This is a genomic window from Kitasatospora sp. NPDC051702 (assembly GCF_040681575.1).
Lineage (GTDB): Bacteria > Actinomycetota > Actinomycetes > Streptomycetales > Streptomycetaceae > Kitasatospora.
This window is the reverse complement of record NZ_JBFAZB010000039.1, coordinates 1-57,671: the sequence shown is the minus strand read 5'-3', so window position 1 is coordinate 57,671 and position 57,671 is coordinate 1. Positions and strand designations below refer to the sequence as shown.

The 57,671-nt window shown below is 73.9% G+C and carries 42 protein-coding genes, 1 tRNA gene, 1 other RNA gene, 1 pseudogene and 1 riboswitch (1 of these 46 running past the window's edge); of the genes and pseudogenes, 13 read left to right on the top strand and 32 right to left on the bottom strand.

What is annotated here, in order from left to right; all coding sequences use genetic code 11:
• Nucleotides 1-274, bottom strand: the 5' end (the start) of a protein-coding gene (locus tag AB0N04_RS27700) for an MFS transporter (RefSeq protein WP_360218235.1). 1,163 nt of this gene lie to the left of the window's left edge; the window shows 274 of its 1,437 coding nt (coding positions 1-274); its start codon is at nucleotides 272-274; its stop codon lies off the left edge, out of view.
• Nucleotides 275-383: 109 nt separating this feature from the next.
• The gene (locus tag AB0N04_RS27695) at nucleotides 384-698 is read right to left on the bottom strand and encodes an SMR family transporter (protein WP_360218238.1); all 315 of its coding nucleotides are present in this window, start codon (nucleotides 696-698) and stop codon (nucleotides 384-386) included.
• Between the two features lie 44 nt (nucleotides 699-742).
• Nucleotides 743-808: riboswitch (guanidine-III (ykkC-III) riboswitch) on the bottom strand.
• 97 nt (nucleotides 809-905) lie between these two features.
• On the opposite strand from AB0N04_RS27695, the gene AB0N04_RS27690 reads away from it, so the two are divergent.
• A tRNA-Cys gene (locus AB0N04_RS27690) sits at nucleotides 906-977 on the top strand.
• A gap of 63 nt (nucleotides 978-1,040) precedes the next feature.
• Here AB0N04_RS27690 and AB0N04_RS27685 read toward each other — a convergent pair.
• The 6 genes and pseudogenes from AB0N04_RS27685 to AB0N04_RS27660 form a co-directional block, all read right to left on the bottom strand.
• The gene (locus AB0N04_RS27685) at nucleotides 1,041-3,368 is read right to left on the bottom strand and encodes a xanthine dehydrogenase family protein molybdopterin-binding subunit (RefSeq protein WP_360218241.1); all 2,328 of its coding nucleotides are present in this window, start codon (nucleotides 3,366-3,368) and stop codon (nucleotides 1,041-1,043) included.
• A 635-nt stretch (nucleotides 3,369-4,003) separates the two neighbouring features.
• Nucleotides 4,004-4,450, bottom strand: a pseudogene (locus AB0N04_RS27680) ((2Fe-2S)-binding protein); the annotation flags it as partial.
• 77 nt (nucleotides 4,451-4,527) lie between these two features.
• Nucleotides 4,528-5,394: an FAD binding domain-containing protein gene (locus tag AB0N04_RS27675; protein WP_360218259.1), complete on the bottom strand. Its 867-nt coding sequence runs from the start codon at nucleotides 5,392-5,394 to the stop codon at nucleotides 4,528-4,530.
• Between the two features lie 332 nt (nucleotides 5,395-5,726).
• Nucleotides 5,727-7,337 carry a beta-N-acetylhexosaminidase gene (locus tag AB0N04_RS27670; protein ID WP_360218244.1) on the bottom strand — a complete coding sequence of 537 codons (1,611 nt, stop codon included), beginning with the start codon at nucleotides 7,335-7,337 and terminating at the stop codon, nucleotides 5,727-5,729.
• A gap of 201 nt (nucleotides 7,338-7,538) precedes the next feature.
• Nucleotides 7,539-7,814 (bottom strand): DUF3039 domain-containing protein, encoded by a 276-nt coding sequence (locus AB0N04_RS27665; RefSeq protein WP_329929182.1) that lies wholly within the window; start codon nucleotides 7,812-7,814, stop codon nucleotides 7,539-7,541.
• Between the two features lie 63 nt (nucleotides 7,815-7,877).
• A complete protein-coding gene (locus AB0N04_RS27660; protein WP_360218247.1) occupies nucleotides 7,878-8,462 on the bottom strand; it encodes a YqgE/AlgH family protein in 585 nt (194 codons plus the stop codon).
• Between the two features lie 300 nt (nucleotides 8,463-8,762).
• On the opposite strand from AB0N04_RS27660, the gene murA reads away from it, so the two are divergent.
• Complete coding sequence (gene murA, locus AB0N04_RS27655; protein ID WP_360218250.1) at nucleotides 8,763-10,103, top strand: UDP-N-acetylglucosamine 1-carboxyvinyltransferase; 1,341 nt, start codon at nucleotides 8,763-8,765, stop codon at nucleotides 10,101-10,103.
• A 72-nt stretch (nucleotides 10,104-10,175) separates the two neighbouring features.
• On the opposite strand, the gene AB0N04_RS27650 is transcribed toward murA, so the two are convergent.
• From AB0N04_RS27650 to ftsE, 8 genes are all read right to left on the bottom strand, one after another.
• Nucleotides 10,176-10,457 carry an HU family DNA-binding protein gene (locus tag AB0N04_RS27650; RefSeq protein WP_030059737.1) on the bottom strand — a complete coding sequence of 94 codons (282 nt, stop codon included), beginning with the start codon at nucleotides 10,455-10,457 and terminating at the stop codon, nucleotides 10,176-10,178.
• 509 nt (nucleotides 10,458-10,966) lie between these two features.
• Complete coding sequence (locus tag AB0N04_RS27645) at nucleotides 10,967-12,439, bottom strand: NAD-dependent malic enzyme (RefSeq protein ID WP_360218055.1); 1,473 nt, start codon at nucleotides 12,437-12,439, stop codon at nucleotides 10,967-10,969.
• Nucleotides 12,440-12,787: 348 nt separating this feature from the next.
• Nucleotides 12,788-15,091, bottom strand: a complete 2,304-nt coding sequence (locus AB0N04_RS27640) for a UvrD-helicase domain-containing protein (RefSeq protein WP_360218058.1) — start codon at nucleotides 15,089-15,091, stop codon at nucleotides 12,788-12,790.
• Between the two features lie 192 nt (nucleotides 15,092-15,283).
• Nucleotides 15,284-15,666: a transfer-messenger RNA gene (ssrA, locus tag AB0N04_RS27635) on the bottom strand.
• An 85-nt stretch (nucleotides 15,667-15,751) separates the two neighbouring features.
• Nucleotides 15,752-16,228 carry an SsrA-binding protein SmpB gene (smpB, locus tag AB0N04_RS27630; RefSeq protein WP_045695776.1) on the bottom strand — a complete coding sequence of 159 codons (477 nt, stop codon included), beginning with the start codon at nucleotides 16,226-16,228 and terminating at the stop codon, nucleotides 15,752-15,754.
• Nucleotides 16,229-16,291: 63 nt separating this feature from the next.
• Nucleotides 16,292-17,437, bottom strand: a complete 1,146-nt coding sequence (locus tag AB0N04_RS27625; protein ID WP_360218061.1) for a S41 family peptidase — start codon at nucleotides 17,435-17,437, stop codon at nucleotides 16,292-16,294.
• Between the two features lie 111 nt (nucleotides 17,438-17,548).
• Complete coding sequence (gene ftsX, locus AB0N04_RS27620) at nucleotides 17,549-18,460, bottom strand: permease-like cell division protein FtsX (protein ID WP_360218064.1); 912 nt, start codon at nucleotides 18,458-18,460, stop codon at nucleotides 17,549-17,551.
• 76 nt (nucleotides 18,461-18,536) lie between these two features.
• Nucleotides 18,537-19,226, bottom strand: a complete 690-nt coding sequence (ftsE, locus tag AB0N04_RS27615; protein ID WP_063349173.1) for a cell division ATP-binding protein FtsE — start codon at nucleotides 19,224-19,226, stop codon at nucleotides 18,537-18,539.
• A 349-nt stretch (nucleotides 19,227-19,575) separates the two neighbouring features.
• On the opposite strand from ftsE, the gene AB0N04_RS27610 reads away from it, so the two are divergent.
• Entirely contained in the window at nucleotides 19,576-19,770 is a 195-nt protein-coding gene (locus AB0N04_RS27610; protein WP_030059729.1) for a hypothetical protein, read from the top strand.
• 78 nt (nucleotides 19,771-19,848) lie between these two features.
• Here AB0N04_RS27610 and prfB read toward each other — a convergent pair whose 3' ends face one another.
• From prfB to AB0N04_RS27595, 3 genes are all read right to left on the bottom strand, one after another.
• Nucleotides 19,849-20,961 (bottom strand): peptide chain release factor 2, encoded by a 1,113-nt coding sequence (prfB, locus tag AB0N04_RS27605; RefSeq protein ID WP_360218068.1) that lies wholly within the window; start codon nucleotides 20,959-20,961, stop codon nucleotides 19,849-19,851.
• A gap of 79 nt (nucleotides 20,962-21,040) precedes the next feature.
• Nucleotides 21,041-22,300 (bottom strand): serine/threonine-protein kinase, encoded by a 1,260-nt coding sequence (locus tag AB0N04_RS27600; RefSeq protein WP_360218071.1) that lies wholly within the window; start codon nucleotides 22,298-22,300, stop codon nucleotides 21,041-21,043.
• A gap of 228 nt (nucleotides 22,301-22,528) precedes the next feature.
• The gene (locus AB0N04_RS27595; RefSeq protein WP_360218074.1) at nucleotides 22,529-24,439 is read right to left on the bottom strand and encodes a protein kinase; all 1,911 of its coding nucleotides are present in this window, start codon (nucleotides 24,437-24,439) and stop codon (nucleotides 22,529-22,531) included.
• A 407-nt stretch (nucleotides 24,440-24,846) separates the two neighbouring features.
• Here AB0N04_RS27595 and AB0N04_RS27590 point away from each other — a divergent pair, with 407 nt between their 5' ends.
• A complete protein-coding gene (locus AB0N04_RS27590; RefSeq protein ID WP_360218077.1) occupies nucleotides 24,847-27,696 on the top strand; it encodes an FtsK/SpoIIIE domain-containing protein in 2,850 nt (949 codons plus the stop codon).
• Between the two features lie 61 nt (nucleotides 27,697-27,757).
• Here AB0N04_RS27590 and AB0N04_RS27585 read toward each other — a convergent pair whose 3' ends face one another.
• From AB0N04_RS27585 to AB0N04_RS27560, 6 genes are all read right to left on the bottom strand, one after another.
• Entirely contained in the window at nucleotides 27,758-28,279 is a 522-nt protein-coding gene (locus AB0N04_RS27585; protein WP_360218080.1) for a hypothetical protein, read from the bottom strand.
• Between the two features lie 70 nt (nucleotides 28,280-28,349).
• Complete coding sequence (locus tag AB0N04_RS27580; RefSeq protein ID WP_360218083.1) at nucleotides 28,350-33,296, bottom strand: NAD-glutamate dehydrogenase; 4,947 nt, start codon at nucleotides 33,294-33,296, stop codon at nucleotides 28,350-28,352.
• A 283-nt stretch (nucleotides 33,297-33,579) separates the two neighbouring features.
• Nucleotides 33,580-35,205 carry an L-glutamate gamma-semialdehyde dehydrogenase gene (gene pruA / locus AB0N04_RS27575; protein ID WP_360218131.1) on the bottom strand — a complete coding sequence of 542 codons (1,626 nt, stop codon included), beginning with the start codon at nucleotides 35,203-35,205 and terminating at the stop codon, nucleotides 33,580-33,582.
• A gap of 167 nt (nucleotides 35,206-35,372) precedes the next feature.
• Nucleotides 35,373-36,032: an HAD hydrolase-like protein gene (locus tag AB0N04_RS27570; RefSeq protein WP_360218086.1), complete on the bottom strand. Its 660-nt coding sequence runs from the start codon at nucleotides 36,030-36,032 to the stop codon at nucleotides 35,373-35,375.
• Between the two features lie 51 nt (nucleotides 36,033-36,083).
• Complete coding sequence (locus AB0N04_RS27565) at nucleotides 36,084-36,593, bottom strand: hypothetical protein (RefSeq protein WP_360218089.1); 510 nt, start codon at nucleotides 36,591-36,593, stop codon at nucleotides 36,084-36,086.
• Nucleotides 36,594-36,742: 149 nt separating this feature from the next.
• Entirely contained in the window at nucleotides 36,743-37,870 is a 1,128-nt protein-coding gene (locus AB0N04_RS27560) for a patatin-like phospholipase family protein (protein WP_360218092.1), read from the bottom strand.
• A 339-nt stretch (nucleotides 37,871-38,209) separates the two neighbouring features.
• On the opposite strand from AB0N04_RS27560, the gene AB0N04_RS27555 reads away from it, so the two are divergent.
• Nucleotides 38,210-38,755, top strand: a complete 546-nt coding sequence (locus tag AB0N04_RS27555; protein ID WP_360218095.1) for an Rv3235 family protein — start codon at nucleotides 38,210-38,212, stop codon at nucleotides 38,753-38,755.
• 134 nt (nucleotides 38,756-38,889) lie between these two features.
• Here the strand turns inward: AB0N04_RS27555 and secA are convergent, their stop codons facing one another.
• The gene (gene secA / locus AB0N04_RS27550; protein WP_360218098.1) at nucleotides 38,890-41,652 is read right to left on the bottom strand and encodes a preprotein translocase subunit SecA; all 2,763 of its coding nucleotides are present in this window, start codon (nucleotides 41,650-41,652) and stop codon (nucleotides 38,890-38,892) included.
• A gap of 242 nt (nucleotides 41,653-41,894) precedes the next feature.
• Here secA and AB0N04_RS27545 point away from each other — a divergent pair, with 242 nt between their 5' ends.
• Complete coding sequence (locus AB0N04_RS27545) at nucleotides 41,895-42,512, top strand: GNAT family N-acetyltransferase (RefSeq protein WP_360218101.1); 618 nt, start codon at nucleotides 41,895-41,897, stop codon at nucleotides 42,510-42,512.
• 118 nt (nucleotides 42,513-42,630) lie between these two features.
• Complete coding sequence (locus AB0N04_RS27540) at nucleotides 42,631-43,836, top strand: crosslink repair DNA glycosylase YcaQ family protein (protein WP_360218104.1); 1,206 nt, start codon at nucleotides 42,631-42,633, stop codon at nucleotides 43,834-43,836.
• A gap of 19 nt (nucleotides 43,837-43,855) precedes the next feature.
• Here AB0N04_RS27540 and AB0N04_RS27535 read toward each other — a convergent pair whose 3' ends face one another.
• Complete coding sequence (locus tag AB0N04_RS27535; protein ID WP_360218107.1) at nucleotides 43,856-44,614, bottom strand: response regulator transcription factor; 759 nt, start codon at nucleotides 44,612-44,614, stop codon at nucleotides 43,856-43,858.
• Nucleotides 44,615-44,818: 204 nt separating this feature from the next.
• The gene (gene raiA, locus AB0N04_RS27530) at nucleotides 44,819-45,511 is read right to left on the bottom strand and encodes a ribosome-associated translation inhibitor RaiA (protein WP_360218110.1); all 693 of its coding nucleotides are present in this window, start codon (nucleotides 45,509-45,511) and stop codon (nucleotides 44,819-44,821) included.
• A 451-nt stretch (nucleotides 45,512-45,962) separates the two neighbouring features.
• On the opposite strand from raiA, the gene AB0N04_RS27525 reads away from it, so the two are divergent.
• The gene (locus tag AB0N04_RS27525; RefSeq protein ID WP_360218134.1) at nucleotides 45,963-46,631 is read left to right on the top strand and encodes a phosphoribosyltransferase family protein; all 669 of its coding nucleotides are present in this window, start codon (nucleotides 45,963-45,965) and stop codon (nucleotides 46,629-46,631) included.
• Between the two features lie 87 nt (nucleotides 46,632-46,718).
• On the opposite strand, the gene AB0N04_RS27520 is transcribed toward AB0N04_RS27525, so the two are convergent.
• From AB0N04_RS27520 to mtrA, 3 genes are all read right to left on the bottom strand, one after another.
• Nucleotides 46,719-48,590 (bottom strand): LpqB family beta-propeller domain-containing protein, encoded by a 1,872-nt coding sequence (locus AB0N04_RS27520; RefSeq protein ID WP_360218113.1) that lies wholly within the window; start codon nucleotides 48,588-48,590, stop codon nucleotides 46,719-46,721.
• Entirely contained in the window at nucleotides 48,565-50,544 is a 1,980-nt protein-coding gene (gene mtrB / locus AB0N04_RS27515) for an MtrAB system histidine kinase MtrB (RefSeq protein WP_360218137.1), read from the bottom strand. The genes AB0N04_RS27520 and mtrB overlap by 26 nt, the downstream gene beginning before the upstream one ends.
• Nucleotides 50,545-50,662: 118 nt before the next feature.
• Nucleotides 50,663-51,340 carry an MtrAB system response regulator MtrA gene (gene mtrA, locus AB0N04_RS27510; protein WP_030061806.1) on the bottom strand — a complete coding sequence of 226 codons (678 nt, stop codon included), beginning with the start codon at nucleotides 51,338-51,340 and terminating at the stop codon, nucleotides 50,663-50,665.
• Between the two features lie 286 nt (nucleotides 51,341-51,626).
• Here mtrA and AB0N04_RS27505 point away from each other — a divergent pair, with 286 nt between their 5' ends.
• The 5 genes from AB0N04_RS27505 (at nucleotide 51,627) to AB0N04_RS27485 (ending at nucleotide 57,066) form a co-directional block, all read left to right on the top strand.
• Nucleotides 51,627-52,799 carry a hypothetical protein gene (locus AB0N04_RS27505; protein ID WP_360218116.1) on the top strand — a complete coding sequence of 391 codons (1,173 nt, stop codon included), beginning with the start codon at nucleotides 51,627-51,629 and terminating at the stop codon, nucleotides 52,797-52,799.
• A 5-nt stretch (nucleotides 52,800-52,804) separates the two neighbouring features.
• On the top strand, nucleotides 52,805-53,476 hold the full coding sequence (locus tag AB0N04_RS27500) for a DUF4129 domain-containing protein (protein WP_360218119.1): 672 nt from the start codon (nucleotides 52,805-52,807) through the stop codon (nucleotides 53,474-53,476).
• Nucleotides 53,473-54,705 carry a DUF4350 domain-containing protein gene (locus AB0N04_RS27495; protein WP_360218122.1) on the top strand — a complete coding sequence of 411 codons (1,233 nt, stop codon included), beginning with the start codon at nucleotides 53,473-53,475 and terminating at the stop codon, nucleotides 54,703-54,705. Before AB0N04_RS27500 ends, AB0N04_RS27495 begins: the two co-directional genes overlap by 4 nt.
• A gap of 92 nt (nucleotides 54,706-54,797) precedes the next feature.
• A complete protein-coding gene (locus AB0N04_RS27490; protein ID WP_360218140.1) occupies nucleotides 54,798-55,727 on the top strand; it encodes a MoxR family ATPase in 930 nt (309 codons plus the stop codon).
• A 28-nt stretch (nucleotides 55,728-55,755) separates the two neighbouring features.
• Nucleotides 55,756-57,066 carry a DUF58 domain-containing protein gene (locus AB0N04_RS27485; RefSeq protein ID WP_360218125.1) on the top strand — a complete coding sequence of 437 codons (1,311 nt, stop codon included), beginning with the start codon at nucleotides 55,756-55,758 and terminating at the stop codon, nucleotides 57,064-57,066.
• Nucleotides 57,067-57,137: 71 nt separating this feature from the next.
• On the opposite strand, the gene AB0N04_RS27480 is transcribed toward AB0N04_RS27485, so the two are convergent.
• Nucleotides 57,138-57,449 (bottom strand): hypothetical protein, encoded by a 312-nt coding sequence (locus AB0N04_RS27480; protein WP_360218128.1) that lies wholly within the window; start codon nucleotides 57,447-57,449, stop codon nucleotides 57,138-57,140.
• Nucleotides 57,450-57,671 lie beyond the last annotated feature (222 nt).

Here is a 57,671-nt window from a genome sequence, read left to right as displayed (position 1 = left end):
GCCGGTCGCACCACTGGCCCGAGACGACCAGGGCGAACAGCGTGGTGGTGAAGTAGCCGGAGAAGGCGAAGGCGTAGAGCCCGAGGCCGTCGAGCTGGCGGGCCGCCACCGGCATCGCGGTGTTGACGGCCGTCGCCTCGAAGGCGAGCAGCAGGACCACCGAGACGATCCCCAGCGTCAGCGCCCGGTAGCGGCCGCTGAGGACCCCGCCGCCGGGGTCGTCGTCGAGGGGTACGGGCGCGGGGTCGACCGAGGTGGGGGAGGCAGTGGTCATACGTAACATCGTAAGGGCCGTCCGCCTGGGTGACCCCTGACTCCGGTCGCTGACCGGATCCGCCGCAGGACCTAGGACCCGCCGCCCGGCACGGCCCGGGACCACCGCGTCAGTGCAGCGCCTTGAGGCCCACCACGCCGGAGACGATCAGCAGCAGGCAGCCGATCCGGGCCGCGGTCACCGCGTCCCCCAGGACGGCCATGCCGTAAAGCGCGGTGCCGACCGCGCCGATGCCGACCCACACCGCGTACCCGGTGCCGATCGGGATGGTGCGCATCGCGTACGCCAGCCCGCCCATGCTCAGCAGCAGGGCGACGCCGAAGACGAGGCTGGGGACGAGCCGGGAGAAGCCCTTGGACGATTCCAGGGCGACCGCCCACACGGTCTCCAGGACACCCGAGACGATCAGAACGAGCCAAGCCATGACGGCCGTACCTCCGCAGTCCACAGCGGCCGGATTGCCGCTGAACTGCGCCGTCTTGTCGTCACCGGGTACGACGCGCTCGTCCGGGGTGGCCGGAGCCCGACCACCTGTCTCCGACCGTAGCACGGGCCGCCGCCGGAGTTGCCATGCAGAATTTACATTCGGCCGTTGACGGTCCGTCGCGGAATCCGCCACCATGAATTCACTGGCCGTGTGCCCGAGTGGCTTAGGGAACCGTCTGCAAAGCGGTACACGCGGGTTCGATTCCCGCCATGGCCTCGAAAAGGAATTGCCGGTCGGCTTTCGCGCCGACCGGCAATTCCCGTTTCCGGGAATTCCCGGTCAGCCCGCGATCGCGTCCTCGGGGCGGATCGGCAGCCGGCCGACCGGCAGGCCGGTGGCGGCGCGGACGGCCGCCGCGACGGCCGCCGGGGCCACCACCGCGGGCACCGCGCTGACCGCCTTCGCGCCGAAGGTCGCCACCACGTCCCGCTCCTCCAGCAGGGCGGCGATCCGCACCTCCGGGGTGTCCAGGGCGGTGGGCAGCCGGTAGCCGGTGAGCGAGGGGTTCTGCAGCACCCCGCCCTCGGTGCGCAGGTCCTCCAGCAGCGCCAGGCCGACGCCCTGTGCCACCCCGGCCTCGATCCGGTCCTCGATCTGCCGCGGGTTCAGCGCCCGGCCGACGTCCTGCGCGACCGTCATCTCGACCACCCGGACGGCGCCCAGCTCGATGTCCACGTCCACCACCGCGCGCATCGCGCAGAAGGCGATGGAGACGAAGGCGTCGCCCTGCCCGTTCTCGTCCAGCGGCTCGGTCGGGTGCGGGCGGCACTGCGCGGTGGCCCACAGCTCCTTGCCCTCCAGCGCCTCGGCGACCGGCATGCCGAGCACCCCGTCGTACGAGGTGATCTTGCCGTCGGCGATCTGCAGCAGCTCCGCGGACATCCCGAAGTTGGCGGCGATCGGCTGCAGCAGCTGGTGGCGGACCATCAGCGCGGCGCGCTCCACCGCGCCGCCGGAGACCCAGGTGTGCCGGCCCCGGGCGGACGGCCCGGCGATCGACTGGTCGCTGTCGGCCGGCGCGATGTAGACCTCGCTGACGCCCAGCACGCTCTGCACGATCTGCCGCGCCAGGGTGGCGAAGCCCTGCCCGGAGTCGACGGCCGCGCAGATCACCGTGGCGTGGTCACCGCTGACCCGCACCGTGGCGGTGGAGACCTCGTCCTCGCCCTCGGCCCCGAGCATGTGCACCATGCCGACCGCGTAGCCGATCCCGCGCCGCACCGCGGCCGGGTCGCCGGCGCCGCCGGGCCCGCCCGGCAGCAGCCACTCGGCGTCCGGGTCGTCCACCGGCAGGGCCGGCAGCGGCTCGGCCGCGACGGCCTCCAGCAGCGCGCCCACCGGCGCGGGGCAGGTGACGGCCTGCCCGGTGGGCATCGGGTCCCCGGTGGACATCGCGTTGCGGCGGCGGATCTCCACCGGGTCCACGCCGATCCGGGCGGCCAGCTGGTCCAGCTGCGACTCGTGGGCGAAGCAGGCCTGCAGCGCGCCCTCGCCGCGCATCCGCCCGGCCGGCGGGTTGTTGGTGCGCACCGCCCAGGCGTCCACGAAGACGTTCGGGCAGACGTACGGGCCGACCGAGAAGGCCGTGGCGGCCGCCAGCGCCTCGGCGGAGACGTCCGCGTACGCGCCGCCGTCCAGCAGGATCTGCGCCTCGACCTTGACCAGCCGGCCCTCGGCGTCGGCGTGGTGGCGGTAGCGCAGCAGCGCGGGGTGGCGCGAGGTGTGGGTGTGGAAGGACTCCTCGCGGGTGAGGGTCATCTTCACCGGGCGGCCGGTGCGCAGCGCCAGCAGCGCCAGGGTGACCTGGAACGAGAGGTCCTCGCGGTCGGTGGTGGCGCCGGGCACCCCGGTGACCACCAGCCGGACCCGGTCGGGCTCCAGGCCCAGGCAGGCCGCGGTGCGGTCGCGGTCGCCGTGCGGGTCGGTGGAGGACAGGTGCAGCTCGACGCCGCCGTCCGGGCGCGGCACGGCGAGCCCGGCCTCGGCGCCGAGCGGCGCCGGGTCCTGCCGGCCGACCTGGTAGAGGCCCTCGACGATGACCTCGCCGGCCGCCTCCGGGTCCCCGGTGCGCAGCGGCAGGTGGCGGAACAGGTTGCCGTCCGGGTGCAGCGGCGGGGCGGTGAAGGCCTGCTCGGGGTCGGTGACGGCCTCCAGCGGCTCGTAGTCGACCGTGATCAGACCGACCGCGAGCCGGGCGGTGTCCGGGTGGTCGGCCGCCACCGCGGCGATCGGCTCGCCGTGGTGGCGCACCACGCCCGCGGCCAGCACCGGCCGGTCGGCGAGGATCGGGCCGGCCGGGGCGCCGTCCGGGGTGCCGTCCGGGCCGGGCGGCAGGTCGGCGGCGGTGACCACGGCGTGCACGCCGGGCAGCGCCAGCGCGGCCGAGGTGTCGATGCCGCGGATCCTGGCGTGCGGGTGCGGCGAGCGCAGCACGGCGCCCCAGAGCAGCCCCTCGGCCCAGAGGTCGGCCGCGTACGGGAAGATGCCGAGCGCCTTGGGCAGCGCGTCGCTGCGCAGCGGTGAGCTGCCCAGGCCGAACGGCTCCGGTGCGCCGCCCTCGCCGCCGTCCTGCTGGAGTGCTGCGCCGATGTCGGTAGGCGACGTCATGATGCGTGGTCGTCCTCGGGGAGCCGGATGCCGTGGGCGGGGGTGGCGCCGTACGGGACGCCGGCCTGGGCGCCGTCGTCGGCCGGGGCGCCGTGCGGGGGCGCGGGGACGTACGGGGTGCCGTGCGGCGGCGTGCCGTCGAAGGCGGCGCCGGGCAGCGGCGTGCCGTGCGCGGGGGTGGGCTGGTAGACCGGGGCGTCGTACCCGGTGTCGTAGCCGTTCTGCTGCGGGTAGCCGTCCGCGGGGTAGCCGCCGTCCGGGTAGACGCCGTGGACGGGCGTCCCGTGCGCGGGGGTGGGCTGGTACGGCTGCTCGGGGTAGCCCTGCTGCGGGTAGTAGACCTGGTCGTCGGCGGCCTGGGCGGGGATGCCCTGGACCGGCGTCAGGACGGCGGTGTCGTACACGCCGGTGTCGTAGCCGCCCTGGCCGTCGCCGTACGGCCCGCCCCCGGCCGGGGCCTCCTCGACGGGCGGCTGCGGGACGTGCTCGATCCACGCGTCGGCGTCGGTGTAGACCGGCGGGTCGGCGACCGGCTCGGGTTCGGCGGCCGGCGCCGGGGCGGCCGTCCCGTCGGCGGGCTGGTCGGCGAGCGCCGCCTCCTCCGCCTCCTCGGCCTCCAGGGCGCGCGCGTCGGCGATGCTCTGGACGGCGGCCAGCACGCCCCGGTAGCCGGTGCAGCGGCAGAGGTTGCCGCAGAGCGCCTGCCGGGCCTCGACCTCGGTGGGCCGGTGGTTGCGCTGGAGCAGGTCGTGGACCGCCATCGCCATGCCCGGGGTGCAGTAGCCGCACTGCACTGCGCCGGACTCGGCCAGCGCCTGCTGGACGTCGCTGGCGCCGCCGGCGGCCGACAGGCCCTCGACGGTGTTGATCTCGCTGTCCGCGGCCAGTGCGGCGGGCACCAGGCAGCCGGCCACCAGCTGGCCGTCCACCTGCACCGAGCAGGCCCCGCACTCGCCCTGTTCGCAGCCGTCCTTGGCGCCGGCCAGGCCGAGCCGCTCGCGCAGCACGTAGAGCAGGCTCTCACCGATCCAGGCGTCGGTGACGGGCCGTTCGAAACCGTTGACCCGCAACGTGTAGGAGGCGCACGGGCGCAGCTCGCGGCTGACCTGCGGGGTGAGGCCGAGCGGGTCGGCGTCGAGGGTCTCGATGGGGTCTGTGCTCACTTCAGCGCCCTTCCCAGTGCCCGTCGGGCCAGCACCGATACGGTACGCCGTAGCCGAACGGCGGCCGCGCTCGGCCCCTCGGTCACGGCCTCCCAGGCGCCCTCGGCGCCGTAGGTGTCGGGGACGCAGGCGGCGGCCACGTACTCGCCAAAGGCGGCGGTGGCGGCCGGGTCGATCTCCCGGCTGCCGTCCCAGTCGATGCAGCCGGCGACCCAGGCCTCGGCCTCCAGCGGGCGCAGCGGCACCGGGGCGACGGCGCCGACCGCGCAGCGCACGGCGCGCCGGGCCGGGTCGAGCACGAGGGCGACGGAGGCGGTGGCGCGGGCCGGGCCGCTGCGGCCGGTGGCCTTGAGGAAGACCTGCGGCGCGTGCAGCAGCGGGACCCGCACCCAGGTGAGCAGTTCGCCGGGGCGCACCGGGTCGAGCCCGGTGAGCAGGTGGCTGACCGGCACCTCGCGGCTGCCGCCGGCCCGGGCCAGGGTGACGCTGGCCTCCAGGGCGGCGAGCACCGGGAGGGTGTCGCCGGCCGGGGCGGCGGTGACGATGTTGCCGCCGAGGGTGCCGACGTTGCGGACCTGCGGCGGGCCGGCGGTGCGGGCGGCGTCGGCGAGCGCGGGGATGAGCGCGGCGAAGTCGGGGCGGTCCATCCGGGCGTGGGTGAGTCCGGCGCCGAGGACCGCGGTGCCGCCGTCCTCGTAGCGCCAGCCGCGCAGTTCGGTGATCCGGCCGAGCCCGACCAGGGCGGCGGGGCGCAGCCGTCCGGCGTTGACGGCCTCCATCAGGTCGGTGGCTCCGGCCACCGGTACCGCGGCCGGGGCGGCGGCCAGCGCGTCGACGGCCTCGTCGAGGGAGGCCGGCAGCATGATCGTCCGGTTCACCTGGGTCCCACCGTGCTCCACTTGCTCATCGATCGCCTGCCGCCCGCGGCCTTCGGCCGTGGTGTCCGCGTCAGCAGCCCGGCCTGGCCCGTAGGGTACGGGCGATCGGGCCGGGTTGGGCAACTCTGGCACACAATGCTCGATGATCATTTCGGGACGGGTGAACGGGACTGCCCGATTGGGACGGATACCGGGCGGTATCTGCCCCGGCCCGGATCGAGCCAGGGCAGATGTTCATCTTTTCTTGACGTCAGACGACCACTCAGAAGTTCCCGAAGCGGCACCGCGGGATCCCCGGACCCCGACGTCGGCGGGGATCACCGCACCGGCGGCGGGCCCTCGATCGGGCGGCCGGCCACCCCGGGCCGGCGCTGCCAGGGGTGCGGGCCCTCGACCGGGCGGTACTCCACGCCGAGCGCGTCCAGCACCCGCAGGTGCCCCCGCAGGCGACGCTCGAAGCCCGCGTAGTCGCGCTCCGCGGGCACCGCCGGCAGGTCCGACCAGGCGACCTCGGCGAAGGCCACCAGCCGGGGGAAGGCCCGGTAGTCGACGTCCCGGGCACTGTCCGCGAACTCGCTCCACAGGTTGGCCTGGGTGCCGATCACCCGCCGGGCGGCGGTCTCGTCCAGCTGCTCCGGCACCGGCTCGAAGCGGTAGACGTCCTCCAGCGTCCGCACGAAGCCCACCGGGATCGGCTCGTCCGGCCCGTCCGCCTGCCGGTGGTCGAGGTAGACGTGCTGCTCGGGGCACATCACCACGTCGTGCCCGGCCCGCGCGGCGGCGATCCCCCCGCCGAAGCCGCGCCAGGAGGAGACGGCGGCGCCCGGCGCCAGACCGCCCTCCAGGATCTCGTCCCAGCCGATCAGCCGGCGCCCGCGCTCCGCCAGCCAGCGGTCGAAGTGCCGGATCACGTGGCTCTGCAGCTCGTCCTCGTTGGCCAGGCCGAGCTCGCGGATCCGGGCCTGGGCGGCGGCGCTGTCCTTCCACTGCTCCTTGGGGCACTCGTCGCCGCCGAGGTGGACGAACTCGGACGGGAAGAGCTCCAGGACCTCCTCCAGCACCCCCTCGAAGAAGCGCAGGGTCGCCTCGGAGGCGTTGAGCACGTTGTGGCTGACGCCCCAGTCCGTCCAGACGCCGAGCGCGGCGGTGTCCACCACGTCGGTGTTGCCCAGCTCGGGGTAGGCGGCGACGGCGGCCTGGGTGTGGCCGGGCAGGTCGATCTCCGGGACGACGGTGACCCCGCGCGCGGCCGCGTAGGCGACGATCTCGCGCAGGTCGTCCTGGGTGTAGTAGCCGCCGTGCGGGCGGTCGTCGCGCCGACCGGCGGAGCGGTAGCCGACCATCGAGCGCTCCCGCCAGGCTCCGCGCGCGGTCAGCGCCGGGTAGCGCTTGATCTCGACCCGCCAGCCCTGGTCGTCGGTCAGGTGCAGGTGCAGCACGTTGAGCTTGTGCGCGGCCAGCAGGTCGACGAAGCGCAGCACGTCCGCCTTGGGGAGGAAGTGCCGGGCGACGTCGAGCAGCGCGCCGCGCCAGCCGAACCGCGGGGCGTCCGCGATGTCCGCGCCGGGCAGCACCCAGCCGCTGCGGCGCAGCGGGGAGCGGCGGTACGCGTCCGGGCCGAGCAGCTGGCGCAGCGTCTGCGCGCCCCACAGCGCGCCGGCCGGCCCGCCCGCGGCGACCAGGGCGTGGCCGGGGCGCACCGCGATCCGGTACGCCTCCGGGCCCAGCGCGTCGTCCTGGACCAGCTCGATCCCCGCACCCGGACGGCCGGGGCCGAGCGGCAGCCCGGTGGCGGCGCCCAGCGCGCCGCGCAGCCAGCGCTCGGCGGCGGCCAGGACGGGCGGCGCGGTCAGCGTGGTGGCGTCGTCGAGGGGGAAGTCCCCGTCCGGGCGGCGGACGGCACTCGAGGGTGCGGGGATGAGGTCCATCCCGACATCCTGCCCCCGCCCCGGACGACTGGCATAGACCAATCCGGAAACGCGGCACCATGCAAAACGGCACCGTGCAGAACGACGCCGTGCGGAACGGCCGCGCACGACGGCGCGGACCGGGTACCGCGCGCGGCACCCCCGCGGACGGTCCGCACGCCGCGGCGTCACCCGGGGCGACGCCGCGCGGACCGGCCGGTCCTACTTGTCGTCGTCGCCGCCCTGCGGCTTGCCGATGCCGTCGTAGATCTCCTTGCACATCGGGCAGACCGGGTACTTCTTCGGGTCGCGCCCGGGCACCCACACCTTGCCGCACAGCGCCACCACGGGCGACCCGGAGAGCGCGCTCTCCATGATCTTGTCCTTCTGGACGTAGTGGGCGAAGCGCTCGTGGTCGCCGTCCCCGTTGGACACCTGCGGGACGGGCTCGACCAGGGTTCCGGTGCCGAGGCCGCGCTCGGGCTCAAGAGTGCTCATAGGTGCCAAGTCTATGGGCGGCCCGGGAAACCGGGCCAGTGTCGTGCCGCCGGGGCCCCCGGTTCAGTTCAGCGTCGGGTCGTCCGGGTACGTCGCGAGCAGTGCGAGCGGCCCGCGCTGGCGGCGCAGCACCGAGCGCCAGAGCCGCTCCGGCTCGGGGCTGGAGACGTCCCCCGGCTCGCAGTCCACCAGGTACCAGGCGCCGCTCTCCAGCTCCGCCTCCAGCTGGCCGGGCGACCAGCCGGCGTACCCGGCGAAGATCCGCAGGCTGCCCAGCTCCCCGGCCAGCACCTCGGGCGGCGCCTCCAGGTCCACCAGGCCGATCGCCCCGTGCACCCGCCGCCAGCCGAGCGGCTCGCCGGTGCCCGGGTCGCCCGGCGCCACCGCGAGGCCGAGCGCCGAGTCCAGCGCCACCGGGCCGCCCTGGAAGACCACGGCGGGCCGGCCGACCAGCCGCCCCCAGCCGTCCAGCACGCTGCCGACCTCGACCGGCGTCGGCCGGTTGAGGACCACGCCGAGCGCCCCCTCGGCGTCGTGGTCGAGGAGCAGCACCACCGCCCGGGCGAAGTTCGGGTCGGTGAGCACGGGCGTCGCGACGAGCAGACGGCCGGTGTGGGACCGGCCTGCGTGCGAATGGGCCGCCGTCATGCCACACATGATCCCGCAGAACGGCGCCGTCGGGGCACCGCAACGCTCGAAACCCCGACACGCCGGACGAACACCCGTACGGACGCACCGGCGGGCGGCCCGGCACCCGGAGAGAGCACCATCACGGGAGAGGCTCACGGGAACCATCGGGACGCCCACTACCATCTACGGATGGTGGACGCCCTTACACGGTGCCGACTCGGTTTCGCCGGGGGCCCGAGCGCGCCCGTACCATCCGGTCCACCGACGGCTCCCACCGGAGCCTTCCCCACTCCTCTGGCACCCCGGATTGCGAGAACGATGACCGACGACGTCCTGCTGGTCCACGGCGGAAACCCGCTCGAAGGCGAGATCCGCGTCCGCGGCGCGAAGAACCTGGTCCCCAAGGCCATGGTCGCCGCCCTGCTCGGCCAGGGCCCCAGCAGACTGCGGAACGTCCCGGACATCCGCGACGTCAAGGTGGTCCGCGGCCTGCTCCAGCTGCACGGGGTCACCGTGCGGACCGGCGACGAGGACGGCGAGCTGATCCTCGACCCCTCCCACGTCGAGAGTGCGAACGTCGCCGACATCGACGCGCACGCCGGCTCCTCGCGGATCCCGATCCTGTTCTGCGGCCCGCTCCTGCACCGCCTGGGCCACGCCTTCATCCCGGGCCTCGGCGGCTGCGACATCGGCGGCCGCCCGGTCGACTTCCACTTCGAGGTGCTGCGCCAGTTCGGCGCCACCATCGAGAAGCACCCGCAGGGCACCTACCTGGTCGCCCCGCAGCGGCTGCGCGGCACCAAGATCGAGCTGCCCTACCCCTCGGTCGGCGCGACCGAGCAGGTGCTGCTCACCGCCGTCCTCGCCGAGGGCGTCACCGAGCTGCGCAACGCGGCCATCGAGCCGGAGATCGTCGACCTGATCTGCGTCCTGCAGAAGATGGGCTCGATCATCACGCTGGGCACCGACCGGACGATCCTGATCACCGGTGTGGACGAGCTGAACGGCTACAACCACCGCGCGCTGCCGGACCGCCTGGAGGCCGCCTCCTGGGCCTGCGCGGCGCTCGCCACCAAGGGCGACATCTACGTCCGCGGCGCCCGCCAGCTGGAGATGATGACCTTCCTCAACACCTTCCGGAAGGTCGGCGGCGCCTTCGAGGTGGACGACGAGGGCATCCGCTTCTGGCACCCGGGCGGCGAACTCAAGGCGATCGCCCTGGAGACCGACGTGCACCCGGGCTTCCAGACCGACTGGCAGCAGCCGCTGGTGGTCGCGCTGACCCAGGCCACCGGCCTGTCCATCGTCCACGAGACGGTCTACGAGTCCCGGCTGGGCTTCACCGGCGCGCTGAACCAGATGGGCGCGCACATCCAGCTGTACCGCGAGTGCCTGGGCGGCACCCCGTGCCGCTTCGGCGCGCGCAACTTCCTGCACTCGGCGGTCGTCTCCGGCCCGTCCAAGCTGATGGGCTCCGAGCTGGTCATCCCCGACCTGCGCGGCGGCTTCTCGTACCTGATCGCGGCGCTGGCGGCCGAGGGCACCTCGACCGTGCACGGCATCGACCTGATCAACCGCGGCTACGAGAACTTCATGGACAAGCTGCGGGACCTGGGCGCCCACGTCGAGCTGCCGGCCGAGCAGCTGGTCGACGCCTGACCGGTCCGGTGGAACGGCGAGAGGCCGGGCTCCCCGCGGGGAGCCCGGCCTCTCGGGCGTTCAAGGGGTGGTTCAGGCGCCCTTGGCGGCTTCCTTCAGCTTGGAGCCGGCGCTCACCTTGGCGCTGTAGCCGGCCGCGATCTGGATCGGCTCGCCGGTCTGCGGGTTGCGGGCGGTGCGGGCAGCGCGGTGGGTGCGCTCGAAGGTCAGGAAACCGGGAATGGTGACCTTCTCGTCGCCCTTGGCGACGACCTCGCCGACGATCTCGGCGAAGGCGGCCAGAACGGCGTCGGCGTCCTTGCGGGTCACCTCGGCGCGCTCGGACAGCGCGGCCACCAGCTCACTGCGGTTCATGTGTACTCCTGTGGTCTGTTCGCTTGCGGTGTGCGGGGGCCCATCGGTGCTCCCACCGGGGGGCACCCGGATGGGCCGCAGGTCCGCACACTGTGCTCATGCAGGCAATGCGTGGTCGCAGGCCGGGTCCGTACCCGATGCCGCGCGTCGGTGCCGTAGAAGGCCCGTCCGCCTGCCTGGATACGAATCCTGCCCCGACCGGCCCCGAGAAAGCCAATCGGGCCCCGGCCGAGCCACCCGAACAACGCCCGCCCGTTGGAGGTGTGACGCTCCGTCGGCTCCGGCGGACCGGGCGCGGGCGGCGGTCGGGACGACACGCCGGAAGACCAGGGGGACGTTCCGTACTTGTCGGACACGCCTGCCCCGTGCAGGGCTACCGTACGCCCTGGGACTGACAAGCCCAAACACGCCCCTCGCCCTTGTGTCGCAAGGGTTCGGGGCGGGCTTGGGCGGGTATGGCCGCGATTCGGACATTTGACCGATCCGCGACACGTCGGCGGACTCGCCGGTCAGAGCTTGACGGTGGGGAAGGAGGAGGTGTCGAGGGTGCCGACGATGCCGGGGGTCGGACGGGACTCCTCCGGGCGCTCCTGGGCGCCCGCCAGCGCCGCCTCGCGCACCGCCGAGGCCACCGTCTTGGCGACGTCCTTGTGGAACACGCTGGGGATGATGTAGTTGGCGTTCAGCTCGTCGTCGGCCACGGTGGTGGCCAGCGCCCGGGCGGCGGCGATCATCATCTCGGTGTTGACGGTGCGGCTCTGGGCGTCCAGCAGGCCGCGGAAGACACCCGGGAAGACCAGCACGTTGTTGATCTGGTTCGGGAAGTCGCTGCGGCCGGTGGCGACCACGGCGGCGGTCTGCCGGGCGATCGCCGGGTCGACCTCCGGGTCGGGGTTGGCCAGCGCGAAGACGATCGCGTCCTCGGCCATGGTGGCCAGGTCGTCGCCGTCCAGGACGTTCGGGGCCGAGACGCCGATGAAGACGTCCGCGCCCGCCACGGCCTCCTTGAGGCTGCCGGTGCGGCCCGAGCGGTTGGTGTGCTCGGCGATCCAGCGCAGGCTCTCGTTGAGGTCCTCCCGGCCCTGGTGGACCACGCCGCGGACGTCCGCCACGGTGGCGTGCTCGACGCCGGCGGCCAGCAGCAGCTTGAGGATCGCCGTCCCGGCGGCGCCGGCGCCCGACATCACCACCCGGATGTCGGCGATGTCCTTGCCGACCACCTTCAGGGCGTTGGTGAGGGCCGCGAGCACCACGATCGCGGTGCCGTGCTGGTCGTCGTGGAAGACCGGGATGTCGAGGGCCTCGCGCAGCCGGGCCTCGATCTCGAAGCAGCGCGGCGCGGAGATGTCCTCCAGGTTGATGCCCGCGAAGCCCGGGGCGATCGCCTTGACGATGGCGACGATCTCGTCGGTGTCCTGGGTGTCCAGGCAGATCGGCCAGGCGTCGATGCCGGCGAAGCGCTTGAACAGGGCCGCCTTGCCCTCCATGACCGGCAGCGCGGCGGCCGGGCCGATGTTGCCCAGGCCCAGCACCGCGGAGCCGTCGGTGACCACGGCGACGCTGTTGCGCTTGATGGTGAGGCGGCGGGCGTCCTCGGGGTTCTCGGCGATCGCCATGCAGACCCGGGCCACGCCCGGGGTGTAGATCATGCTGAGGTCGTCACGGTTGCGGATGGGCAGCTTGGACGACATCTCGATCTTGCCGCCGAGGTGCATCAGGAAGGTCCGGTCCGAGACCTTGCCGATCGACACGCCGTCGATGGCCCGGAGCTTCTCGACGATCTCCTCGCCGTGCGCGACGGACGAGGCCGCCACGGTGACGTCGATCCGCAGCGCCTCCAGGCCGGAGGCCGTCACGTCGAGGCCGGTCACCGAACCGCCGGAGGACTCCACGGCGGTGGTGATCGCGCTCACGGCGTTGCCCCGCGCCGGGACCTCCAGCCGCACCGTGATCGAGTTCGAGACACTGGGCACCGTCGCCATCGACGCTTCCTTCTTCCGTCCGTCGGCAGGTTCAACATTTTGTTGAAGGCATCGCCTGCCGCATGCTAGACCTCGATCGTCGCACCTTCCAAGGGGTAGCCAGAAATAACGTTCATTGAGTGTGCGGATCCGACAAGGGGGCGACGACTCCTTGCCTCTCCGGGCCGATGCGTTACATTGGACGGGACACCGGCTCGATCCAAGCCCCCGGGCCCAACCTTCGTCCCTTCGAGGGACCACTTGCCGCGAGGCGAGCATGGCGGGTCGGTGTCACTAGCGTCTGAAGGCCCCTCACCCGCGGGTGAGGGGCCTTCTGCGTGCCCGGACGCGCCCGGACCTGTCCGGCCGTCAGTCGTGCAGCAGCGCCGGCACGCCGGCCGCGTCCGGCAGGTCGTCCGGGCCGGACAGCACGGTCAGCCGCTGGGTCGCCCTGGTCAGCGCGACGTACAGCACCCGCAGGCCGGCCTCCGACTCGCCGGCGATGCCGGTCGGGTCGGCCACCACCGTGGCGTCGTACTCCAGGCCCTTCGCCTCCAGGCTGCCCAGCGCCACCACCCGCTCGCCCAGGCCCTCGGCCCAGCCGGCCGCCTCGGCCCGCCGGTCCATCGGCACCACGATCGCCACGGTGCCGTCCACCTCGGTCAGCAGCCGTTCCAGCTCGGCCCGGGCCCCCGCCCCGAAGGCCTCCGCCCCGGGGGCGGTGACGGCCGCGAAGCGCGGCTCCACGCCGACCCGGCGCACCGCGCTCGGCGACGGGGTGCCCGGCGCGGCCAGCGCCAGCACCTTGGCCGCGACCTCGGCGATCTCGGCCGGGTTGCGGTAGTTGACGGTCAGCGTGAAGCGCCGGCGCGGCTTCCCGGACAGCACCTCGTCCATCGCGGCCTGGGCCTCCTGCGGGAACGGCCAGGAGGACTGCGCCGGGTCCCCGACGATCGTCCAGGTCGCCATCCGGGACCGGCGGCCGATCATCCGCCACTGCATCGGGGTGAGGTCCTGCGCCTCGTCCACGATCACGTGCGCGTACTCGGTCCGCTCCACCGGCCCCTTCGCCCGCTGGCGGGAGCTGCGGTCCGCGAAGGTGGTGACCTCGTCCAGACCGCTCAGCAGGTCGACCGCGTCCACCTCGCGCACCTTCGGCCGGGCCGGCTCGCCGAGCAGCACCTGCAGCTCGTCGACCAGCGCGACGTCGTGGGCGGACAGCGCGCCCTCGCCCTTCGGCGACAGGTGGCGCCAGGAACCGGCCAGCAGCCGCGCCTCGTCCGGCGTGACGGCCCGACGGGCGATCCGGTTGGTGTGCCGGTGGTGCTTGAGCGTGCCGAGCACCCGGCGCGGGCTCAGGGCCGGCCACCAGGCGTCCAGGAAGTCCAGGAAGGACGCCTCGTCCGAGACGTACTCGTCGAAGGACTCCTTCTCCTCCTGGCGCTGCTCGCGGGCGTAGTGGTCGGCGGGCCTGGGCAGGTGCCGGGTGGCCTCCTGCCACAGGGCGTCCAGCAGCAGCCGGCGGGCGCGCGGGCGCAGCAGGTTCAGCGGGGTGCCGCCGGAGCCGATCACGTTGCCCCGCACGGCCTTGAGGCGGCCCGCGTCCAGCCTGAGCACCTCGCCCCGGGCGACCACCTTCAGCTCCTGCGGCGCGCCCAGCTCCAGCGCCGCCCTGGCGGCCCGGCGCAGCAGCTGCACCATCCGGGCCGAGCCCTTGACCCGGGCCGCCTCGGGGCTGTCGTAGGTGCCCGCCTCGATGCCGTCCACCAGCGAGCCGACCGCCCGGATGGCGACCTGGCCCTCCTCGCCGAGCGAGGGCAGCACGCCCTCGGTGTAGGAGACCAGCAGCGGGGTCGGCGAGACCACCAGGATGCCCCCGGCGTAGCGGCGGCGGTCCTGGTACAGCAGGTAGGCGGCCCGGTGCAGGGCCACCGCGGTCTTGCCGGTGCCGGGGCCGCCGGTGACGAGGGTGGCGCCGGCCGCGGCGGCGCGGATCACCTCGTCCTGCTCCTTCTGGATGGAGGAGACGATGTCGCGCATCGAGTGGCTGCGGGCGCGGCCGAGCGAGGCCATCAGGGCGCCGTCGCCGACCACGGCCAGCTCCTCGCCGTCCAGGGTGGGCGTGAGGTCGGGGCGCAGCAGGTCGTCCTCGACGCCGATCACCCGGCGGCCCTTGGAGCGGATCACCCGGCGGCGGATCACCCGGCCGGGCTCGACCGGGGTGGCCCGGTAGAAGGGCGCGGCGGCGGGGGCCCGCCAGTCGATCACCAGCGGGCCGTACTCGGCGTCGAGGACGCCGAGGCGGCCGATGTGGAGGGTCTCGGCGACGGCCGGGTCGGCCGGGTCGAGCGGGGTGTTCGACGGGATGCCGTGCTCCTCCGGGGCGTCCGCCCGCTGGAGGTCGATCCGGCCGAACAGGAAGTCCTCGAACTCGTTGTTGAGCCGTTGGAGGTGGGCACCGGCCCGGTAGACCTGGGCGTCGCGCTCGGCCAGCGCACCGGGGGTGCCGACCTGCACCCGCTTGGCGGCGTCCTCCAGGATGTACTCGGCCTCGGCGAGCTTCTCCTCCAGCCGGTGGTAGACGGTGTCCAGGTGCTGCTGCTCGCCGGCGATCTCGCGTTCGCGCACGGTCTCGTGGTCGGCGGCGGGGGTGGTGTCCGTGTTGCTCTGCATGGCCTCGGTGGTTGCGGCGGATATCCGGCTCCGGAAAACGAGCGGACGGATGATCCTACGCCCCGGCCGGTGCGGCGCGCCGCACCGGGACGGCGTCGGAGGCGCATCGGTTCGGACACGGCGGCCGGTGCGCGGACAGCGCGAAGGCCGCCCCCCGCTGAGCGGTGGACGGCCTTCACTGTGAACATGGGGTGGTGGAGATGCCGGGAATCGAACCCGGGTCCAGTGGAGTTAATTCAGGGCTTCTCCGAGCGCAGTCCGCTGTGCTTTTCTCGGCCCTGGCGGTCACACGGACGAGCCGCCAACAGGCCCAGCTGCTGTTTGATTTCCCATCCACCCTCGCAGCCCGGGCGGACGGTTGAGTTCCCTAGATTATGCCAGGGTCCGGGTCGGGAACCCCCCGGTCTGACACCCAAGCGCTATCGTTGCTTAATTAGGCAGCGAGAGCGAACTGCTGGGAATCGCGCTTAGAGTTGGCGATTATTTTTTTGCGACACGTGGTTAACGAGATCATTGCCGCGTTCCTCGGCTCGCTTCCCCTGTTTCAACATCCCCTGTCGAAACCGATCATCCCCATGTTTTGTTGAGAAACAGCCGGACGGTGACCGTCCGTGTTGCTGGCGCCATAGTACGCGAGGCGACGGGCGAGGGTCCAGCGGATTAACCCTGGCGGCGCCGGGCGGCCGCCACGGCACGCGCCGTCTCGCGGGTGTCCTGCTTCTCGCGCAGCGTCTGCCGCTTGTCGTACAGCTTCTTGCCGACCGCGAGCGCGAGTTCGAGCTTCACCCGGCCGTCCTTGAAGTACAGCGAGAGCGGGACCAGCGTGTGGCCCGCGTCGCGGACCTTGGTCTCGATCTTGCGGATCTCCAGCTTGTGCAGCAGCAGCTTGCGCTTGCGCCGGGCCGCGTGGTTGGTCCACGTCCCCTGGGTGTACTCGGGGATGAAGACGTTGTCGATCCAGGCCTCGTGGTTCTGGATGTACGCGTAGCCGTCGACCAGGTTGGCCCTCCCCTCGCGCAGTGACTTCACCTCGGTGCCGGTGAGCACGAGGCCGCACTCGTAGGTGTCGAGGATCGTGTACTCGTGTCGCGCCTTCTTGTTCTGCGCGATCAGCTTCTGTCCGGTTTCCTTTGCCATAGCGCGGCCATTCTCGCACTTCGGGCCGGGCGGGGCAGCCCCTTTAGCCGCGGGTCCCGGCCCTCAGGCGCGGGTTCCGAGCCCGGCCAGCACCCGCAGGGCGAGCGCGTCGGCGTCCTCGCCGGCGGTCGCCGGGACGTCCGGGGCGAGGCCGGTGCCCTCCGGGGAGCGGCCGGCCGGGGTGTAGTAGCGGCCCACGGTCAGCTCCAGGACGGCGCCGTCGGCGAGCCGGCTGGGCTGCTGGACGGTGCCCTTGCCGAAGGTCCGGGAGCCCACCACCACGGCGCGGCTGCGGTCCTGGAGGGCGCCGGTGAGCAGCTCGGCGGCGCTCATCGTGCCGCCGTCGACCAGCACCACCAGCGGGGTGCGCTGGTCGCCGCCGGGCGGGGCGGTCAACTCCCTCGTCCCGCCGCGCTCCTGGTACGAGCCGACCGGGCCGCCGTCCAGGAAGATCCCGGCGGTGCCGGCGGCCTCCTCGACCAACCCGCCCGAGTTGCCGCGCAGATCGAGCACCACGCCGGTGTGCGGGACGCGCAGGGCGGCGCGCACCTGGTCCGTCACTCCGCTGGTGAAGGCCCGGACGGCGATCCGCAGCACGCCCTTGTCCAGGTGCTCGGCGGTGACCTGCCGGCTGTCCAGCAGGGCCCTGCGCAGCTGCAGTTCGCGGATCTCGCCGGTGCCGCGCTGCACGGCGAGGGTGACCTCGGTGCCGGCCTTGCGCTCGCCGTCCCGGCCGCGCAGCCGGGCCACCACCTCGGTCACCGGCAGCCGGTCGGCCTGGTCCTGGTCGATCCGCAGCAGCCGGTCCCCGGCGGCGATCCCGGCGGTGGCGGCGGGCCCCCCGGGGGCGACCTGGGAGACGGCGGTGACGCCGTCCTCACCGCGGCCCACGGAGAGGCCGACGCCGAGGTAGCGGCCGTCCAGGCCCTGGGTGAACTCGGCGTACTCCTGGGCGCTGTAGTAGGCGCCCCAGCGGTCGCCGTTGGCCCCGAGCAGGTGCTCGGCCTGCTGCTCGGACAGTGCGGACCCGGCCGGGTCCGCGGGCGGGCCCGCGGCGGCGGCCGCCACCGGCGCGGTGTCGGCGGACGAACGGCGCACCGGGTCGGCGGGGTCGCCCCAGGCGCCGGAGGCGGCCCCGGCCAGCAGCACGACGCCGAACACCAGGCTGAGGGTGGCCACCTGACGTGCCCTGCGCGGAGTTTCCAGCATGGCACCGGAGTGTAGACACGCGTCGGCCGCGCCGGGCCGGAACGACCGACGGCGGAACGGCGGCGGCCCCGGACGGCGCAGTGCCGTCCGGGGCCGCCGGGGCCCTCGGGGTCAGACCTTGAGGTACTTGCGGAGCGTGAAGAACGCCGCCACACCGGCCATGCCCATACCGACCACGACCAGCAGCGGTATCACCGCGAGCACCGAGCCGAGGCCGATGAAGTGGATGAACTGCACCCGGTCGGCCAGCCAGCCCTGGACGAAGAAGTGCCCGCCGACCAGCAGTCCGGAGGCCATCACCGCGCCGAGCAGCGCGGAGAACGCGGCCTCGGCGATGAACGGCATCTGGACGTAGAAGTTCGAGGCACCGACCAGGCGCATGATGCCGGTCTCGCGCCGCCTGCTGTACGCCGAGACCCGGACGGTGTTCACGATCAGCAGCAGGGCGACGAACAGCATCAGCACCATGATCACGAAGGCCGCCGTCTGCAGGCCGTTGAGCAGGCCGAACAGGTTCTCCAGGATCTTCCGCTGGTCCTCGACCGACTTGACGCCGGGCTTGCCCGCGAAGGCGCTCTGGATGACGTCGTACTTGGTCGGGTCGTTGAGCTTGACCCGCCAGGACTGCGGCATGGCGTCCGGGCCCAGGACGGAGATGAGCGGGTTGTCCGGGTTCATCTCCTTCCAGTGCTTGTAGGCCTCGGCCGAGCTCTCGAACGTCGAGGACTGGACGACCGAGTCCATCTTGTCCAGCTGGGCCTTGATGTCCTGCACCTGCTGGTCGGTCGCCGCACCCTTGTCGCACTGGGGCGAGTTGCGGGCGTCCGACTTGGTGCAGAAGTAGATGCTCACCTCGACCTTGTCGTACCAGTACCCCTTCATGGAGTTCACCTGGTCGCGGACCAGGAGCGAGGAACCGGCGAGGGCGAGGGAGAGCGCGACGCTGACCACGACCGCGATGGTCATCGTCAGGTTGCGGCGGAGACCCACACCGATCTCCGACAGGACGAACTGGGCACGCATGCGGGAAACACTCCAGGGTCGGTACTGCTGGTCTGGCGACGCGGGCGGACGGGCCCACGGGTTCAGCGCCGGTCGGTCAGTGCTGGTACCCGTAGACGCCGCGGGCCTGGTCGCGGACGAGCAGCCCCTTGTCGAGCTCGATGACGCGCTTGCGCATCTGGTCGACGATGGCCTGGTCGTGGGTCGCCATGAGCACCGTGGTCCCGGTGCGGTTGATGCGGTCGAGCAGCTTCATGATGCCGACCGAGTTCTGCGGGTCGAGGTTGCCGGTGGGCTCGTCCGCGATCAGCAGCATCGGGCGGTTCACGAAGGCGCGGGCGATCGCGACGCGCTGCTGCTCACCACCGGAGAGCTCGCCCGGCATGCGGTCCTCCTTGCCGCCGAGGCCGACCAGCTCCAGCACCTCGGGCACCACCTTGTTGATGGCGCTCTTGGGCTTGCCGATCACCTCCAGCGCGAAGGCGACGTTCTGCGCGACCGTCTTGTTCGGCAGCAGGCGGAAGTCCTGGAACACGGTGCCCAGCTGGCGGCGCATGTGCGGCACCTTCCAGTTGGACAGCTTGCCGAGGTCCTTGCCCAGCACGTGCACCTCGCCCGTGGAGGGGCGCTCCTCGCGCAGGCACAGGCGCAGGAAGGTGGACTTGCCCGAGCCGGACGAGCCGACCAGGAAGACGAACTCGCCCTTCTCGATCTCCAGCGAGACGTTGTCCAGGGCGGGACGGTTCTGCTTGGGATAGGTCTTGGAGACGTTGTCGAATCTGATCACGGCTGCATCACGGAGGCCATCCTAGGCGGCGCCAGTCCTCGGTCGGTCCACCCCGGGCGCCCGGCCCGGGGGCGGGCGGAGGGGGCGGACAGGGCCGCTCCCGGTCTGGGACCATACGCGAAGCGGCGGCGGGCTCGCAGTGCCTGGACGGGACAGCACCCGGAATCTGGGGGACAATGTCCGGTTATGCCCCGAAAATTGCGAGGCATCTCACAGCCCGGGAGCCGGAACGGGCAGAACCTGGCAGAGTGGAGGTGGCGGCCGCGACCGGCCGCTCCCCCGCACAGGGCAAGAAGAGGAACCAAAGCCCGGTCCGGTGCGTTGGCTGTAGCAGCGAGGAGGAGATCGCATGACCTGCGACCATCTGGTGTGCGCCAACTGCAACGGCCGCGTGAGCGACGGGCGTTGCCCGGTCTGCCGCGCCAACCGGGCCCGGCTGCAGGAGCAGCAGGGGCCCTTCGCCGCGCTCTCCCCCGCGATGCTGCTGGCCCTGCTGGCCGGTCTGCTCGCGGTGGCGCTGATCGCGCGGCAGGCGCTGGCCTGATCCCGAACGGGACGACGAGGAGACGACGAAAGGGCCCCCGACCTCGGTCGGGGGCCCTTTCGTCACTGCCTCGCGCGGTTACTCCGCGGCGGTCTCGCGCTGCTTGCGCCACCGGATGCCGGCCTCGATGAAGCCGTCGATGTCGCCGTCCAGCACGGCCTGCGGGTTGCCGGCCTCGAACGCCGTCCGGACGTCCTTGACCATCTGGTACGGGTGCAGCACGTAGGAGCGCATCTGGTTGCCCCAGGAGCTGCCGCTGTCCTTGAGCGCGTCCATCGCCGCCTTCTCCTCCTGGCGGCGCCGCTCGAGCAGCTTGGCCTGGAGGACGTTCATCGCGGACGCCTTGTTCTGGATCTGCGAGCGCTCGTTCTGGCAGGACACCACGATGCCGGTCGGCAGGTGCGTGATGCGCACCGCCGAGTCGGTGGTGTTGACGCCCTGGCCGCCGGGGCCGGACGCGCGGTAGACGTCCACCCGCAGCTCGCCCTCGTCGATGTCGACGTGGTCGGACTGCTCGACGACCGGGAGCACCTCGACACCGGCGAAGGAGGTCTGCCGGCGGCCCTGGTTGTCGAACGGCGAGATGCGGACCAGGCGGTGGGTGCCCTGCTCGACGGAGAGCGTGCCGTACGCGTACGGCGCCTTCACGGTGAAGGTCGCCGACTTGATGCCGGCCTCCTCGGCGTACGAGGTGTCGTACACCTCGGTCGGGTACCCGTGCCGCTCGGCCCAGCGCAGGTACATGCGCATCAGCTGCTCGGCGAAGTCGGCGGCGTCCACGCCACCGGCCTCGGCACGGATGTTGATCAGCGCCTCGCGGGCGTCGTACTCGCCGGACAGGAGGGTGCGGACCTCCAGCTCCTCGACGGCCTTCTGGAGCGCGACGAGCTCGGCCTCGGCCTCGGTGCGGGTGTCCGCGTCGTCCTCGGCCTCGGCGAGCTCGAACAGCACGCCCAGGTCGTCGACCCGGCTGCGCAGGCCCTCGACCCGGCGCAGTTCGCCCTGGAGGAAGGAGAGCCGGCTGGTCACCTTCTGCGCGGACGCGACGTCGTCCCACAGGTTGGGGGCCGCCGCCTCCTCCTCCAGGACCGCGATGTCGGCCCGGATCTTGTCCAGGTCGAGGACGGCCTCGATCGACCCCAGGGTCGTCTCGAGGTTCTTGAGCTCTTCGGAAGGATCGACGGCTGCCACGCCCCCAGCGTAATGGTTCCGGGGGTGGGCATGACGACACCGGGGTCCTCCGGCCCTCCCGCACCGGCCCCGCCAGCCGCTACGGCGCCCGCGGAGCCGTGCTGTGCACCGCCGGACGGGCCGGGCGGGGGGCGCCCGGGCCGGTGTCGGCGAAGGCCGTCCAGGCCGCCGCGGCGCCCGCCAGCAGCAGCACGGTGGCCAGCAGCACGGCCAGCATCCGGCGGCGGCGCAGCAGCGCCTGCCGGTCCCGGCGCTGCCCGGCGCCCGGGGCGGTGCGCTGGGCGCGGGACTCGGCGGCGTACGCGGCCAGTTCGTCCGCGGACGGGCGGCGCAGGCTGGTGTGGGTGTCCCGGGTCGAGTCGGGGGCGGTGCCGGGCACCAGCGGGACGGCCGGGCCGCGGCGGCGCTTGTGGGTGCCCGGGCCGGCGTCCACCTCGGCGTAGACGGCCTCGCCCGGCGTGAGCGCCTCCTCGGCCGGGGCCCGGCCCTGGGAGGGCACCGCCAGCACCGGCAGGCCGGCCAGCGAGGGCAGCTGCTCGCGCAGCCGGGCGGCCAGCTCGGCGGCGCGCAGCCGCGAGGCCGGGGCCTTGGCCAGGCACTCGGAGATGATCCGCCACAGGCCGTCCGGCAGGCCGGGGATCGGCGGCACCTGTTCGGTGACGTGCCGGCGCAGCACCGCGCCGGTGTGCCCGCCGCCGAAGGGGGTGGATCCGGCCAGCAGCTCGTAGAGCACGGTGGCGAGGGCGTAGATGTCGACGGCCGCGCGCGGTTCCAGGCCCTCGATGATCTCGGGCGCCAGGTAGTCGGGGGTGCCGATGATCCGGGTGGCCCGGGTGCGGCGGGGGGCGTCGACCAGGCGGGCGACGCCGAAGTCGGTGAGCTTGGCGCGCGGGGCGGCGCCCGGACCGGGGGCGGCGGCGAGGTCGAGCAGCACGTTCTCGGGCTTGACGTCGCGGTGGACGATGCCGGCCGCGTGCGCGGCGGCCAGGCCGTCGGCGACGTCCGCGATGATCGAGGCGGCGGTCTGCGGGGGCAGGGCGCCGTCGCGCTCGAGCCGGGAGCGCAGGTCGGTGCCCTGGACCAGTTCCATCACCAGGGCGAGGTCGCTGCCGTCCACGACCATGTCGCGCACGCCGACCACCCGGGGGTGGTCGAGGCTGGTCAGCGCGGCGCGCTCCTGGACGAAGCGGCCGACCAGCACCTGGTCGGCGGCCAGGTCCTCGCGCAGCAGCTTGACCGCGACCGGGCCGTCGGGCCCCTCACCGAGCCAGACCGTCCCGGCCGAACCCCGGCCGATGACCTGGTGGACGGTGTACCGGCTGCCGATCTTGCGTGCCAATGCTGCTCCGTGGGCGGCGCGGGAGCGCTCCGGGGGGCCCGGTGCGCTCGGTGGGGCGGGACAACAGCGACCAACCTACGCGCCCCGACCCCCCGTGCGGGCCGCCTGAGGGCCCCGGACGGGCAGTCCCGGGCGAGAAATCTCGAAAATTGTCGACAAAGCGTCAATCCTGCTGTCCGGGCGCGGCGTCGCGTCCGGACGGCCCCGCGGGACGGAACCGTCCCGGCGTCAGTTCTTCGAGCTGCCGAACAGCGCGTCCGCCCAGTCCCGCACCGTGGTGAACCAGCTCTGGACGTTGTCCCAGTAGTGCGGCAGCGGCGTGAAGTTCCACAGCGCCAGCCCGGCCACGAACAGCACCAGCAGCACCACCAGGCAGCCCTTGAGGCAGCCGAGCCCCGGGATGTACATCCGGTTGCGGCTGCGCGGGCGCCGCTCGCGCGGCGGGGCGGGCTCGCGGCGGGGCTGCTCGCGCGGCTCCTCGCGGCGCTGCGGGGGCTCCCGGTGCTGCGGCGCCGGCGGCTCGGCCCGGCGCGGCACCGGGGCCGGCGGGGGCGGCGGTGGGTAGCCGCCCTGCGGCTGCGACTGGCCGTACCCGGCCGGGGCCTGCCGGTAGCCGCCGGGCGGCTGCGGGCGGCCGCCCTGCTGCGACGGGCCGCCGTAACCGCCCGGACTGGCCTGGCCGCCGTAACCGCCCTGGCCGCCCTGGCCTCCGTAGCCCCCCTGGCCGCCCTGACCACCCCGTCCGGCCTGGTACGGCGGCGGGGCCACCGGCGGGCGCTGGGCGTACCCGGGCGGCGGGGCCTGGTGCCGCGGGTCCTGCCGGTAGCCGGCCGGCGGCTGCGGCTGGTAGCCCTGGCCCGGCCGGCCGCCCTGTCCGGCCTGGAACGGCGGCGGGGCGACCTGCGGGTCCTCGAAGTCCTCCGGGCCGAAGTAGCCGACCTGGGTCTGCTGGTTGCGGTCCCGGGCCGCCTGCAGCTGGGTCTGCCAGGGGTGCGGCGCCTCCTCCTTCGGCGCACCGGGCGGGGGCGGCGGCACGGCCGTGGGCGGCAGCACCTGGGTGCGGTCGGCGGCCCCGTACGGCGGCGCGGCCGGCGGCTGGGTGCTCATCACCCGGGTCGCCGCGGCCGGGTCGTAGTGCGAACCGCCCTGGCCCGCCGGCGGCGCCTCCGGGAAGGGCGGCGCCAGGTCCGGGACGACCGGGGCGCTGCCGGGGACGGCGGCCGGCCGCGGGTCGGGCACCAGCAGCGCGCCGACCGCGAGCGCCTCGTCCACCGCGGCCGGCGAGGCGTGCACCCCGACCCCGGCCGCCACCACGCGCAGCGCGCGGGCCAGCGAGGTGGCGCCCGGGCGCTGCGCCGGGTCCTTGCGCAGGCAGCGCTCGATGACCGTCCACAGCGGCTCGGGCATGGTGCTGGGCCGCTGCGGCTCCTGCGCCAGGTGGGCCTGCAGGACGGCGAGCGCGCCGTCGCCCTGGAACGGCTGCCGGCCGGTGACCAGCTCGTACAGCATGATCCCGGCGCCGTAGACGTCCACCGCCGAGGTCTGCGGCCGGCCCTCGGCGGACTCCGGGGCGACGTAGGCGGGGGTGCCGACGAACTCGTGGGTGCGGGTGATGCCCGGGGAGTCGGCGAGCCGGGCGATGCCGAAGTCGGTGAGCATCGGGTGCATCTGCTCGGTGCCCTCGACCAGCAGCGAGGAGAGCAGGACGTTGGCCGGCTTGAGGTCGCGGTGGACGATCCCGTCCGCGTGGCTGGCCGCCAGCGCGTCCGCGACCTGGGCCATCAGCAGGGCGCCGGCGATCGGGCTGAACGGGCCGTTGGCGCGCAGGTACCGGGCCAGGTCGGGGCCGTCGACGAGGTCCATCACCAGGGCCAGCAGCTCGCCCTCGACGACCAGGTCGCGGACCCGGACGATGTTGGGGTGGGTCAGCCGCAGCAGCAGCGAGCGCTCGCGCAGGAAGCGCATCACGACGTCCGGGTCGGCCGCCAGCTCCTCGCGCAGTACCTTGATGGCCACCAGCTGCCCCGGCTCGCTGCCGGGCACCTGGACGTCGGGGCGCACCCGGCCGCGCCAGACCGTGCCGGTGGCACCCCGTCCGAGGGTCTCCTCAAGCAGATACTTGCTGCCGACTGGCCGCACCTGTCGCACTCCTCGCCGTGCCGCCCGCGCGGGGCGCTCCTCCGCCGGTGCGGTGAGCCTGCCGGGCCCGTGTCTGCGGCCACTCTAACCGTGTCCGTTCGGGTTTCAGAGGCAACCGGCAGGCCATCCAGGAGGTGGTGGGGGACATCCCCTAGGGGACCGTCCGGAGCCGGTCGGCGGGCCCGTCGACGGGGTCGTCCCGGCACCGGTTGACCTGACCCTCCGTCGCCTCCACCATGGCGGTGATCGCAAGATCGTCAAATCCGGTACCGTGCGCGGACTGTCCGTGACGGATGGCAGGATGGACACTCGCCACTCGTGTGGCCCAAAGGGTCGCCGCGACCGCCCCGCGCGTCCGCGACGCCACCGGACGGGCTCCACACCAGCAGAAGGGACCCGCGGGCGAGATGCAGATCCGGCTGACCGTCCTCCGACCGCGCAGCGGCCCGACCGCCGCCGGCTCCGCCATCCCCTACGTGGACGTGCTGGTCACCGCGCCCGTCGGCACCGCGCTCGGCGCCCTCGCGGGCGCGCTCGCGGGCGCCGTCGGCGTGCGCGGGCCCCGGGCCGCCACCCATGTGCACCTGTACGCCGGGGCGCACCGGGTGGACGAGCACACCCTGCTCGGCCACCCCCCGCTGCTCGACGGCGCCGTCCTCAGCCTCAACGAGCCCGACCCCACCGCCGACGAGCCCGACGACACCCCCGCCGTCGCCGAACTGCGCGTCGTCGGCGGCCCGGACGCCGGCGGCGTGCACCGGCTGCACGGCCGCGAGATCCGGATCGGCCGCTCCGGCGAGGCCGACGTCCCGCTCGACGACCCCGACGTCTCCCGGCTGCACCTGGCCCTGCACCTCGCCGACGACGGCCGGATCACCGTCCGGGACCTCGGCTCCACCAACGGCACCACCCTGGACGGCCGGATCGTGCCGCCCGGCGGCACCGAGGAGGCCGTCCCGCTGGAGCCCGGCGGCCTGCTGCGGATCGGCGAGTCCACCCTGCAGGTGACCACCCCCGACCGCACCGACGCCCCCGGCAGCGGCCGCGCCGCCGTGCCCGACGGCCACGGCCACCTCCAGCTCGCCGCCCCCGGCCCGGCCCGGCCCGCGCCGCCCCCGGCCGAGCCGCCCGCCGCCCCCGAACCCGCCCCGGGCCGCGGCCGCGGCCTGCTCTCGCTGCGGCTCGGCCGCACCGCCGAACCGCCCGGCCAGGAGAGCGCCGAACGCCACCACACCGCCGTCCGGCTCCGCCAGGCCGCCGCCCAGCGCGAGCGCTGGCCGGACCTCGCCACCCTGCTGCTCAACGCCGTCGGCCCCGGCCCGCGGCTCTGGGAGCGCGGCCCCGGCCACCCCGACGCGCTCACCCTGCGCCTGGGCACCGCCGACCGCCCCCTCCCCCCGGCCGGGGGCGGCCCCACCGGCGGCCCCGGCACCGCGCCCGGCGCGACACTGCCCGCCGTCCCGGTCACCCTCGACCTGCAGACCGCCGGCAGCCTCGGGCTCAGCGGCCCCCGCGCGCGCCTCGACGCGCTCACCCGCGCCGTCGTCGCCCAGCTCGTCGCCCTGCACCCGCCCACCGGCCTCAGCCTCGTCGTCGTCGACGCCGACCCGGCGCGCACCCCCGAGGAACGCGCCGACACCTGGGCCTGGGCCCTGTGGCTGCCGCACCTGCGGCCGGCGGACGGCCAGGACTGCCGCCTGCTGCTCGGCCTCGACGACGAGCAGGCGACGGCCCGGCTCGACGAACTCACCGCCCGGCTCAACGGCCCGATCGGCCTCGGCGGCCACCCCGCCACCGTCGTCGTGGTCGACGGCCGCCCGGCCACCGAGCACGCCCGGCAGGCGGTCGACCTGCTGCTGCGCCAGGGCCCGGCCGTCGGCATCTTCCCGGTCTGCCTCGCGGAACAGCCCGAACTGCTCCCCCGCGGCCTCGGCGCCACCGCCCTCGTCACCGGAGAGGTCGGCACCCACCTCTCGCTGGACCGTCCGGTCGCCCGCGGCCGGGAGACCCTGCACGAGGTCTCGCTGGACGCCGTCTCCGACGCCTGGGCCGAGCGGCTCGCCCGCCTGCTCGCCCCGCTGCGGGAGGCCGTCCCGGCCGCCCGCGGACCGCTGCCCGACGCGCTGCGACTGCTCGACCTGCTCCAGCTCGACACCGTCACCCCGGCCAAGCTCTCCGCCCGCTGGGCCGCGCACGCCGGCGGCATCGGCGCGGCCACCGCGCTGCTCGGCACCACCCGGGACGAGCTCTGCACCCTCGACCTGGCCGACCCGGAACTCGCCCTGCCCTCCCCCGACCCGGGCGGCCCGCACCTGCTGATCGGCGGCGCCCGCGGCTCCGGCAAGACCGAACTGCTGCGCACCCTGGTCGCCTCGCTCGCCGTCTCCGAACGCCCGGAGCGCCTCGCCGTCACCCTCATCGAGGGCCGGGCCACCGAGGACGGCCTGGACGGCTGCACCGAGCTGCCGCACGTCACCGGCCGGGTCAACGCCGCCACCGACCCGCGGGCCGCACTGCTCGCCGCAGAGGCCCTGGAGGACGAACTCGCCCTGCGCGAGCGACTGTTCGACGGCCTCGACTTCGCCTCCTGGCACGCCGCCCGGATCCTGGACGGCCGGCCGGACCTCGCCGCGGGCGTGGACGCCGTCCCGGTGCCCGCCACCGTGGGCGCCCCCGCCCCGGCCCCGCCGCGCATCGTCCAGCCGCGCAGCCCCGACGGCCCGCGGCCCGCGACCGCCCCCTCGGGTGCCGTCCCCGCCCGGCTGGTCGTCGTCGTCGACGACTACGAGGCCCTGCTCTCCCCCACCTCGCCGGCGGGCCGCCCGCTGGCCCGGGCCCTCGCCGCCGTCGCCCGCCGCGGCGGCCCGCTCGGCGTCCACCTCGCGGTGGCCACCGGCCGGCCGGAGGAGAGCGCCGGCACCGAGGTCGACGAGGCGGCCCTGCTCCGGATCGCCCTGCGCACCGAGGACCCGGCCGACTCCGACCTGCTGATCCACCTCGGCGACGCCGCCGGCCTCCCCGAGGACACCCCGGGCCGCGGCTACCTGCGCCTCCCGGACGGCGGCGTCACCGCCTTCCAGACCGCCCGGATCAGCGGCCGCATCCCGCGCACCGCCACGCTGCGGCCCACCGTCGTCGCCATCGACCCGCTGCAGCTCGGTGCCCCGCCGGCCCGCCGCCCGGTCCGCGAGCTCGGCAACGGCCCCACCGACCTCGCACTGCTGGCCAGCGCCCTCCAGCGCGCCACCGCCCGCTAGGGGGTTCCGGGCCGCACCCGGTCGGGTGCGGCCCGGCAGGGGCGGGTGCGGCCCGGTGCGGTCAGGAGCAGTAGGTGCCGCGCTTGACCAGGGCGAGGCCGGTGACCCTGGCGCCGTCCATGGTGAACTCGTAGACCCAGCCCTCGCCGCTGCGCACGCCCTCGGCCGGCAGCTCGTACTTGCCGTCCTTGCCCGGCTTGAGGCCCTTGCCGTCGTAGGCCCGCTTGAGCTCCTCCTCCGTCGAGCCCGCGCCGACGCCGTCGGCGGTCCGGGTGCCGGCCGGGGCGACGAGTTCGCGCAGGCCCTTCGTCCCGAAGCCGACCCGGCCGGTGGTGAGGAAGGCCTGGTCGTGGGTCCTGATGGCCGTCTCGAGCGCCTTGGCGTCCTTGGAGAGCCGGTCCAGCTCCGCCTGGTCGGCGGCGTTCTGGTCCAGCCGCACCTTCTCCCGCTTGTAGTACTCCATCATCTGCTGCGGCGAGGAGCCGGGCGGCAGCGTCTCGTGGGTCTTCAGCTTCGCCAGGACCTCGTCCAGCTTGGCGACGTAGGCGTCGGACTTGGCGCGGGCGTCCGTCTCGGCCGCCATCCGATCCGGGCACGAACGAACCGGCGGGGCCCGCGTCCGAAGACGCGGGCCCCGCCGGTTCAGCCGTCCGTCAGCGCATCGAACCGGTGCGCAGCAGGGTGCGGATGACGCGCATCGCGACCGAGAGGCTGGACAGCTCGTAGTTGTCCGAACCCCTTATGTCGTCGAGGGTGCTCTTGGCGCGGTTCAGCAGCGTGCTGTTGAGCTCCGCCCAGGCGGTGTAGCGCTCCTCCGGGGTGGCGCCCTCCGGGCCGCAGACCAGGATGTCGGCGGTCAGCGCCGCGTGCGCCGCGAAGAGGTCCTCGCGGATCGAGGCCCGGGCCATCGACGACCAGCGGTCGGTCCGGGGCAGCTCGATGATGCGGTCCAGCAGGTGGGTGATCTGCAGGCGGTCGGCGAGGTCGTAGTAGAGCTCGGCGACGTCCGCGACGTCCTTGCCGGAACGGTCCGCGACCTCGGTGATGTCCAGGGTCGGGAAGGTCGAGGACAGCCCGGCGACCCGGGTCGCCAGCTCCTCCGGCACGCCGGCCGCGGCGAGCTCCTCGTAGACGGACTCGAACCAGGCCAGGTCCTCGCCGCGCAGCGGCTTGGGCAGCGAGCCCCAGACCTGGTTGACCCGGTCGTGGAAGAACTCGATGGTGCCGGCGATGTCGAGCGGCTGGCGGCGGTTGTTGAGCATCCACCGGGTGGCGCGCTCGACCAGGCGCCGCGAGTGCAGCCGCATCTTGGTCTGGCCGCGGGCCGGGACCTTGTTGTCCAGGCCCTCGATCTCGCCCCAGATCTCCTCCAGGCCGAAGACGGCCCGGGCGGCGGTGTGGGTGCGGGCGATCTCCTCGTAGGTCGCGCCGGTCTCCTCCTTCAGCCGGAAGGCGAAGGTGCAGCCACCGCGGTTGATCGTGTCGTTGACGATCAGGGTGGTGATGATCTCGCGGCGCAGCGCGTGGTTGTCGATCGCCTCGGCGAACCGGGCCCGCAGCGCGCTCGGGAAGTAGTCGTGCAGCGCGGTGCGGAAGTACGGGTCGTCGGGCAGGTCGGTGGCGAGCAGCTCGTCGGCCAGCGTGATCTTGGTGTACGCGAGCAGGACGGACATCTCGGGCTGGGAGAGCCCGCGGCCGTTCTGCTGCCGCTCCTTGATCTGGCGCTCGGTGGGCAGGAACTCCAGGCCCCGGTCGAGCTGGCCGGCCGACTCCAGGCGGTTGATCATCCGGGAGTGGACGTTGACCATGCTGTGCGCCTGGGCGACGGCGTTGGCCAGCACCACGTTCTGCGCGTAGTTGTTGCGCAGCACCAGGTGGCCGACCTCGTCGGTCATCTCGGCGAGGAGGGTGTTGCGCTGCTTGACCGTCATGTCGCCCTCGGCGACGACCTGGTTGAGCAGGATCTTGATGTTGACCTCGTGGTCCGAGGTGTCCACGCCGGCCGAGTTGTCGATGGCGTCGGTGTTGATCCAGCCGCCGGTGCTCTCCGGGCCGCCCACCGCGGCGTACTCGATGCGGCCGAGCTGGGTGCAGCCGAGGTTGCCGCCCTCGCCGATGACCCGGGCCCGGACCTGGTCGCCGTTGACGCGGATGGCGTCGTTGGCCTTGTCGCCGACCTCGGCGTTGGTCTCGGTGGAGGCCTTGACGTAGGTGCCGATGCCGCCGTTCCAGAACAGGTCGACCGGCGCCTGCAGGATCGCCTTCATCAGCTCGGCCGGGGTGAGCCGGGCGACGTCGACGCCGAGGGCGGCCCTGGCCTGCGCGCTGAGCTGGATCGACTTGGCGCTGCGCGGGAAGACCCCGCCGCCGGCCGAGATCAGCGACTTCTCGTAGTCGTCCCAGGAGCTGCGGGGCAGCTCGAAGAGGCGGCGGCGCTCGGCGTAGGAGGCGGCCGCGTCCGGGTTCGGGTCGATGAAGATGTGGCGGTGGTCGAAGGCGGCGACCAGCCGGATGTGCTCGCTGAGCAGCATGCCGTTGCCGAAGACGTCGCCGGACATGTCGCCGATGCCGATGACGGTGAAGTCCTCGGTCTGGGTGTCGACGCCGAGCTCGCGGAAGTTGCGCTTCACCGACTCCCAGGCGCCGCGGGCGGTGATGCCCATGCCCTTGTGGTCGTAGCCGGCCGAGCCGCCCGAGGCGAACGCGTCGCCCAGCCAGAAGCCGTAGGACTCGGCGACGCCGTTGGCGATGTCGGAGAAGGTCGCGGTGCCCTTGTCGGCGGCGACGACCAGGTAGGTGTCGTCCTCGTCGTGGCGGACCACGTCGGCCGGGTGGACGACCTCGCCGCCGACCAGGTTGTCGGTGATGTCCAGCAGCGCGGAGATGAACGTCTTGTACGAGGAGATGCCCTCGGCCAGCCAGGCGTCCCGGTCCACCGACGGGTCCGGCAGCTGCTTGGCCACGAAGCCGCCCTTGGCGCCGACCGGCACGATGACGGTGTTCTTGACCATCTGCGCCTTGACCAGGCCCAGGATCTCGGTGCGGAAGTCCTCGCGCCGGTCGGACCAGCGCAGACCGCCGCGGGCGACCTTGCCGAAGCGCAGGTGCACGCCCTCGACCTGCGGCGAGTAGACCCAGATCTCGAACGCCGGACGCGGGGCCGGCAGGTCCGGGATGGCCTTCGGGTCGAACTTCATCGACACGTAGGAGTGCCACTCGCCGGAGGCGGCGTGCTGGAAGAAGTTGGTCCGCAGGGTGGCCGTGATGAGGTGCAGGAAGGAGCGCAGGATGCGGTCCTCGTCCAGCGACACGACCTCGTCGAGCGCGCCGGCCAGCTCCTCCAGGATGCCCTCGGTCAGCTCCAGGGCGCCCGAACGGTGGCTCGGGCTCAGCCGGGCCTCGAACAGGTTGACCAGCAGGCGGGTGGTGTGGGTGTTGTTGCGGAGCGCGTCCTCCATGTAGTCCTGGGAGAACGTGGAGCCCGCCTGGCGCAGGTACTTGGCGTACGCGCGCAGCATCATCGCCTGCCGCCAGGTCAGCCCGGCGGTGAGGACCAGCTCGTTGAAGCCGTCGTTCTCGGCCTTGCCGGTCCAGGTGGCCGCGAAGGTCTCCTGGAAGCGCTCGCGGGCCTCGTCGGTGAGCCCGGTGGCCTCGCGCAGCTTCAGGCCGAAGTCGTACACCCACGCGGTGGTGCCGTCGGAGCGGCGCAGCGCGTACGGGTGCTCGTCGAGCACCTCGACGCCCAGTCGCTGGAGCACCGGCAGGACCTCGGTGAGCGAGATCGGGCCGCCGACCCGGTAGATCTTGAAGCGGCGCTCGTCGTCGCCGGCGCCCACGGGCTGGTACAGGTTGAGGCGGAAGTCGCCGTCGCCGTGCAGCGCCTCGATCTGCTTGATGTCGGAGACGGCGGTGCGCGGCGGGAAGTCGGCGCGGTAGCCGTCGGGGAAGGCGTTGGCGTACTTGTGGCCGAGCTCGGCGGCCCGCTCCTCGCCCAGCTCGAGGTGCAGCTGGTCGTGGAAGCCGTCCATCCAGAACCGGGCCGCCTCGGCCAGGCGGTTCTCGATCCGCTCGATGTCGGTGTCGGTGAGCTGCGGCAGCTCGGTGCCCGGGGCGACCCGGACCACGAAGTGCAGGCGGGTCAGCACCGACTCGGTGGCGTACACCGTGTAGTCGATGGTGGCGCCGTTCAGCTCCTCCTTGAGGATGTCGGTGAGCAGCAGCCGGATCCGCGTGGTGTAGCGGTCGCGCGGCAGGTAGATGAACGCGGAGAAGTAGCGCCCGTACTCGTCCTGGCGCAGGAAGAGGCGCAGCTTACGGCGCTCCTGCAGGTAGAGCACGCTGGTCGCGATGGAGAGCAGTTCGGAGGCCGCGGTCTGGAACATCTCGTCCCGCGGGAAGGTCTCCATGATCTGCAGCAGGTCGCGGCCGTCGTGGCTCTCGCTGGAGAAGCCGGAGGCGTCCAGCACCTCCTGGACCTTGCGGCGCACGACCGGGATCCGGGTGACGGACTCGGTGTACGCGGCGGAGGAGAAGAGGCCGAGGAAGCGGCGCTCGCCGATCGGCTCGCCGGCGGCGTTGAACTTCTTCACGCCGACGTAGTCCAGGTAGGCCGGGCGGTGCACGGTGGAGCGGCTGTTGGCCTTGGTGAGGACGAGCAGCTTCTTCTCGTGGGCCTTGGCGCGGACCGGCGCGGACAGCCGGCCGAAGGCCTCGCTGACCGAGTGGTGCCGGTCGTCGTGGCTGTGCGGGTCGGCGCGCAGGATGCCCAGACCGGTGCCGGCGACGGCCTTCAGGACCTCCTCGCCCTCGTGCTCGACGAGGTCGTACTCGCGGTAGCCGAGGAAGGTGAAGTGGTCGTCGGCGAGCCAGCGCATCAGCTCCCAGGCCTCGCCGACCTCCTGCTCGGGCAGGCCGCCCGGGGGCTCCTCGGCGAGCTCGTCGGCCAGGCGCAGCGCGCTCTCGCGCATCTTGCTCCAGTCCTCGACGACCTCGCGGACGTCGCCGAGCACCCGGCGCAGGTTGGTCTCGATGGAGCGCAGGTCCTCGCGGTCCGTCTCGCGGTCGATCTCGATGTGCATCCACGACTCGACGGTCGCGTCGGCGGGCCACTCGGCGCCGGCGGCCTGGCTGCGGGAGCAGGCGTCGACGTCCAGGATCTCCAGCAGCTTGCCGGTGATGTCACGGCGGACGACCAGCTGGGGGTGGATGACGAGGTGGATCGCGCGGTCCTGGCGGGACAGCTCGTTGGTGACGGAGTCGACCAGGAAGGGCATGTCGTCGGTGACGACCTCGACCACGGTGTGGCCGCAGGACCAGCCGTTCTCCTCCACCGAGGGGGTGTGGACCCGCACCTCGGCGGTGCCCTGCGGGCGCTTGAGGCCCAGCCGGTAGTGGGAGGCCGCCGCGCCGTAGACGTCGACCGGGTCGGAGTCGACCAGGTCCTCGGGCGCGGTGTGGAGGTAGTAGTGGTGCAGGTACGCGGTCAGAGCGCCGTTGCTCAGACCCTCCCCCGGCGCCGCTCCCCCCACCTGGCTGTTCTCAGCGGCTGCGGCTGCCTTCTTGAGCAGTTCGGCCTTGGCTGCGTCCAGCTTGGTCTGCATGACTTCTTGGCTCCTGTCGCGCGCCGTTGCGTGACTCGGTCGGGTGTGGATGTTCACCGACGGGTCTCCCGCAATCCTGCCGCACCATCCGACTGAAAAGGCCCCATGGCGCGCATGAAACACCTTCGCAGTGGGTAGGACGATTCGTCTTGCGAAGCCACCCGACGACGCCAGCCAGCCTAACCGGATCAATCGAAGGTGCACAGGGACAGGGAGGCGCAAACCTGCAGGATGATCGGTCCGTCCTGGACACCATGTCCAAACCGGAACCCCTTGTTCACTCTCAGCCCATGTGGGGGTATCCGTACCGGACGGGCGGGACGAAGGTCTCCTTGATCGCCCGGGCCGAGGTCCACCGCAGGAGGTTCTGGGCGGCGCCCGCCTTGTCGTTCGTCCCGGAGGCCCGGCCCCCTCCGAAGGGCTGCTGGCCGACCACCGCGCCGGTCGGCTTGTCGTTGATGTAGAAGTTCCCGGCGGCGAACCGCAGGGCCTCCACCGCCTGGGCCACCGCGTAGCGGTCCTGGGCGATCACCGAGCCGGTCAGCCCGTACGGGGCCCCGGCGTCCACCCGGCCCAGCACGTCGTCCCAGCGGGAGTCCTCGTACACGTGGACGGCCAGGATCGGACCGAAGTACTCCGTCCGGAACATCTCGTTGCGGTGGTCGGAGGAGACCAGCACGGTCGGCCGGACGAACCAGCCGATCGCGTCGTCGTACTGGCCGCCGGCCGCCAGCTCGACCGTCGGGTCGGCCTTGGCCCGCTCGATGGCGTCCCGGTTCCGCTCGAAGGCCCGCCGGTCGATCAGGGCGCCCATGAAGTTCGAGAGGTCGGTGACGTCGCCCACCGTGAGCGCGTCCACCTCGGCGAGCAGCTCGTCCTTGATCCGCTGCCAGAGGCTGCGCGGCAGGTACGCGCGGGAGAGCGCCGAGCACTTCTGGCCCTGGTACTCGAAGGCGCCGCGGATCAGCGCGGTCCGCAGGATCTCCGGGTCGGCCGAGCGGTGCGCCAGCAGGAAGTCCTTGCCGCCGGTCTCGCCGACGATCCGCGGGTACGTCCGGTAGCCGCCGATGTTGGCGCCGATGGTCTGCCAGAGCGACTGGAAGGTCGCCGTGGAGCCGGTGAAGTGCAGCCCGGCGAGCGCCGGGTCGGCGAGCGCGACCGGGGAGACCTGGAGGCCGTCCCCGGTGACCAGGTTGATCACGCCGGGCGGCAGGCCGGCCGCCTCCAGCAGCCGCATCAGGTGGTGCGCGGCCAGGGTCTGGGTCGGCGCGGGCTTCCAGACCACGGTGTTGCCCATCAGCGCGGGCGCGGTCGGCAGGTTGCCTGCGATCGCGGTGAAGTTGAACGGGGTGACGGCGTAGACGAAGCCCTCCAGCGGGCGGTGGTCGACCCGGTTCCAGACGCCCGGCGAGGAGACCGGCTGATCGGCCAGGACCTGCCGCGCGAAGTGCACGTTGAACCGCCAGAAGTCGATCAGCTCGCAGGCCGAGTCGATCTCGGCCTGCTGCACGGTCTTGGACTGGCCGAGCATGGTGGCCGCGTTGAGGGTCTCCCGCCAGGGGCCCGCCAGCAGCTCGGCGGCCCGCAGGAACACCGCGGCCCGGTCGTCGAAGGAGAGCGAGCGCCACTGCCGGCCGGCCGCGAGCGCCGCGTCCACCGCCGCCCGCGCGTCCTCCCGGGTGGCGTTGCCGAGCACCCCCAGCCGGGCCGCGTGGTGGTGCGGCTGGACGACGTCGATCCGCTCGCCGGAGCCGAAGCGCTGCTCGCCGCCGATGGTCATCGGCAGCGGGACGGGCTCGGCCGCCAGCTCGTCCAGCCGGCGGACCAGCCGGTCCCGCTCCGGGCTGCCCGGCGCGTACCCCAGCACGGGCTCGTTGACCGGGTCCGGTACCTGGGTGACTGCGTCGATGGGCATGGCGGCTCCGTCCTGCTGACTGCTCCGGTGTCAGTCCAGCCTGACCAGCCGCCGCGCGATCCGCCCGTTCAGACACGCGGACGGCGGACGTGGCGCCCGCCACGTCCGCCGTCGCGACGGGCGCCGGCCCCCGCCCGTCGAGCGGGGCCGGGGCGCGCCCGTCAGCCCTGCCCCAGCCGCCCGGCCAGCTCGACCGCCTCGGCCAGGGTGTCCACCACCGGAACGCCGACCGGCTCCAGCTTCTCCCGGGTGTGCGAGCCGCCGGTGTAGAGCACCGCGTGCGCGCCCGCGCTCAGCGCCGCCAGGGCGTCGTCCGCGGCGTCGCCGATCAGCACCGTCCGGGCCGGGTCCACCTGCTCACCCAGCGCGGCCAGGTGCCGGGCCAGCTGCTCGGCCTTCTGGCCGCCGGACGGGCCGCTGCGGCCGTCCACCCGCAGGAAGCGGGTGGTGAGGCCGAAGGTGTCGACCAGCGGCAGCAGCTTCTCGTGCTCGTACATGGACAGCAGCGACTGGCTGTGCCCGGCCTCCCCCCAGCCGTCCAGCAGCTCGCGGGCGCCCTCGGTCAGCCCGCACTCCTGGCGCAGCTCGTGGTAGCGGGCGTGGAAGGCGTCGTCGAGCAGCAGCCACTCCTCCGCCGAGGGCAGCCGGCCGAGCAGCCGCTGGTAGAAGCGGGGGATCGGGATCTCGTACTGCTCGCGGTACTCCTGCAGGGTCATCGGCCCCACGCCGATGGTCGCGAACGCGGCGTTGCTCGCGCCGAGCACCGCCTCCATGTCGTGGAAGAGCGTGCCGTTCCAGTCCCAAACGATGTGTGTGCGCACGCCGGGAACGGTAACTCCGATCACCGGCGAACCGGTAGGGCCCGGCTCACCTCAGGCCAGCAGGGACGGGATCTCCTGGGTCGCGAACCAGAGCAGGTCGTGGTCCTCCGCGCCGTCCACGGTGAACTGGGCGTCCTGGTCGCCCGCGTCGGCCGCGGACACCGCAGCCACCGCCGCCGCGACGTCCTCGACCACCTCGTCGTCGGCGACGTCCGCGTGCACCGCCGCCGCCTTCGCCAGCGGCAGCGGGCCGGCCAGCACCACCCGGCCGAGCGAGGCCTGGTCCTGGTACTCGTCGCCCGGGAAGGGCCGGACCGCCGAGTCCGCGACGTCCAGCGCCACCACGACCCGGCGGCGCGGGGCGTCCGGGTCGGCGGCCAGCAGGCGCAGGGAGGACTGGGCGGCCCGGTTCAGCGCCGCGTACTCCAGCTCCTCCAGGTCGTCGCTGACGTACCACTCGCGCAGCGCGGGCGTCACGGCGTAGGCCGCGGACGGCTCCAGGGCACCACCGGGGTGCGCCGCCGCCAGGCCGGTCAGGGTGGTGGGCACGTACACGCGCATCGGTGGCACTCTCCGGTTCGTCCTGCGGGGGTTCGTCCTGCCTGGGTTCGTCCTGCCGGGTCCGTCCGGCGGGGGTTCGTCCAGCGGCACTACGTGCAGCGCCCCAAGAATAAGCGCCGCACGGCCCCCCGTGATCACCCCGGCCCGGCTCAGCGGGTGGCCCGCAGGGCCTCCCGGCTGGTCCTCAGGGCGCTCTCCAGGACGGGGTCGCGGCGGGCCGGGTCCATCATGTTCGGGCCCATCACGGCGAGGTCGGCCAGGGTCGGCGCGAGCAGTCGCACCCGCACGCCCTCGGCCCGCAGCAGCGCGGCCTCGCGCAGCAGCTGCCGGGTGACGGCGCGGCGGTAGCGGCTGACCAGCTGGGCCAGGACGCCGCGCGGACGGTCCCGGGCGCGCCACTCGCGCAGTGCGGCGAGGGTGCCGCGCCCGGCCCCGTCGACCGGGTGCACGGGGTCGGCGCCGGCCGGACCGCCGTCGGGCGGGCCCAGCCGCAGGGCCATCGGGGCGAGCACGTAGACCTCGTCCAGGCCCCGGCCGAGCAGCAGGTCGGCGTTGGTGGCGGACCAGCAGCCGCCGTCCACGTACGCCGAGCCGTTCAGCCGCACCGGCGCGAACCAGCCGGGGATCGCGCAGGAGGCCATCACCGCGTCGGCGACCGCGACCGCCGGGGCGTCCGGGTCGCCGAAGACCACCCGGTGGCCGCTGCGGTAGTCCACCGCGGCCACCCTCAGCGCCGGGACCCGGGCGCCGCCGTCCTCGCCGGGCGGCGGCCAGCCACCGGGGCCGAGCAGACCGCGCACCAGCTCGCCGACCGGGGTCAGCGAACCGCGGCCGTGCGGCGCCATCGCGGACACCATGGTCAGCAACGGGTACTCGCGCGGGTGCCGGACGGCGTCCCGAAGCAGGCCGGGCGAGCCGATGCCGGGCCGCGGTCGCGGCGGCAGCGCACCGCCGACGGAGGTCTCGTAGTCGAAGGCCACCCCGGCCAGCGGGCCCTCGGTGACCGGCAGGCCGCGCTGGTGGTCGCGCAGCTGCTCGGGGCCGACCCCGCCGGCCAGCAGCGCGCCGAGGATCGCGCCCGCGGAGGTGCCGAGCAGCAGGTCGGCGTCGCCCGGGCGCCGGCCGGTGGCCTCCTCGACGGCGCACAGCGCACCGATCGTCCAGGCCGCGCCGAGCATCCCGCCGCCGCCCAGCACCAGGCCGCGCCGGGGGGCGTCCCCGGCGGGCGGGGAGGTGCCCGCGGCCGCCGGGGACGGCACCGCCACCCGTGTCGTCATCGCGTCCGCCCGTCGTCGTGGGGTCGGCTCGCCCGCTCCCCGCGGTTCCCGGTCAGGCTCCGATGGTGCGCGCGGGCGGCCGGGCGGCGCAACGGGGGCAGCGGCGCGGCATCACCCGGTCCGGTGCGGCGGAGCGTCCCCTTTCGGACCGCAGGCGCCGTTCCCGCACGTCAACCGGGCGCCCCGGGGCCTGGTCACGGGCCCGTCACCGCACTGCCGGTTCACCCGGATAGGTGAACTTTCCGACTGGTCCCCGGATGGCGGCGAAAGCCCTTGCCGCCCTACGCACGGGGCCACTAGAACCCTCCGTACCCGCACCACCCGACCGAGGAGCCGACCGTGACCGCACCGCTGAGCCCCCGCCCGCACCGCCGACCGCACGGCGCCGCCGCCCACCCGCTCGCCCAGCACCCGGCCACGCAGCACCCCGACTCCCAGCCCCCCGCCACCCGGGCCCGGCACGCGGCCCCCCGCGGGAGCCACCCGGCCGCCCACGACCACCACCCCGCCGGGCGCCGGCCCCGCCACCCCCGCACGGACTGCCCCGGCCCCGGCGGCCACGACCCCCGCGCGCTCGCCTCCCGGTTCGCCCACCAGCTCGTCGAGGTGCTCACCGGCGCCCGGCCCGCCGGCCAGCTGATGCGGCACACCAGCCTGGACGGCTACGGGCAGCTCGCGTCCCTGGTCCGGATCGGCGCGCTGCGCCGCGGCGGCGCCGCCGACCGGCCCAGGCTCGGCCCGGTGCACGACCGGTCCCCCGCGCCGGACGCCGTGGAGGCCTGCGTCCGGGTCGACCTCGGCCGGCGGCACCACATGGTCGCCTTCCGGCTGGAGCAGCGCGGGCAGGCCGGGCAGTGGCAGTGCACCGCCGTGGAGGCCCGGTGAGCCGGGCCGCCGTGGCCCCGGCCGCGCGCGAGAACACGGGCCCCGGCGCGGACACCGGCGCGGCCCGGCGGCGGACGGCGCAGGGCGCCGCCCCCGTCCGGGAGCGGCGCCCTGTGCGGCGTCCTGCGGGTCGATCAGGCCTTGCGGCGGCGGCCCTTGGCCGACTTGGCGGCCTTGCGGCGCTCGGCGCGGGTCAGCCCGTCGCCCTCGTCCTCCGGCGCCAGGTCCTCGAAGTCGCCCTCGATGACCCCGCCGCCGACCTCGTCCGAGGGGGCCGTGTAGTGCAGCCGCTGCGGCTTCGGGGCCTCCAGGCCCTTGGCCTTGATCTCCGGGCGGGCGGCGTCCTTCTCCAGCTTGTCGAGCATCACCGCGGCGTCCTCGACCGGGACCTCCTCGACCTGCTGCTCGACCTGGACCTCCAGGTTGAACAGGTAGCCGACGGACTCCTCCTTGATGCCCTCCATCATCGCGGTGAACATGTCGAAGCCCTCGCGCTGGTACTCGATCAGCGGGTCGCGCTGCGCCATGGCCCGCAGGCCGATGCCCTCCTGGAGGTAGTCCATCTCGTAGAGGTGCTCGCGCCAGCGGCGGTCCAGCACCGACAGCACGACCCGGCGCTCCAGCTCGCGCATGATCTCCTCGCCGAGCTGGTCCTCGCGGGCGCCGTACTGCGCCTGGATGTCCTCCTGGATGGCCTTGGTCAGGAACTCCGGGGTCAGCCCGGCGGTGCCGCCGGCCTCCTCCTCCAGCTCCTCCAGGTCCAGGGTGACGGGGTAGAGCTGCTTGAGCGCGGACCAGAGCTTCTCCAGGTCCCAGTCGTCCTCGAAGCCCTCGCCGGTGGCCGCCTTGACGTAGGCCGCGACGGTGTCGTCCATGAAGTGGCCGACCTGCTCCTGCAGGTCCTCGCCCTCCAGCACGCGGCGGCGCTCGCCGTAGATGACCTCGCGCTGGCGGTTCAGCACCTCGTCGTACTTGAGGACGTTCTTGCGGATCTCGAAGTTCTGCTGCTCGACCTGGGTCTGCGCGGAGGCGATCGCCCGGGTGACCATCTTCGACTCGATCGGCACGTCCTCGGGGACGTTGGCCATCGACAGCACGCGCTCGACCATGCCGGCCTTGAACAGGCGCATCAGGTCGTCGCCCAGCGACAGGTAGAAGCGGGACTCGCCCGGGTCGCCCTGACGGCCGGAGCGGCCGCGCAGCTGGTTGTCGATCCGGCGGGACTCGTGCCGCTCGGTGCCGAGGACGTAGAGGCCACCGGCCTCCTTGACCTCGTCCTGCTCGGCCTTGACCGAGGCCTTGGCCTTCTCCAGCGCGGCCGGGAAGGCGGCCTCGTACTCCTCCGGGGTGTCCGTCGGGGTCAGCCCGCGCTGCGCCAGCTCGGCGGCGGCGAGGTGGTCGGCGTTGCCGCCGAGCATGATGTCGGTACCGCGGCCGGCCATGTTGGTGGCGACGGTGACGGCGCCCTTGCGGCCGGCCTGCGCGACGATCTGCGCCTCGCGCTCGTGGTGCTTGGCGTTCAGCACCTCGTGCGGGATGCCGCGCTTGCGCAGCTCCTGCGACAGGTACTCGGACTTCTCGACCGACACGGTGCCGACCAGCACCGGCTGGCCCTTCTCGTGCTTCTCGGCGATGTCCTCGACCACGGCGGCGAACTTGGCCGGCTCCGACTTGTAGATCAGGTCGGGCTGGTCGATGCGCAGCGGGTTCTTGTTGGTCGGGATCGGGACGACGCCGAGCTTGTAGATCTGGTGGAACTCGGCGGCCTCGGTGGTGCCGGTACCGGTCATGCCCGCGAGCTTGTCGTACAGGCGGAAGAAGTTCTGCAGGGTGATGGTGGCCAGCGTCTGGTTCTCGTTCTGGACCTCCACCCCCTCCTTGGCCTCGATCGCCTGGTGCATGCCCTCGTTGTAGCGGCGGCCGGCCAGGATGCGGCCGGTGTGCTCGTCGACGATCATGACTTCGCCGTTCATCACGACGTAGTCCTTGTCCGCCTTGTACAGCTCCTTCGCCTTGATGGCGTTGTTCAGGAAGCCGACCAGCGGGGTGTTCACCGACTCGTAGAGGTTGTCGATGCCCAGGTAGTCCTCGACCCGGCTGACGCCCTCCTCCAGGATGCCGACGGTGCGCTTCTTCTCGTCGACCTCGTAGTCGCGGTCGACCTTCAGGCGCAGCACCAGCTTGGCGAAGTCGGCGTACCACTTGGTCGCCTGGTCCGCCGGGCCGGAGATGATCAGCGGGGTGCGGGCCTCGTCGATGAGGATCGAGTCGACCTCGTCGACGACGGCGAAGTTGTGGCCGCGCTGGACGAGTTCGTCCTTCGACCAGGCCATGTTGTCGCGCAGGTAGTCGAAGCCGAACTCGTTGTTGGTGCCGTACGTGATGTCCATCGCGTACTGCTGCTTGCGCTCGGCGGGCGTCATGTTCGCCAGGATCACGCCGACTTCGAGGCCCAGGAAGCGGTGCACCCGGCCCATCCACTCCGAGTCGCGCTCGGCGAGGTAGTCGTTGACGGTGATCAGGTGGACGCCCTTGCCCGTGAGCGCGTTCAGGTACGCGGGCAGGGTGCCGACGAGGGTCTTGCCCTCGCCGGTGCGCATCTCGGCGACGTAGCCGTGGTGCAGGGCGGCGCCGCCCATCAGCTGGACGTCGTAGTGCCGCTGGCCCAGGACGCGCTTGGCCGCCTCGCGGACGGTGGCGAAGGCCTCGGGGAGGATGTCGTCCAGGGTCTCGCCGTCGGCGAGCCGCTGCTTGTACTCGTCGGTCAGCGCGCGGAGCTCGGCGTCGGTGAGGTTGACGAAGTCCTCTTCGATGGAGTTGACCTGGGCAGCAATCCGCTGCAGCTTGCGAAGGATCTTGCCTTCGCCGGCGCGCAGGATCTTGTCGAAGACGGACACTTGAGCGGGCTCCTTGCCTGTATTGGCACTGGACGACTGCACGGCGGGTCCACCCCACCGCACGGGCCATCGTATGCGAGGAGTCCAATGCCCCGGGAGGTGCGTCAGCACGCTATTCCCGTGTCACCCGCCCGAGCAGTTGGACCGATAGCACCGCCCACCGGGGCAAACCGGTCAGCCCACCCGGGAGTTGGCCGCATATTCGGATGACCGAATTCCCCTTCCGTCGGAATAATCCCGGCATGGAAGAAGACGTCGAAGGCCCCGGCGGCGACCCCGCCTCCCTCACCACCGACCGCCTCCTGCTGCGGCCCCCGCAGGCCTCGGACGTGGACGCGGTCCACGCCGCCTGCCAGGACGAGGAGATCCAGCGCTGGACGGTGGTGCCCAGCCCGTACCGCCGGGAGGACGCGGAGTACTTCGTCCACGACCTCGCCGCCGAGGGCCGGCGCACCGGCGGGAACCTGATCTGGTGCGTGTTCGAGCGCGCGTCCGGCGCCCTGGTCGGCACCCAGGGGCTGGTCCTGCGCCCCGGCGACCGGGGCTCCGCCGAGGTCGGCTGGTGGGCGGTGAAGGAGTTCCGCGGGCGCGGCTACACCGTCGAGGCCGCCCGCGCCGTCGCCCGGCACGGGCTGCTCGAGCTCGGCCTGCGCCGCCTCGAGTGGCAGGCCTACGTCGGCAACGAGGCGTCCCGCGCGGTCGCCGAGCGGGTCGGCTACCGCTTCGAGGGCACCCTGCGCTCGTACGCCGAGCAGCGCGGCACCTTCCGCGACGCCTGGGTCGCCTCGCTGCTCGCCTCCGACCTCCCGGACGTCCCGGGCCTCCTCGACGCCGCGGGGCCGGCCGACCGTCGGGTCTGAGCCCGGTACCGCCGCACCCGGCGCCCGCCGCCCACCCGGGCCCCGGGCCGCACCCGGACCCCGCACCCCGCCCCCGGTCGGCGCCCGGTTGTCGGTGCCCGCGACTACCCTCGCGGACATGACCGCCCTGCCTGCCGCCGGCGCCCCCGCCGGCCCGCCCGTCACCGTCCTCAGCGCCGACGACGCCCGCCGGATCGCCCTGCGGGCCCAGGGCCTGCTCGGCGCACCGGACCGCCGGAGCGGGGTGCGCGGCGTGCTCCGGCACCTGGGCGCCGTCCAGCTGGACACCATCTCGGTGCTGGCCCGCTCGCACGAGCTGGTGCCGTACGCCCGGCTCGGCGCGGTCGGCCGCCCGGCCGTCGAGGCGGCCTACTGGGGTGCCGGCACGAGTTTCGAGTACTGGTCGCACGCCGCCTGCGTCCTGCCGGTCGAGGAGTGGCCGCTGTTCGCCTTCCGGCGCCGCCGCTACCGCGAGCGCGGCCACCTCTGGGGCCACCAGGTCACCCCCGAGACGTACCGGCACGTGCTCGACAAGCTGCGCGCCGAGGGGCCGTTGACCTCCACCGAGCTGGGCGGCGCCAAGCGGACGGCCGAGTGGTGGGACTGGTCCGACACCAAGATCGCGGTCGAGCGCGCCCTGGCCTTCGGCGACGTGGTCTGCACCGAGCGCCGGAGCTGGAAGCGCGTCTACGCGCTGGCCGAACAGGCCGTCCCCGAAGCGCTGTTCGGCCAGGAGCCCGACGACGCGGAGTGTGTGCGGACCCTGGTCGCCCAGGCCGGTGCCGCGCTCGGCGTGGCCACCCGGGCCGATCTGCTGGACTACCACCGGCTGCGCGCCGAGGAGTTGGACGGCGTGCTCGGCGACTGCGGGCTGGTCCCGGTCGAGGTGGCCGGCTGGGGCCCCGGGGGTGCGCCGGCGGCGGCCTGGGCCGATCCGGCCGCACTGGCCGGCGCCCCGCGCGGCCGCCACCGCACCACGCTGCTCTCACCGTTCGACTCGCTGGTGTGGGACCGCGCGCGCACCGAGCGGATCTTCGGCATGACGCACCGGCTGGAGGCCTACACCCCCAAGCACAAGCGGGTGCACGGCTACTTCGCCATGCCGCTGCTGGCCGGGGGCCGGCTGGTCGGCCGGGTGGACCCGGCCCGCGAGGGCCGGACCCTGGTGGCCCGTCAGCTCTCGCTGGACTCCGCCCGGCACCTGGACGCCCTGGCCACCGCCCTGCGCGAGGCGGCGGCCTGGGTGGGCTGCGACGCCGTCCGGGTCGAGGCCCTGCACGACGAGCGGCTGCGCCCGGCCCTGGAGAAGCTCCTGGCGGCCTGAGGCCCGGGCGCCGCCCCGGTCACCCTATTTCGAGGATCTTCTCGCGCATCGCGTACACCACGGCCTCCATCCTGGAGTGCAGTTGGAGCTTCTCCAGGATGTTGCGCACGTGGTTCTTCACGGTGTTCTCGCTGATGAACAGCTCCTTGGCGATCTCCCGGTTGTTCATCCCGGTCGCCACCAGCTTCAGCACCTCCAACTCCCGGTCGGTGAGCCGGGGTGCGGGCACCAGGTCCCGGTCGTCGGAGCGGCGCTGGATCATCGACTTGAACTCGGTGAGCAGCTTGGAGGCCATCGAGGGGCTGATCTGGGACTGCCCGTCGGCGACCGCCCGGATCGCGGTGGCGACCTCGTCGGTGGAGATCTCCTTCAGCAGGTAGCCGGTGGCTCCGGCCTTGATCGCCTCGTAGAGGTCGGCCTCCTCGTCGCTTATCGTCAGCATGATGATCTTGGTGCTGGGCGCCACGTCCTTGATCGCGGTGCAGGCCTCGATCCCGCTGCGCCGCGGCATCCGCACGTCCATCAGGATGATGTCGGGCAGCAGGTCGGCGGCCTTCAGCACGGCCTCGGCGCCGTCCCCCGCCTCGCCGACGACCTTGATGTCCGGCTCCTCCGCGAGCACGATCTCCAGCCCCCGCCGGAACAGCGCGTGGTCGTCCACCACCAGCACGCGGATCGGCTCACCCCGGTGCGGCGCGTACGCGGGTTCCTCCTCCGGCCCCGGTGACAGTCCGGCGGCAGGCCCCCTGGCGGGCCCCAGCCCGAAGTGATCCCCCATCCGCTCCTCCCCCTTCGCGGGTCGTCGTGCGCCAATCATTCCACGCCCCGCAGCCGCCGCGGTCACCCTCCGGCGCCGATCGCTCCGCATCGGGTGACCCCCCGGGCCGCTCCTCGAGCGCGGTTCGAGCCGACCTGGCCCGGAACGCCGGTGACCCCGGCGGCCGGAGCCACCGGGGTCACCTCTCCATCACTGCTCGGACGGTCAGTCCTCGTCGCCGTTCGCCCCGATCGCCCCGCCCGCTCCACTACCCGAGCCGGCCGACGAGTCGGTCTGCAGGTGGATGACACCGTAGTGGTAGCCGTGGCGGCGGTAGACGACGCTCGGCAGGCCGCTGTCCTTCTCCACGAAGAGGTAGAAGTCGTGGCCGACCAGCTCCATCTCGTAGAGCGCCTGGTCCAGCGCCATGGGGGCGGCCGGGTGGGTCTTCTCCCGGACCACCAGCGGGCCTTCGCCCTCGACCTCCAGGGATCCCATCATGGTCTTGCGGACGGCGCCGTTGGTCTCGCTCTCCGGCGTGGCCGTCAGCGGCAGCGCGGCCAGCGGCGCGGTCGCCTCGGCGACGCTGATGGGGGTGCGGCCGTTGCCGCCCTTGTGCACCCGACGCCGGTCAGCCGACTTGCGCAGCTGTGCGTCGAGCTTCGCCGAGGCCAGGTCGAGCGCCGCGTACGGGTCCCCGGCGGCGGCTTCGGCCCGGATCACCGGCCCACGGGTACGGAGAGTGATCTCCACCCGCTCGGACCGGTCGGCCTGCCGCGGGTTGTGCTCCTTGGACACCTCGACGTCGAGGCTGATCACCTTGCCGTCGAACTTCTGGACCTTCTCCAGCTTCTCGGCCACGTGCTCGCGGAACCTCTTGGGCACCTCGGTCTTGCGGCCCTTGACGACGATGTCCACGCAGAACTCCGATCCCTCGTGCTGACGCCGATCCGGGTGCTACCGGATCGGGCTGAGACCCAGCTGGACCAGCCCATCCACTGCCGGCCCCCCGCCCCCGCCGCCAGCGACGGAAACGACTGGCCCTCACCTCACTTCCTCCCCACCAGGGACGGTTGAAACCCCCTGTGGGCTTATCGAACACCTCACACGGGGTTTTCGCCTCCCCAGGTGAGGACACGGGTATCACCCCGTACTGCGGGCAGGGCGGTCAAGCTGTTCCACCCTCTCTACCCTCCTGCGAGTGAAGCATGGGTGAATACCTGGACAACACCCCCCGTACGGCGCATCCTTTGCTCACTCTTCGTGCCTGCCGCCGCCAGGAGCAGCCGTGCCGACCACTCCCGCACCCACCCGTCCGCGCCCCGCCCAAGGGCCGTTCGGCCACGCACTGGCCGGGCTGCTGGACGTCCTGCTGCCGGCCCGCTGCGCGGGCTGCGGCGCCGAACGGAGCCAGCTCTGCCCGGTCTGCCGGCTCGCGCTGGCCACCGCCCGCCCCGGCCCCACCCCGCTGCCCTGGGTGCACGCCGCCGCCCCGTACGCCGACCCGGTCCGACAGCTGCTGCTCGCGCACAAGGAGCGCGGCGCGCTGCGGCTGGCCGGGCCGCTCGGCGAGGCGCTCGGCCGGGCCGTCCGCTCCTCGCTGGGTCCGCGGGCCGACGCCGCGCCGCTGCTGCTGGTCCCGATGCCCTCGACCCGGGCCGCCGTCCGCGCCCGCGGCCACGACCCGACGCTGCGGCTGGCCGGGGCCGCCGCCCGCTCGCTGCGCCGGGCCGGCCTGGACGTCCGGGCCGAGCCGCTGCTGCGGCACGCCCGCCCGGTCGCCGACCAGGCGGGGCTGGGCGCGGCCGAGCGCCGCCGCAACCTGCACGGTGCGCTGACGGTGCTGCCGCGCGCCGGCCGGGCCCTGGCTGGCCGTCAACCCGTCCTGGTGGACGACCTGGTGACCACCGGTGCCAGCCTGGCCGAGGCGGCCCGGGCGCTGGCCGACGCCGGGCTGCCGGCCCGGGCGGGCGCCGCGGTCGCCGCGGCGGGAGCGACGGGAGCAACGGGAACGGCCGGCCCGCGCCGGCCCGGCTGAGCGGCCCCGGAACCGCCGCCGCCCGGCCACGGGGGCCGGGCGGAGCGGATCGAGGCGGCCGAGGGGATCGACCCGGGTGAGCCCGGGTCAGCCCGGATAGAAGAAGGACCCCGCCTTGTCGGTGAGCGGGACCTCCCGCCACTGATTGCCGATCAGACGGTAGATCTTCCCCACCGCCACCGCGAGCACCGGCGGCGCCTGCGCCAGCGCGCTCCAGCGGGACTCGGAGGCCGAGACGGTGAGCATGCTGTCGGCGCCCGGGAGCGGGCCGTCGGTGCTCTGCGAGCCGTCGGTGCTGATGTAGTGCAGCTGCTGGATCCGGTCGGCCTCCTTGCCGAGCACGAGCAGCTGGTCCGCCTCCGCCCAGGAGACCGAGACGACGTCGGTGAGCGAGGGCGCGGCGCGGCGCAGCCCGACGATCTTCGCGGTGGGCGCCTCCGGGGTCCCGCCGTGCACCACCAGGCCGAACATCAGCGAACGGCTGGGCACACCGGCGGTCTTGACCACCAGTGCCACCCGGGCGCCGTCCGAGGAGATCTTCATCGCCTGCACGGTCTGCCCGTCCAGCTTCTCGACCGGCACGGGGTAGGCCTTGTTGCCGCGGACCATCACCACCCGCGGGGCCTGCGGGTTGCGGTCCACCACCCAGAGGTCGCCGCGGCCGTCCCAGCTGGGCGAGGCCAGCCCGTCCTCCTTGTCGGCGGTCCGCACCGGCGTGGCGAGCACCGGTTCGGGCAGCGCCACCGCGTTGTCGGAGAGCGGCACCGAGTAGAGCTGGTGGCCGTCGCCGCTGATCGCGGCGGCCCAGGAGCCGTCCCGGTTGACCGCGACGGTGCCGAGCGCGGGCTTGCCGGCCGGCTGCGGCTTGCCGAGGACGCCGCGCACCGGGTCCCCGTTGCGCTGTTCCTCGGTGACCATCAGGACGCCGTTGTCGGCGCGCTGGTAGTACTGCTGCGCGGGCGGCGGCCCGGCCAGGGCGCCGGGCCCGGTGGCCTGCACATCGCTGCGCGAGACGGCGCAGCTGCCGCGCTGCCCCTTCAGCTCCAGCCGCTCGACCTGCCCCTTGCCCTGGTCGGCCAGGGTGTAGAAGAGCTGGGTCGCCATCCGGCGGCAGGACACCCCGTCGGTGGTGTCGGCCCCGCCGAGCTGGACGTGGGCGACCCGGCTGTCGTCGACGGTCACCCGGTCGACGCGGGCGCCGCTCGGGAAGGCGGTCCGGGCGACCGGCGCGAGCCAATTCGAGGGCCCGGCGACCAGGGCCTTCGCGGCCATGGTCAGCGGGTCTATTCGGCGCCGCAGGTAGATCGGGTCGGCGATCAGCACCTCCTGGTCGGCCTTGCCGGTGGACACCGCGGACGGGTCCGGGGAGGTGTAGAAGAACCGGTCGACCTGGCGGTAGCTGTTCCGGAAGTTGGTCTCGTTCATGATCACGCCGGCCGGCAGCTTGTCGATCCGCCACTCGCCGTCCTTCTGCCGGACGAAGGTGAAGTCGGACGAGATGTCGCGCTGACCGTCCACCAGGACGTAGGACTGCTTCTCGTCGATCCTGGCGATCACCTGGCCCGTCACCGAGGCGGAGACCATGGTGTCCGTGTCGGTGACGTCCTGCCCGGACGGCAGGTTCGGGGTGGCGGCGGCGAGCACCTGGATCCCGGCGTCCGGGTTCCAGGTCGCCGCGGCCTCCTCGGTGAGGTACTTGCGCGCGGTCTCGTAGCCCTCGTCGGCCGTCACCGCGTCCAGGAAGCCGGTCAGCAGGGCGCGCGGTTTGGCGCCCTTGGCGGGCGCCACCGGGTAGACCCTGGCCTGCAGGTTACGGTCCGCCGCCCCCTGGGACAGCTCCACCTTGGAGATGCCGCCGGAGTCCGGCATCGCCGCGCAGCCGCTCGCCAGCAGGGCGCCGAGCACCATGCCGGCCACCGCCGTGAAGCGCGGCTCAGTCCCGCTGCTCGTCCTTCGCACGCTGCGACCCCTCCAGGTCCGTCCCGCCCGTCACGTCCGGCTCCGCCGTCCGCTGTGCCACCGACGGCCGTCCCGGCGTCGGGTCCACCATCACCTGGGCGCCGGTGGCACCGTACCCGGCCCCCGCCGTCCGCACGTCCGAGGGGTCCGCGCGCGGGCCCACGGGCAGCCGGCTCTGGCCCAGGCCGGGGCCGATGTTCAGCACCCCGCCGAGCCCGCTGCCGAAGCCGTTGACCGGCCCCTCCGGCGTCTCCGCCTGCTCCTCGGCGACGGTCAGCGCGGTCGCACCGGACGGGCTGATCGCCCGCCGGTACGGCGTGCCGTAGGCGCCCAGTCCGCGGTTGTTGCGGGAGTCCTCCGGCTCCAGCCGGAACGGCGCCCGGCTGATCTCGCCGCCGCGGGTGCGGGGCAGGGTGAGCCGGAAGTGCGAGCCGCCGCCGGGCTCGCCCCAGGCCTGCAGCCAGCCGCCGTGCAGGTGCGCGTCCTCGACCGCGATGGACAGGCCGAGGCCGGTGCCGCCGGTGGTCCGCACCCGGGACGGGTCGGCCCGCCAGAAGCGGTGGAACACCCGGGACGCCTCGCCGGGCTTGAGGCCGATGCCGTAGTCGCGCACGCCGACCGCGACCGCGCCGTCGGCCGAGCCCAGCCGGACCACCACGTCGCGGCCCTCGCCGTGCTCCAGCGCGTTGACCACCAGGTTGCGCAGGATGCGCTCGATCCGGCGGGAGTCGACCTCCGCGAGCACGGGCTCGCCGTCGCCGCGGATCACCACGGCGCTGCCCTTCGCCTCGGCGAGCGGTTCGGCGGCCTCGACCACCCGGCCGACGATCTCGCGCAGGTCGACCGGTTCGGCGTCCAGGATCGCGGCGCCGGCGTCGAACCGGCTGATCTCCAGCAGGTCGGCCAGCAGCGACTCGAAGCGGTCCAGCTGGCCCTGCAGCAGCTCCGCCGAGCGGGCCGCCATCGGGTCCAGGTCCTCGCGGCTGTCGTAGATGAGGTCGGCGGCCATCCGGACGGTGGTCAGCGGGGTTCGCAGCTCGTGCGAGACGTCGGAGACGAAGCGCCGCTGCACCCTGGACAGCTCCTCCAGCTGGCGGATCTGCGCCTGCAGGGCGTTGGCCATCCGGTTGAACGACTCCCCGAGGCGGGCGATGTCGTCCGTACCGGTGACCTTCATCCGCTCCTCGAGGTGCCCGTCGGCGAGCCGCTCGGAGATGCCGGCGGCCATCCGCACCGGGGTGACCACCTGGCGCACCACGACCCAGGCGATGCCGCCCATGAGGATCACCACGAACACGCCGGCGGTCGCCAGGGTGCCGGTGATCAGGTTCAGGGTGTCCGTCTCCTGGCCGAAGGAGAACACGTAGAACATCTGGTAGCTGTTGCCGGCCGGGCCGCTGAACTGCATGCCGAGGGCCAGCCCGGGCTCGGTCCGGTCGTCGGCCCGCTGGATCCGGGTCGGCTGGTCGTACATCTGGCCGGCCTCGGTGTACACCTTGTCGCGCAGGGTGTCCGGGACGCTGCTGGGCAGGATGTCGCCCGAGTAGCGGGGCGCGAAGCCGGTCTCCGGGACGATCGCGTCGGTGCCGGGGGCCATCGCGATCACCGAGTAGACGGTCTGCCCGCTCGCGGCCAGGTCGTTGACCTGGCGCAGCAGCCAGGTGCCGGTCTCCTCGGTGGTGGGGTCGGCGGTGGCACCGACCCGCACCCGCTGGTCCTTCGCCTCGTCGATCTTCTTCTGCTCGGCCTGGAAGCCGATCCTGGCCTGCTCGCGGGCGGCCGCCATCTTGGTGTCGAGCAGCCCGGTGCGCACCTGCGCCACCACGACCACGCCGAGCACCAGGACGACCGCGATGGAGGCCAGCAGGGAGACCGCGACCACGCGCAGCTGGATCGACCGCCGGTAGAGGGCGGTCACCCGGCGCGTGGGGCGGCGCAGCTGCCGGGTCAGCAACGCGTACGCGGCCGCGCGGCGGCGCTTGCGGGTGGTCGAGCTCAGCACGGACCCGCGAACGGAGTCGGCCCCGTCGGTCGCGGTACCCGACGGGGCTTCGTCAGCCTGGTGCGTCACGTCAGCTGGGTCCGGCCTTGTAGCCGACGCCGCGGACGGTCACCACGATCTCGGGGCGCTCCGGGTCCTTCTCGATCTTCGACCGCAGGCGCTGCACGTGGACGTTGACCAGGCGGGTGTCCGCCGCGTGGCGGTAGCCCCAGACCTGCTCCAGCAGCACCTCGCGGGTGAACACCTGCCAGGGCTTGCGGGCGAGCGCGACCAGCAGGTCGAACTCCAGCGGGGTCAGCGGGATGCCCCGGCCGTCCCGCTTGACCGAGTGGCCGGCCACGTCGATCACGAGGTCGCCGATGGTCAGCTGCTCGGGGGTGGGCTCCTCGGCGCGGCGCAACCGGGCGCGCACCCGGGCCACCAGCTCCTTGGGCTTGAACGGCTTGGTGACGTAGTCGTCGGCACCCGACTCCAGGCCCACCACGACGTCGACCGTGTCGGTCTTCGCGGTCAGCATGACGATCGGGATCCCGGACTCCGCCCGGATCTGCCGGCAGACGTCGATGCCGTCCCGGCCGGGCAGCATGAGGTCCAGCAGGACCAGGTCGGGCTTGGTCTCCCGGAACGCGGCTAGCGCCTTGTCCCCATCCGCGACGAAAAACGGCTCAAAACCCTCACCACGCAGCACGATGCCGAGCATCTCGGCCAGTGCGGAGTCGTCATCAACGACGAGGACGCGTCCCTTCATGCGTCCATCCTCTCATTACCGGATTGTGACCTGCCGCACAGCAGTGCCAATGCTCCACAACGGCCAACTCGCCGGGCGTCCATTTCCGGCCATACCGGACGAATGGCCCGCACCGGAGTACCTCCGCACCCTCCGCGGCCCACCACCCGCCCACCACGGGGCCCGGCTTGCCGATCATCGAGCGGCTGCCCCTGGGGCCCGTCCTGGCCCCATGGCACGATGGGCGCTGCGCGCGGGCGAAAGATCCGCCCGGAACCGCGCCCGTGACGCCCTCCGAGGAGCAGTGATGACCGACACTCCGGGCTGGGCCTCGCCCGGCTCGTCCGAGCCGCCCCGCGGCGACGCCCGGCCGCCGGCCGACGCGCCCGCCGCCGTGCCCGGGCCGTCGGCACCCCCGCAGGGCCACCCCGCACCCCGGTGGAACGCCCCGCCCGCCCTGACCGGCGGCGGGCCCGCCGGAGGCGGCGGCCCCCACCCGTACGGCTGGGGAGCCCCGCAGAGCCCCAAGCCCGGCGTCATCCCGCTGCGCCCGCTCGGCGTCGGCGAACTCCTCGACGGCTCCGTCGCCACCATCCGCAGGCACTGGCGGACGGCGCTCCCGCTCGCGCTCGGCATCGCCGTGATCCAGCAGGCCGGGGTCGTCGCCGCCGGCCAGCTGGTCACGGGCAGGACCGGACCGGCCACCCAGGTGGTGATCCTGCTGGCCACCCTGCCGCTGCGGGTGCTGGGCAGCGTGGTCGCCGTCTCCCTGCTCACCGTGGTCGTCAGCCGCGCCGTCCTCGGCCGGTCCGCGACCGCCGGGGACGCATGGCGCGACGCCCGTCCCCGGGTGCTGCAGCTGCTCGGACTGACCGTGCTCACCGGCCTGATGTCCGGCGGCGTGGTGCTGCTCGGGTTCAGCCCCTGGTACTTCTACCGATCCGGCGGCTCCGGCGAGCCAGCCACCGAGGCACTGCTGTTCCTCGTCGGCTTCCTGACCCTCCCGGTCGCCGCCTGGCTGTGGATCCGGTTCAGCCTGGCCGCCCCCGCCCTGATGCTGGAGAAGCAGGGCGTGGTCACCGCGCTGTCCCGCTCCCGGCGCCTGGTCCGCGGCTCCTGGTGGCGGATCTTCGGCGTCACGCTGCTCGGCGAGGTGCTGTCCTTCATCGTGGCGATGGTCATCGCCGTCCCGTTCCGCTTCCTCGGGCTCGTCCTCGGCTTCGACGACGTCGACCGCCAGGTCGACCTCAACAGCATCGCCCACCAGCCGGCCGCCATGCTGGTCACCACCGCCGTCGCTGGCATCATCGCGGCCACCCTCACCATCCCCTTCCTGGCCGCCCTGAACGTGCTGATCTACGTCGACCAGCGGATCCGCCGCGAGGCCCTCGACATCGAACTGGCCCGCGCCGCCGGCCTCGCCGAGCCCGACGGCGCCGGCCGGGGCGACCGGGCCGGCCCCGGCCCGGCGAGGCGCTGACGCGGATGCCTACCTGGGGGGACGGGCTCCTCGTCGCGGGCGGCGCCCCGGTCACCGTGCCGCGGGACCCGGCGCGCGACGCCGCCCGCGACGAACTGCTCGACGCGGAGTACCACAAGCACGACCCGAGCGTCCTGGAACGGGTCATGAGCTGGCTCAACGACCACATCACCGGAGCGCTGGACGGCATCTCCGGCACCGGCACCAGCGGCACCACCGGCCTGGTGCTCTTCCTGGTCGTCGCCGTCCTGATCGGCGCCGCACTCTGGTGGCGCCTGGGCGCACCCCGCCGCGCGGCCCGCACCGTCCTGGACGTCTACGGCGACGAGGGCCCGCGCCGCGCCGCCCAGTACCGGGCCGACGCCGAACGGCACGCCGCCGCCGGGCAGTGGGCCGAGGCCGTCCGCGCCCGGATGCGCGCCCTCGTCCGGGGCCTGGAGGAGCGCACTCTGCTCGACGCCCGCCCCGGCCGCACCGCCGACGAGGCCGCCGCCGAGGCCGGCCGGGCACTGCCCCGGCACGCCGCCGCGCTGGCCGGCGCCGCCCGCACCTTCGACGACATCGCCTACGGCGAGCGCACCGCCGACCAGGCCGCCTACCAGCTGCTGAGCGACCTCGACCGGGCCCTGGAACGCGCCCGGCCGGACCTCGACACGGCCCCGGAAGGAGCGGAATGACCAGCACCGCCCCCGCGCCTCCCGCCGAGGCCGGGACCGCCCGCCCCGCCCCCGGCGGGACGGCCCCGAGCAGCCTCGCCCCCACCGGGCGGGGCCTGTGGCGCCGGGCCCGCTGGTACCTGGCCGCCCTCGCCGTCCTGCTGATCGGCGCCACCGCGGTGGCCGCGCTCGGCCAGGACCGCCGCTACCCGCCGCTCGACCCGCGCTCCTACGACAGCGACGGCACCCGCGCCGTCCTCGCCCTGCTCGAGCAGCAGGGCCTGCGGACCACGATCAGCACCGACCCGACCCTGCGCCCCACCGGGCCCGACACCCTCGTCCTGCCCGAGCCCGACCTGCTCACCCCGGCCGAACTGCGGGCCGTCGCCGGCGCCCGGCACGAGCGGCTGGTGCTCGTCGCCCCCGGACCGGCCGCCCTCAGCGCCCTGGCCCCCGGCATCCGCCCCTCCGAGGAGGACGGCGGCCCGCCCTACGCCACCGTCCGCAGCACTCCCGCCCGGTGCCCGCTCACCGAGGCCGTCCGGGCCGGCAGCGCCGGGATCGGCGGCATGCTCTACACCAGTGGCAGCCGCGGTCAGGGCTGCTACCCGCGCGGCCACGGCTACCCGCTGGTCAGCGCCCCCGCCCCGGGCGGCGAGGTCATCGTGCTCGGCACCGGCGACTTCCTGCAGAACGGCGAGCTCGCCGAGGACGGCAACGCCGCCCTCGCCCTCGGGCTGCTCGGCTCCCGGCCCCACCTGACCTGGCACCTGCCCGACTACACCGCGCCGCTCGCCGAAGGCACCCGGAACCGGACCTTCGGCGACTACATCCCGGACGGCTGGCGCTGGGCCGGCTACCAGCTCGCCGTGGCCGCCGTCCTGGCCGCCCTCTGGCGCGGCCGCCGCCTCGGCCCGGTGATCAGCGAGAACCTGCCCGTGGTGGTCCGCGCCGCCGAGACCACTGAGGGCCGCGCCCGGCTCTACCGCCGGGCCAGGGCCCACGGCCGCGCCGCCGAGGCCCTGCGCCGGGCCGCCGCCCACCGCATCGCCCCGGCCCTCGGCGTCCCGCCCCGGGCCGGCGCACCCGACCCCGAGGCGCTCTGCGCCGCGGTGGCCGACCGCCTCCCCGAACGACCCGCCGGGGACGTCCGGGCCCTCCTCTACGGCCCGCCCCCGACCGACGACGCCGCACTGCTGCGGCTCGCCGACGACCTCGACGCCCTCGAAAGGCAGGTACGGAACCCGTGACCGAACAGGCCACCGCCACCCCCACCAGCACCCCCGGCGCGGCGGCTGCCACCCCGGGCACCCCCGGCACCGCCACCGACCCCCGCCAGGCGCTGACCGCCCTGCGCGCCGAGATCGGCAAGGCCGTGGTCGGCCAGGACGCCGCCGTCACCGGTCTGGTCGTCGCCCTGCTGTGCGGCGGCCACGTGCTGCTGGAGGGCGTCCCGGGCGTCGCCAAGACCCTGCTGGTGCGCGCCCTGTCCACCGCGCTCAGCCTGGACACCAAGCGCATCCAGTTCACCCCCGACCTGATGCCCGGCGACGTCACCGGCTCCCTCGTCTACGACGCCCGCACCGCCGAGTTCTCCTTCCAGCCCGGCCCGGTCTTCACCAACCTGCTGCTCGCCGACGAGATCAACCGCACCCCGCCCAAGACCCAGGCCGCCCTGCTGGAGGCCATGGAGGAGCACCAGGTCACCGTCGACGGCGAGCCCCGCGCGCTGCCCGTCCCGTTCCTGGTCGCCGCCACCCAGAACCCGGTCGAGTACGAGGGCACCTACCCCCTGCCCGAGGCCCAGCTCGACCGTTTCCTGCTCAAGCTGGTCCTGCCGCTGCCCGACCGCGACCAGGAGTTCCAGGTGCTCTCCCGGCACGCCGCCGGATTCGACCCCCGCGACCTCGCCGCGGCCGGCGTCCGCCCCGTCGCCGGGCCCGAGCACCTGGCCGCCGCCCGCCGGCAGATCGCCGAACTGACCGTCTCCCCCGAGGTCCTCGCCTACATCGTCGACCTCTGCCGGGCCACCCGGCAGTCGCCCTCGCTGTCCATGGGCGTCTCGCCGCGCGGCGCCACCGCCCTGCTCCGCGCCTCGCGCGCCTGGGCCTGGCTCGCCGGACGCGACTACGTCACCCCGGACGACGTCAAGGCACTCGCCCTGCCCACCCTGCGCCACCGCGTCGCACTGCGCGCCGAGGCCGAGATGGAGGGCGTCACCGCCGACTCCGTCATCCAGGCCGTCCTCGCCCAGACGCCCGCCCCCCGCTGAACCGCCCGTTCCGGAAGGAGCGCACCGCATGGCCCTCACCGGGCGAACCGCCCTGCTCGCCGCCCTCGGCGCGGTCCTCGTGGGCCTGGTGCTGCCCTCCTGGGCCGGGATCGGCCTGGCCAGCGGCACGGTCCTGCTCGCCGCCCTCGTCGACCTGGTGCTCGCCGCCCCCGTCCGCAGCCTCCGGCTCGGCCGGGGCGGCGACACCACCGTCCGGCTCGGCGAGTCCGCCCGCGTCGAACTGACCGTCACCAACCCGTCCGGACGCCCCCTCAGGGCCCGGATCCGCGACGCCTGGGGCCCCTCCGCCTGGCAGCCCGGCACCGCCGTGGCGGCGTCCCGGCACACCCTGCTCGTCCCCGGCGGCGAACGGCGCCGGACCGTCACCGTCCTCGCCCCGACCCGCCGCGGCGACCACCACGCGCACCGGATGACGGTCCGTTCCCTCGGCCCGCTCGGCCTGGCGGGGCGTCAGGGCTCGCACGACCTGCCCTGGACGGTCCGCGCCCTGCCCCCGTTCGCCAGCCGCAAGCACCTGCCCTCCCGGCTCGCCAGACTGCGCGAACTCGACGGCCGCACCTCCGTCCTGACCCGCGGCCAGGGCACCGAGTTCGACTCCCTGCGCGAGTACCTGCCCGGCGACGACGTCCGCTCCATCGACTGGCGGGCCAGTGCCCGGCGCAACACCGTCGCCGTCCGCACCTGGCGCCCCGAACGCGACCGGCACATCCTCGTCGTCCTCGACACCGGCCGCACCTCCGCCGGCCGCGTCGGCGACGCCCCCCGCCTGGACGCCGCGCTCGACGCCGCCCTGCTCCTCACCGCCCTCGCCACCCGCGCCGGCGACCGGGTCGACCTGCTCGCCCACGACGCCCGCAAGCGCGCCGCGGTGGCCGGCGCCCCGCCCAGCGAGGTCCTCCAGGCGTTCACCAACACGATGGCCGCCCTGGAACCGGACCTCCACGACACCGACATGCGCGCGCTGGTCTCCACCGCCCTGCGGATGGCCCCCCACCGCTCGCTCGTCGTCCTCCTCACCGGCCTCGACGCGGCCCCCGTCGAGGACGGCCTGCGCCCGCTGCTGCCGTTGCTCACCAAGCGCCACGAGGTCGTCCTGGCCTCCGTCGCCGACCCCCGGCTGGACGTCCTCGCCGCGGGCCGCGGCACCCTGGAGGCCGTCTACGGAGCCGCCGCCGCGGAACAGACCCGCGCCGACCGCCGCGCCACCGCCGAGCGCCTCACCCGCCTCGGGGTGACCGTCCTCGACGCCCCTCCCGCCCAGCTCGCCCCGGCCCTCGCCGACACCTACCTCGCCCTCAAGGCGGCCGGGCGGCTCTGACCGCCCGTCTGCCCGCCTGCCCGCGAGACCGCGCCCGCCTCCGGCAGTGCCCCGGGGGCGGACACCCGGGGTCAGACGGCGGAGAGGTGCAGCTTGAACGGCGAACCGCTCGAGCCGGGCGTCCAGCCGTTCGACCGCGCCGCCCGGATGCCCGCGGCGACCTCACCCGGCAGGACGACCTCCCCCCGCGCCGTGTCCGGTACCGAGGCGGAAGGCCGACTGGTCTCCACCACGAGCGTCGTACCGGGACGCGCCACGTCCTCCACCACGTAGCCCAGGGTGCTGCCCTCGTAGTCGCAGCACCAGTGCCTCCGGCTCACCCGCCAGCGGTACTCGACGCCGTCGACGACGATGCGCCGGGAGCCCTTCTTCACCAGTGCCACTCTTCGCCCCTCTTCGCCCGCCGGCTGCTCGTACAGGTCCGTCGGTCAGCAGTCTCCCGGTACGGCGACCGCGGTGTCACCGGAATTGCCCCGGAGGACCGGCGCGGTCGTACGGCGCTCCGCCCCCAACGCAAAGAACCCCCGCCGGATATCCCGGCGGGGGTTCTTCGTGAATGATTGTTCGGCGGCGTCCTACTCTCCCACAGGGTCCCCCCTGCAGTA

Coding starts and splice junctions, on each gene's coding strand:
- AB0N04_RS27640 (WP_360218058.1), bottom strand. CDS start 15,091: ATGCAGAGCAACACGGACACCACCCCCGCCGCCGACCACGAGACCGTG.
- mtrA (WP_030061806.1), bottom strand. CDS start 51,340: ATGAAGGGACGCGTCCTCGTCGTTGATGACGACTCCGCACTGGCCGAG.
- AB0N04_RS27590 (WP_360218077.1), top strand. CDS start 24,847: ATGCAGATCCGGCTGACCGTCCTCCGACCGCGCAGCGGCCCGACCGCC.
- AB0N04_RS27660 (WP_360218247.1), bottom strand. CDS start 8,462: ATGACGGCGGCCCATTCGCACGCAGGCCGGTCCCACACCGGCCGTCTG.
- AB0N04_RS27560 (WP_360218092.1), bottom strand. CDS start 37,870: ATGACGACACGGGTGGCGGTGCCGTCCCCGGCGGCCGCGGGCACCTCC.
- smpB (WP_045695776.1), bottom strand. CDS start 16,228: ATGGCAAAGGAAACCGGACAGAAGCTGATCGCGCAGAACAAGAAGGCG.
- AB0N04_RS27565 (WP_360218089.1), bottom strand. CDS start 36,593: ATGCGCGTGTACGTGCCCACCACCCTGACCGGCCTGGCGGCGGCGCAC.
- AB0N04_RS27625 (WP_360218061.1), bottom strand. CDS start 17,437: ATGCTGGAAACTCCGCGCAGGGCACGTCAGGTGGCCACCCTCAGCCTG.
- AB0N04_RS27675 (WP_360218259.1), bottom strand. CDS start 5,394: ATGCTGCCGGCCTCCCTCGACGAGGCCGTCGACGCGCTGGCCGCCGCC.
- AB0N04_RS27585 (WP_360218080.1), bottom strand. CDS start 28,279: ATGGCGGCCGAGACGGACGCCCGCGCCAAGTCCGACGCCTACGTCGCC.
- AB0N04_RS27670 (WP_360218244.1), bottom strand. CDS start 7,337: ATGGACCTCATCCCCGCACCCTCGAGTGCCGTCCGCCGCCCGGACGGG.
- murA (WP_360218250.1), top strand. CDS start 8,763: ATGACCGACGACGTCCTGCTGGTCCACGGCGGAAACCCGCTCGAAGGC.
- AB0N04_RS27505 (WP_360218116.1), top strand. CDS start 51,627: ATGACCGACACTCCGGGCTGGGCCTCGCCCGGCTCGTCCGAGCCGCCC.
- AB0N04_RS27685 (WP_360218241.1), bottom strand. CDS start 3,368: ATGACGTCGCCTACCGACATCGGCGCAGCACTCCAGCAGGACGGCGGC.
- AB0N04_RS27485 (WP_360218125.1), top strand. CDS start 55,756: ATGGCCCTCACCGGGCGAACCGCCCTGCTCGCCGCCCTCGGCGCGGTC.
- AB0N04_RS27545 (WP_360218101.1), top strand. CDS start 41,895: ATGGAAGAAGACGTCGAAGGCCCCGGCGGCGACCCCGCCTCCCTCACC.
- AB0N04_RS27580 (WP_360218083.1), bottom strand. CDS start 33,296: ATGCAGACCAAGCTGGACGCAGCCAAGGCCGAACTGCTCAAGAAGGCA.
- AB0N04_RS27650 (WP_030059737.1), bottom strand. CDS start 10,457: ATGAACCGCAGTGAGCTGGTGGCCGCGCTGTCCGAGCGCGCCGAGGTG.
- AB0N04_RS27645 (WP_360218055.1), bottom strand. CDS start 12,439: ATGGCGACGGTGCCCAGTGTCTCGAACTCGATCACGGTGCGGCTGGAG.
- AB0N04_RS27495 (WP_360218122.1), top strand. CDS start 53,473: ATGACCAGCACCGCCCCCGCGCCTCCCGCCGAGGCCGGGACCGCCCGC.
- AB0N04_RS27500 (WP_360218119.1), top strand. CDS start 52,805: ATGCCTACCTGGGGGGACGGGCTCCTCGTCGCGGGCGGCGCCCCGGTC.
- AB0N04_RS27610 (WP_030059729.1), top strand. CDS start 19,576: ATGACCTGCGACCATCTGGTGTGCGCCAACTGCAACGGCCGCGTGAGC.
- AB0N04_RS27535 (WP_360218107.1), bottom strand. CDS start 44,614: ATGGGGGATCACTTCGGGCTGGGGCCCGCCAGGGGGCCTGCCGCCGGA.
- AB0N04_RS27540 (WP_360218104.1), top strand. CDS start 42,631: ATGACCGCCCTGCCTGCCGCCGGCGCCCCCGCCGGCCCGCCCGTCACC.
- ftsX (WP_360218064.1), bottom strand. CDS start 18,460: ATGCGTGCCCAGTTCGTCCTGTCGGAGATCGGTGTGGGTCTCCGCCGC.
- AB0N04_RS27665 (WP_329929182.1), bottom strand. CDS start 7,814: ATGAGCACTCTTGAGCCCGAGCGCGGCCTCGGCACCGGAACCCTGGTC.
- AB0N04_RS27695 (WP_360218238.1), bottom strand. CDS start 698: ATGGCTTGGCTCGTTCTGATCGTCTCGGGTGTCCTGGAGACCGTGTGG.